Genomic DNA, 57671 nt, shown 5'->3' on the forward strand with positions numbered 1-57671 from the left:
GAAGACGTCCATCGGCACGTTGACCAGCACGGCGCCCGGCCGGCCCGAGGTCGCGGTCCAGAAGGCGCGCTCGACGAAACGGCCGAGGTCCTGCGTCCGGCGCACGTTCCAGGTCCGCTTGACGAAGGGCCGGAACACGCTCGCCTGGTCGGCGTCCGCATGCAGGTTGATCTCCTGGTGCGGGTGGCGGCCGTGGTAGTAGGAGGGGATGTCGCCGGAGATCACCACCAGCGGTACCGAGTCGAGTGCGGCGGTCATGACGCCGGTGGCGGCGTTGGTCAGGCCGGGACCGACGTGCACGAGCAGGACGCCCGGCTTGCCACGGGCGCGGGCGTAACCGTCGGCGGCGTGCGCGGCCGCCTGCTCGTGCCGGGCGATGACGAACCGGATCGGGCTGTCGGCCAGCGCGTCCAGGACGGCGATGTTGGTGTGACCGCAGGTGCCGAAGACGTACTCGACGCCGAGCGCTTCGAGTTGCGCGACCAGGGCGTGGGCGGCTGTCGTGGTCACTCGTCCCCCCAGATGGTCAGGCCCTTGAGCATGAGAGTCTTGGTCACGGTGAAGTCCTCGATCATCCAGCGGGGCGACTCGCGGCCCATGCCGGAGTCCTTCACGCCGCCGAACGGAACGTGGTCGAGCCGGAAGTTGGAGGAGCCGTTCACGACCAGGCCGCCGACCTCCAGTTCGCGCCAGGCGGTCACGATCCGGCGCACGTCGTGGGTGAACAGCCCGGCCTGCAGCCCGTACGCACTGCGGTTGCACTCGGCCAGGACGTCGTCGAAATCGTCGTAGGGGAGCACGGCCACCAGCGCGCCGAAGACCTCCTCGCGGACGACTCTGGCCTCGGCGGGCGGGGCGAGGACGACGGTCGGCGCCATCACCGCGCCCTCGCGCGTGCCGCCGGTCGCCACCCGTGCGCCCTGGCCGGCCGCCTCGGCGGTCCAGCTGACGACTCGCTCGGCCGCGTCGTCGTCCACCATGCAGCCGACGTCGGTACCCGGATCCAGGGGATCGCCGACGACCAGGGCCTTCACCTCCGCGGTCAGCGATTCGGCGAACGCCTCGAAACGGGTGCGATGGACATAGACCCGCTGGACGGAGATGCAGCTCTGCCCGGAGTTGCTGAAGCCGGTGCGGGCGCACACGAGCGCCGCCTGGCCGATGTCGGCGTCCTCGCAGACAATGGTCGCGGCGTTCCCGCCGAGTTCGAGCATCACCCGTTTCGGACCGGCGGCGTGCGCGACGGCGTGACCCGCGGTGACGCCGCCGGTGAAGCTGACGACAGCGATCTGCGGCGCGGCGCACAGCCGCGCGCCCACGTCACCGCCCCCGTGCAGGACCTGCACGGCCTCCACCGGCATCCCGGCCGCGAGCAGGATCTCCACCAGCGCGGTGGAGACCGCGGGCGCCTGCGGGGGAGGCTTGACGATGGTGGTGTTGCCGGCCGCGAACGAGGCGGCGAGCTTGTGAGCGAGCAGATTGGCGGGGGCGTTGAACGGAGTGATCGCCAGCACCGGGCCGGCCGGGGCTCGCTGGGTTATCGCGGTGTTGCCGATCCCGCGGCCCCATCCCGCCACCGGCAACACCTCGCCCCCGATCATCCTTGCCTCGGCAGCGGCGACGGACAGGGTGTCCGCGACGCGCAGAACTTCGCCGCGTCCGTCCTTGAGTGGTTTGCCCAGCTCGAGTGCCAGCAGGCGGGCCAACCGTTCCCCCTGCTCGCAGACCGAGGCGGCGGCGCGTTCCAGGATGTCGGCCCGGGTGGCGGGCGCCAGCCGCGCGACGAATCGGGTCGCCCGGCGGGCATAGGCCAGGGCCGCGTCGATGTCGCCGGGTTGTGTGGTCCGCGCCCGGCTGACAGGTTCCCGGACATAGGGGCCGATGCGATCGCTGTACGCGCCTTCGGTCAGCCACTCGCCGGCGACTAAGCACCTTGCTTCGTGGATGGTGTTCATCAAACTCCCACTAGATCCGCGCAGTGGTTCTGTTAATCCGCACTGTGGATTGCCTCACGGTATGAGCACCGCGAAGGTTCTGGCAAGAGGGTCGCGGAGGATCCACTTGATGGAGCATATGGACCGCTAAGCGGACTGGTGTTAGCGTACGGACCACATGAGAGGGTGAGCAGCAGGTTCACCTTCGACTCACTAGTGAGGATCCGTGCCTTCGAACATTCCTGCAGCGTCGGGGGACAGCGGGGGGGTGCGCAGCGTCCAGCGCGCGTTCGACATCCTCTCGTTGCTCACCGAGGACCGGCGGACCTTGACGATCCGCGAGGTCGTCGACGAGACAGGCCTGGCCAAGACCACGGCTCTGCGCCTGCTGCAGACCCTGGAGCACATGGGGCTGCTGTGGGCCACGCCCAAGGGCTACACGGCCGGGCCCGCGTTGTGGCGCTGGGCGCACCTGGCCCGCTCGGCGTGGGAACTGCCGCCGGAGACCGTCCAGCTCATGCGCGAGCTGGGAGCGCGGCACCGCGAGACGGTCAATCTCTACGTGCTGCGTGACGTGCATCGCATCTGCATCGCCCAGCAGGAGAGCTCCCAGCCGCTGCGCCACGTGGTGCGGGTCGGAGACGAGTTGCCCCTGTGGGCGGGAGCGTCCTCCAAGGTCCTGCTCAAGGACGCGCCGGAGCGGCTGCTCCTGCGGGTGGCCCGCTCTTCTCCCCACGGTGAGACACACGTGGCCACGTTGCGGGACTGGATCGATCAGGCGACGCGCGACGGTTACGCGACCAGCCACGGCGAACGTGAGCCCGGCCTGTCCGCCGTCGCCGTTCCCGTCACGGGCGGCTCGGGAGCGACCGTGGCGGCGCTGACGCTGAGCGGCCCCACGGTCCGCTTCACCGAGGACCGGGTCCAGGAATTCGCCGCGGACCTGCGCGAGGCAGCCAAGCGTATGTCGGAGCGCGGGTTCGACCATCCGCTGACTTGACTCTATGGAGCGTGAATGCAGCAGTTGCCACTGGACGGCGTCAAGGTCGTGGACCTGACCAACGTCCTGGCCGGGCCGTACTGCAGTTACCAGCTGATGCTGTTCGGCGCGGAGGTGGTCAAGGTGGAATTGCCCGGCACCGGGGATCTCGCCCGGCGGCTCGGGCCCGATCCCGAGCTCAATCGACGCCACCTGGGCGCTTCCTTCCTCGCCCAGAACGCGGGAAAGAAGTCCGTCGAGCTCGATCTGAAGAGCCAGGCCGGGCGGGACAGCTTCGAGTCGATGATCAACGGTGCCGACGTCGTGCTGGAGAACTTCAGGGCCGGGGTGATGGACAGGCTCGGCTACGGCTGGGAGCGCGTGCGCGAGCTCAACCCCGGCCTGGTCTACTGCGCCATCTCCGGCTTCGGGCAGAGCGGGCCGATGAGCGGGGCCCCCGCCTACGACCAGATCATCCAAGGGCTGTCCGGCATGATGAGCGTCACCGGCACCCCCGAGACCGCGCCACTGCGGGTGGGCTTTCCCATCTGCGACACCATCGGCGGGTTGATGGCCGCCTTCGCGATCTCCGCCGCGCTGGCGGGGCGGCAGCGCAGCGGGCGCGGCTGCTTCCTGGACCTGTCCATGCTGGAGGCGTCGATCTCCGCGATGGGCTGGACCGTCTCCAACTACCTGATCAGCGGTGTCGAACCTGAGCCGATGGGCGACCAGAACGCCACTGCCGCCCCCTCCGGCACCTTCCAGACCGCCGACGGGCCGCTCAACATCGCCGCCAACCAGCAGGCCCAGTTCGAGACGCTGTGCCGGATCGCCGGCCGGCCCGACCTGCTCACCGACCCCCGCTTCGGCGACAGGGAAGCACGCAAGGCCCACCGGCAGGCCCTCAACGAGCAGCTCAATCAGGCACTGCGGGCCAAGACCGCGCTGGAGTGGGAAGAGCTGCTCTCCCGCGAGGGAGTCCCCGCCGCCCGCATCCTCACCGTCCCCCAAGCGCTCGCACTCGACCAGCTACGTCATCGCGGCTTCCTGACCGAGGTGCCGTTCGCGGGAAGTGGCGAGCGGCAGGTCACCGTGACGGGTAACGGCGTGGTCGTCGACGGCGTCGCCCTGCGCCCGCGCGGGGCCCCACCGCGGCTCGGCGAACACAATGACGAGTTCGAGGTGGCGTCATGACCGGTGCCGGCGGGGCGTCGTCAGCGGCTGCCGACGCCGAGGTGGCCGGCTGGTGGGCGACCGCGGTGTCGAAGATCGAGCCCGACCTCATCGAGTTGCGGGGACACCCGGTCCAGGACCTCATCGGGCGGATCGGCCTGGCCGAGATGATCTGGCTCATGCTCCGCGGTGAACGGCCCGATCCGCGGCGGGCGGCGTTGCTGGAGGCGGCGCTGGTCGCGTCGGTCGATCACGGGCCGCACGCGCCGTCCATAGCCGTCGCCCGCATGGCCGCCACCTGCGGAGTGGGGCTCAACAACGCCGTCGCCACGGGTGTCAACGTGCTCGGGGACGTGCACGGCGGTGCCGGCGAGCAATGCGTCCTGCTGCTGGAGGACGTGGTCAGGCAGGCGGACCCGGCCGCTGTGGTCGCCCGCTGGCGCGCGCGTGACAAGTACCTGCCGGGCTTCGGGCATCGCTTCCACACGCGCGATCCGCGCCGGGATCCGCTGCTCGGCCTCGTCGCGGAAGCGGTCGCGGACGGGGTGGTGCCGGGCGCGCACCTGACTGCCGCGACCGAGGTGGAGCGGCTGATCGCGCCGGTGCCGATGAACATCGACGGGGCGACCGCCGTGGTCTACGCCGAGCTGGGCTTTCCGGCGCCCCTGGCACGCGGGCTCTTCGTGCTCAGCAGATCCGTCGGGATCCTGGCCCATGCGTGGGAGGAGACGGGGCAGGGAAGGCGCAACAAGGGCCCGATACCGCCGTCCATCCTGCCGGACTGGCTCTGAGCGGCAACCCGCCGGGGACGCGACAGGGCCTCTGACCAGGCTCCGGTGAAGTCACAGGCACCAGGGCCGACGGATCCGTGGAGGACCCCGGGCCGGTCGGGCGAGGGGTCAGACCCGGGCGGGAAGCGCTCGTCCACCTCGTCACTGTCAGGTGAGCAAGAACTCGGCCGTCGCCGCGGCCACGGCGGCGTTGTCGGGAGCGAAGTGGCTCTGACCGGGCAGGACGAGGAGCCGGCCGGCGGTGCAGGCCGCGGCGACGGCGCTCGCGGCCTGGCGCAGCCACTCCGGGCTGTGCTCGCCGGCCAGGACCAGCACAGGCACGCCGATCTTCGCCGCCCGCGCCGCGGGCAGCGTGTTGTCGCCCATCACCGCGGTGTCGTAGACCAGGGTGTGGGCCAGCGCGACCAGGTCCGGCCAGGCGGGGGTCGCGCGCATCTGAGCGATCATCTCGGCGGGCATCCCCATGCCCTGGGTCATGAAATACTCCACCGCCTCACCGCGGCGGCCGCCGGCGGTCAGCGCTTCGAGCCGGGAGGCGAAGTCGGCGGGCATGGCAGGGCGGGCGCCGTCGACGTCGTACGGCGGCTCGTGCAGGACCAGCCGGTCGATGGGCAGGGCGGCGGCGGCCGCGCGCAGGGCCAGCGCGGCCCCGGAGGACAGACCGTAGACGTGGGCCGGGCCGCCAGTCGCGTCGATCACGGCGTGCAGGTCCTCGACCTCCCGTTGGACGGCATACGCGAGGTTGTCCGTGGAGTCGCCCCGGCCGCGCCGGTCGTAGGCATAGACGGTGAAGCGCTCGGACAGATGGTGGGCCAGGTCGCTCAGGACGGGGTGGCGGCGCGTGCTGAAGGCGCCTCCCACCACGACCAGGGCAGGGCCGTCGCCGATGCGGTCGAAGGCCACGGTGGTGCCGTCGGGTGAGGTGGTCTTGTACATGGTCGTATGCCCTTGCGAAGTGGGCGCCCAGCGGCGGAACCACCGGGACGCAGGACGATCGAGCTGGTGCGCCGTGGCACAGCATCACCGCCGAGGGAGGTCAGGGTTGATGATTCTCCCGACAGGCAAATTTGTCAAGAAAAATATAGTTTCCTCGCCCGGTGGCGGCGGGCTCGCGCCTGGCGAAGCTGAGGTACCTGCGACGATGCCTCCCGTACCAAACTGGCACACCAGATGATTTAAGCGCCGAAAGAGGCACAATGTCGTACCCACCCCCACGCTACAAGGGCGACACCGGGCAGGTGAGCGCCGTCTTCCGGTCGAGCACCCAGGCGGCCGATCTGTCCTATGGCGGCCGCAACATCCACTACCTCGCGACGGGAGGCTCCACCGAGGGTGCGTTCGGGCTCTACCGCTGGGACTTCGGGCCCGACGAGAGCGGCCCTGGGCCGCACTTCCACCGGGCGCTGTCCGAGTCCTTCTTCGTCCTGGACGGCACGGTCCGCTTGTACGACGGTGAGCGATGGCGCGAGGGCCGTGCCGGAGACTTCCTTCATGTCCCGCCGGGAGGCGTGCACGGCTTCCGCAATGTGGCGGGAGCGCCGGCGTCGATGTTGCTGCTCTTCACCCCTGGCGCGCCCCGCGAGGAGTACTTCGAGACCCTGGCCGAGTTCGCCGCCGGCAAGGTGCTGGGCGAGCAGGAGGCGGCCGAGTTCTTCCTGCGTCACGACAACTACGAGGTCTGATCAGGCCGCGACCCCTTGACGCGGAAGTCTCGTCAAGAATGACAAGCCGAGGAACCGGAAGGCCGTCACGGCTGAGTCGCCGGCCGTGACGTGCCGGCCTTCCCGCGGATGCCCTTGATGTCGCACCGGCGTAGGAGATGCCCAGGGGTTCCAGCAGGCCGAAGCCGGGTCGCTGTCGCCGCGGACCCCGGGCTTTCGCCCGGCCCGCTTGATGGACCGATGGATCCATATGGCGGAGCACCTTAAGGGCGATCTCCATGCGAAGCAAGAGCTTGTTCTCGCTGAAGATCCGTGGTTACGCTCAAGCGCCTGAGTGGACCAATCGATCCGCTTGGTGGATCGCAACGCGAGGTGCCCATGCGCAGCAAACTCTCCATCGCCACCGCCATCGGAGCGGCGGCCCTGTTGCTCACCGCTACCGCTCCCAGCTCCGCGGCTTCCCCTGCACCGGCCCAGAACCTCGGTGATCCCGACTACGGTGTCTGCCGCGGCACCGACCCCCGCTGTTACCACGACTGGGGCAACTTCGACCCGGCCGAGGGCTACAAGCTGCTCGTCTACAGCCGCACCGCCGGCCCCCGTCACGCACACCTCGGCACTCCGCTCGGTCCCGGCCTGAATCCGCCGCTCAACGACGACAACGTGGCCGTCAAAGCGGTGATCAAGCTGGGGGAGGAGAACGGCTTCGCGGTCGACTACACCGAAGACGTCACCCAGCTGTCGTCAGCGGGCCGCCTGCTGCCGTACAACGCGGTGATGTTCCTCAGCACCACCCGGGACGCCCTGGACGACGCCGCCCAGACTGCCCTGCGCCAGTACATCCGGGCCGGCGGCGGCTTCGTCGGGGTGCACAACGCGTTCGGCACGGAGTACAACTGGCCCTGGTACGAGGGCCTGCTCGGCAACGCCAACTTCTACGACCACAGCGCCAACCAGCCCGGCACCGTCGTCACGGTGGACCGCCGCGACGTCTCCACCGAAGGGTTGCCCAGGACGTGGGCCTTCGCCGACGAGTGGTACAACCTCGTCCCGGCCCCGACCCGCGTTCGCGTGCTGGCCGAGGTGGACGAGAGGACCCTGGCCCGAGGGGTGCGTGGCAACCTCGGACACCCGGGCCACGGCGAGCACCATCCGGTGAGCTGGTGCCAGTACTACGACGGCGGCAAGGCGTGGCTCACCACCCTCGGCCACGACGTCAAGGCATGGACCGACGAGCCCATGGAAGGCGACCGACACTTCACCCAGCATCTGCTGGGCGGCGTCAGATCCGTGCTGGGGATGGCGCCGTTCTGCCGCTGACGTCGAGTGGCAGAGACCAGATACACCGGCACCGGTCGGCAGGCCCGATCCGGTGCCGAGGTATGTCGGGACACTGCGCCACGGCCACCTTGACGCCTGCGGGAAGCGGTCTCCAGCGCCGTCGATCCCGCCGGCGGCCACGGCGGTCCGGGTAGCAAGCGGCATGTATTCCCCCGCGGCAGCGGTCCGGCTTCCGGCTTGAGTCGGACGACCTCTCGCCTGAGCCTCGCGATCATTTCCGTATCGAACATGTGATCTAAAACTTCTAGGATCAGAGCCTCGGCCAGTCTTACGATCTTGATGTTCGCCGGTCGCGTCGATCGGCCGGCTGTCTGAGCTGACGGGGCGTGCGCATGCCCCATGACCCAACGGGAGATCGATCTTGAGGCGTGCACTGATCGCGTTAGGCGTCGGCCTGAGCGTGCTGGGTTCCGCGGTCGTAGCCGGGCCCGCACAGGCTGCGACCACGCTGGTGGTTCCGCTGGCCGCTACTGTGACGGCGGCGCAGGAGGTCGCGAGGTTCTGGCTCGCCGACGGGGCCGCCAACCTGAGGAACGCCACACCGTACACCGTGCAGACGGAGGTCGGCGGCGAACGCCTGCCGACGGACTTCGTCCCGGACGGCCCTCAGGGCATCATCCCGCCGGTGGCGGGCTCGGCCCCGCCGGTGGGGGAGGCGCCCACGACCTCTGGCAAGGTGTTCTTCATCGGCAGCGACCTGCGGCCGCACTGGTGCACCGGCACGGCGGTGAACTCCAAGTACCGCAACATCGTCGCGACAGCGGGTCACTGCCTGCTGGACGTCGAGGCCCCGATGGGGCCGCTCGCCACATGGGTCTTCGTTCCCGGCTACGCGGAGGGCGCCACCCCGTCCGGCCTGTACGTAGGGAAGCAGGCCAGTGTTCACTACGACCTCGACGATCTTCGGGACCACGATCGCGACTACGCCTTCGTCAACGTGTACAGCGGTGTCGTCTCCTCCTCGCCGGACGAGCTGACCGATGTCGGCAGGCTGGCCGACAACGTCGGCGGTCAGGGGCTCAGGGTCAACCAGCCACTCGCGGCCACGGCCGACGTCTTCGGCTACCCCGCCGGCCCTCACCCCGACGGCGGGCAGCCCTACACGGGCGAGACCCTCGAACGGTCAACCGGTTCGACGTTCTCGACGCAGGTCAGCGGTCTGCGCGTGGACCGGCCCATCGGCGTGGCCTCCCCGTTCACCGGTGCGGGCTCTGTCGGGTCCGCGTGGCTGGCCGACTACCACAGCGATCGTGGCCTCGGCTATCTCAACGGCATCACGTTGAGCGTGGCCGACACTGACGGCGACCTTCGGTATGACACGGGCATCTCGCCGTACTTCGACAGCGACCTGTACACGGTCTACCGGGACGCCTCCAACCTTTGGACCGGCTCCATCGCCTGACCCGTCTGCGCCGGACATCTCTCGCTACGAAGATCACCAGAAAGGAACGCCTGTGGGTTCATCGACCTCGGCAGGACGTCGCATCGGGGCGCTGGTGGCCGTCGTGGCCCTGGCTCTCGGCCTCCTTCCCGCGGGGGCGCGGGCCGCCGCGACGAACGTGGTGAGCAGGCTGGACATCGCCTTCGAGCGCACCACCGCGTCGAAGTGCCCGGTCACCTTCGACGTCCACGGCTACTTCGAGGGGCTGCCCAAGGGCGCGCAGACGATCGAGTACCGCCTCGTCGGCGCGCAGGAGTGGAAGACGCTCGCCGTGCCCGCCGAACACGGCATCGTCCACCGGGCGGTCCTGGAGACCATCACGTGGGAATGGGCGCCGGACTCGCGCGACTACGCGGTCCAGATCGAGCTCAACCAGCCCGACGGCCTGCGGTCCAACACCCTCTACTCCTTCGCCTGCGGCACTCCGCCCTCCGGTGAGACGTTCGGCGTCGCCGCCGAGGACATCACCCGCACGGCGAGCGGCGGCCCGCTGGCCGAACTGGCGGCCGACGCGCAGCTCGCGTCGGTGCGTGCTCGGTCCGGTGCGCAGGTCGCGCTCGTCAACAGGTACGACGTCAAGATGGACCTGCCCGCCGGACCGGTCAGCTTCGAGGAGCTGTGGAACGCGCAACCCGCCGGGCCGGCCGTCAACGTGCAGACGATGACCGGCGGGCAGCTCAGGAAGCTGCTGGCCACACCCAACCCGGCGGGCTGGGTGCTGACTCCGTCGGCCGGGCTGCGTTACACCCGCGGCGGCGGGAAGGTCCTGTCGATGACGCTCGACGGGGCTCCGGTGACCGCCTCGCAGGAGATCAGGGTCGCGGGCGCCTGGAGTCTCATCGCCGGTTTCGACGGCTGGCCGCGCTGGGAGGGGACGACCACGTACAGGAGCGGTCCCGACGACACCGGGGCGCTCGCGACCTACCTGGTCGCCCACTCGCCCGTGTCCGCGCCGCCGGGCGACCGCGTCACCGTCCGCTAGCAGGGTGCCCGGCCGTGCGCTACGGGCGCACGGCCGGGCTGGGAGTCCGCGGCGGGGACGGCGTCCTGCTCCCGAAGCAGGTCCAACGCCGCCAAGCAGCTGTGAGCTGGAACACGGTTGAGGTTGACCTCGGGTCAGGGTGGAAGCTCGTCGCAGCGGCAGCACGCCGACCGGACGAACCAGGAGCGAACCACCATGCCCATCACCCTTTCCGACCAGGACAAGAGCACTCTGCGGACCGCCGCGTACGGTGCCGTGTCGCTGATGGCCGCCGCCACCGGCTCGCCCCACAAGACCGCCACGAGCGCCTCCCTCGCCCTGACGTCGGCGACCGGTCTGGTCGGGCATGTGCTCGCCGCGAAGGCCAAGGACATCGAACTGAAGGGCAAGACCGTCGCCGAACTCGCCGACCGGGTACTGCCGGCCCTGACCGCGGCCGTGAACCTGCTCGGCAGGCGAGCGCCGGCGGAAGCCGACAATTTCCGCCGCACCATCCTCCTCGCCATCGAAGCCGCCGAGTTCCACCCGGACAAGCCCAGCACCACGACGGCCGAGATGGCCCGTAAGATCACCGCCGCCCTCGACGCCGCCGGGCAGGATCGCCCGGAGCTGCGGAAGGCGATGGAGGAGATCGTCGATTCCGGTTTCGTCGGGGTGTCGCTGCGCGTGCACGATGAACGGGGCGAGTGGGTCGGCGGCGCCGGGGCGGCGGAGCTGGGCGGGGCCGCGAAACCGCCGGCGAACGGGCATGTCCGGATCGGCAGCACCACCAAGACCTTCACCGCGACTTTGGTGCTGCAACTGGTGGCCGAGGGCAGGGTCGGGCTGGACACCCCGGCGGCCCACTACCTGCCCGAGTTCGGGCTGGACGAGCGGATCACGGTGCGGATGCTGTTGCAGCACACCAGCGGGCTGTTCAACTTCAGCGGTGAGGTCTACGACGACGGGGCGGTCGTGCTGGGGATCCCCATCCCCTACGGCACCACGGGCAGAGAGTGGATGGACAACCGGTTCAGGACCTACCGGCCGCAGGAGCTGGTGCGGCTGGCGTTGTCCAAGCCGGCGCGGTTCGAGCCGGGGACGGGCTGGAGCTATTCCAACACCAACTACGTGCTGGCCAGGCTGCTGATCGAGAAGGTCACCGGTCGTTCGGTCGCCGAGGAGATGCGGCGGCTGATCCTGGGGCCGCTCGGGTTGTCGGGCACCGTGGTGCCGGACGCCTCGCCGGAGATCCCCGAGCCGCACGCCCACGCCTACTACCGGTACGAGGACGCCGGCGAGCGGAAGACGGTCGACGTCACCCGCCAGAACCCCTCCTGGATCTCCAGCGGCGGTGACATGATCTCCACCACCCGCGACCTCCACACGTTCATCTCCGCGCTGCTGGGCGGCAAGCTCCTGCCGGCCGCGCTGCTGGCCGAGATGTGCACCCCGCACCCGACGGGCATCCCGGACATGGACTACGGCCTGGGCGTGTTCGTGGTGCACACGGACGGCGGCGGCACCGTCATCTCCCACAACGGCGCCGCCGTGGGCCACGCGGCGCTGATGTACGGCACCCCCGACGGCAGCAAGGCCCTGACAGCCGCGCTGAACTGCGTGGACGACGCCGACTTGTCCATCGCGACAGCGTTCAGGAATGCCCAGCAAAGGCTGGTCAACGAGGTGTTCCGCGGTGGGCAGGCCGATCCGACGGACTGAGCACCCGTGACCCGTACGCCGCGAGGGGCGACGCCTTCCGGCCGTGCGTCAGGTGGAACGCGAACCCGGGCCACGCCCGACCGTCTGCTCGGCTGCGGTGTGCGTGGTCGCCGAGCTCGAGCACAAAGGCAGGCTGGGCAGATGAGGAACGGAGTCACCATCGGGCAGGCGGCGGCATTCGTCGGCGTCACGGTGAAGACGGTGCGGCATTATCACAAGCTCGGCCTGGTCGAGGAGCCGGAACGCGACAGCTCCGGCTACCGGCGGTACGGATCGGCCGATCTGTTGCGGCTGGTGCAGGCCAGGACGCTGGCCGCCGCCGGGGTGCCGCTGGCGGAGATCGGGTCCCTGCTCGACGCCGACGCCGCGCTGTTCGCCGCCGCGCTCGCCGACGTCGAGCGGCAGCTCACCGAACGGATCGAGGAGTTGATCGCGCGACGTGACATGCTGCATCGGCTCGCCGATGGCGACCGGGCCCTGCTGCCCGACCACGCCGTGGCGCTGCTGGAGCGGATGCTCGGCCTGGGATTCCCCGCGGACCAGGTGGCGGCCACCAGGGAGGGCTGGGTGCTGGCCAAGGCCCTGGTCCCAGAAGGCTTCGACGACTACCTCACCCATTTCGAGCACGCCCTCGAAGACCCCCGGCTCGTCGCCTTGGCCAAGCGCATAGCCGAAGCCGCGGCCTGGGAACCGGACGACCCCCGCATCGCCGAGCTCGCCACCGCCGCGGCCGACCACTACCTCGCCCAGCCCGCCCTGCTGAAGACCGTGACCGGCCTGCAAGCCCGCACCGAGGCCGCGACCCGGTACACGCTGATCGCCCACCACGGCGAAGACCAGACGCCTGCCGTGGCGCGGCTGGCCGCGCTTTTCGAGACCAAGCTCCGCGCCGCCGGCATCCCTGTCCCCAGACCAGGCTCCCGGTGACGGTGCGGCGGCTGGTCGTTCGAGGCCGGCGCTCTTCCTGCTGTCCGCTTGCAGGTGCTGCCGTCCTCCGGACGCGGTCCGGCGGCCAGGAGTACGGGTAGGCCTTACGCGGTTCCCACGCCGGCCAGGAGCTTCGCCGTGCCTTCGGGTGCTTCCACCGGGAAGTGGTGGCTGCCCAGGTCGATGAGCACGATGTCGAGGCGGTCCCCGTAGCGGTCGATCGCTTCTCGCGTCACCAGGTCACGTATCGCGAACACGATGATCGGCTGCTTGGTCTCGCGCAGCGCCGCGTCCATGTCCCAGCGCAGCAGACCTTCGATGGAACGCAGACCGGCGGGCTGCCGCACCGCGATCATCTTCTCGACATACGCATCCTTCACAGCTGCGTCAGTCCCTGCCGGCGAACCTCCCTCCACCAGGCCCCGCACTCCAGCGGCGAAGTCCTCACGGAACATGTGCGCCATGGCCTTCGCCTGTTCTTCGCTCATCGCTGGAAACAGGGACAGATAGTGCAGCGCGTCGAGTGCGACCACATGCGAGACCGTGTCAGGAAGCAGTCGGCCGACCTCGACCGCGACCGCCCCGCCGAGGGAGTGCCCGGCCACGACCGCCGTGTCCACCGACTCGGCTTCCAGTACCGCCGCCACGTCGCGAGCGAACTCTTCCATGGTCCACACCTCCCGCGTCGACCGTGACTCGCCGTGCTCGGCGAGGTCGATCGCGAGGACGCGGTAGTTGCCGGGCAGATGGTCGGTCACCGCGTCGAAGTCGCCGCGGTCGCACGCCCAGCCGTGAATGAGAGCCAGGGTCGGCCCTCCGACCGGACCGCTCGCCGTGTAGCGGATTGTCGTGTGGTGCGATCGCTGAACCTCAAGGTTCTTCCTGGTCCTGCCGTCACTTGTCACGGTGTCTCCTTATTTCGCATTCTGGAAGGCTGTATCAAGGGGTGTGATGAAACGACGTTCGCCGGACTCTGCCGCCGGCCCGCGCCTCAGGTGCACGGGGCCATGACGGCGCGGCGGTTCGCCCGTAGCTGGTTCAGGCGCAGGACGAAGGCGGAGAAAGTGATCACCGCGATCGCCAGCGCGTAGATCACGGTGGCGGTCCTCAACCCCAGGGCGGTGACGGCGATTCCCCCGAGTACGGCGGGCACGCTGTTTCCCAGGTAGTTGATGATGTTCGCCAGGGCGAAGACCGCGCTGCGCTCGTGCGGCCTGGCGATCCGGGCGAAGGTGCCGAACGTCGCCAGCACCGACGCGCCGAAGCCGAGACCCGCAACGATGGTGCCGGCGGCGGAAAGCCAGGCGAGGCCCTCCGCCGTCCCGGCGAGCGATATCAGGGTGCCGAGCCCGAGCATTGCGGACGAGGGCGCCAGCAGCGAGGACGCGGGACGGGAGCGGAGCACGGCGACCGTGAGCGCTCCGGTGCCCGCCAGGAGCGTCACGACGACGCCGCCGACCAGATGGTTGTGCAGCCCCAGCAACTCGGCCGCGACGGATGGGCCGAGCGAGAGGTACATCCCGGCCAAGGCCCAGGCGGCGATCATCGCCGGCACCACCCGGACGATGTCCGCGCGCAGGTGGGCGGGCATCGCGACCCGAGGGCGCAGGGAGGCGACGGCTCCCGGCCGGCGGGGCGAGGTCTCCGGGATGCGAGCGACGACCACCGCCGCCAGCACCATTCCGCCGAGCAGCAGGGCGTAGACCAGCCGGGTCGGGGCCGGGCCGAACTCCACCAGCACGCCACTGCCGAGAGCGCCGAGAGCGAGCCCGGTCAGGGGAGCTACTGAGGTGACGACGCCTGCCCGCCCCCGGACAGGCGACGGCTCGAGATCGACGAGAGTGGCGCTCAGGGCGGTCGTCGCCGCCCCGGTCGCGATGCCCTGCAGCACCCGGGCGGCGGACAGGACGAGCACGTTCTCGGCGGCCAGGAACAGGACGAGCGCGACCACCTCCAGTGCGATCGCCGCGGCGAGCACCGGCCGGCGGCCGAGATGGTCCGACAGCGCTCCTACGACGAGCAACGAGGCCAGCAGTCCGAACACGTAGAGGGCGAAGACGACGGTCAGCACCCACGTCGTGAACTGCCATTGCTGCTGGTAGATCACGTAAAGCGGGGACGGGGCGCTGGAAGCGGCCAGGAAGAGGACGAGGACCGCGGCCACACAGGGGAAGGCCCCCTTCCAGGGCACGCGGTGAGGACCGCCGACGGGCGGTGCGGTGTCAGAGGATTCGACAGGCATGCAAGCCTCGCAGTGATCGTTGCGTTAGTGGCCACAACGTACCATAAACGCAGCGATCGCTGCGCTTAAAAAGCAGCGATCAATGCAATAATGGGTCACATGCCCGCGACGACGTCCTCGCCCCGCGCCGACAGCCGGCCCGGCGGCCGCTCCGCCCGAGTCCGCGCGGCCGTCCATCAGGCCGTCAAGGAACTACTCGCCGACGAGGCCAAGGACGTGCTGACGATCCCGGTCATAGCCGCCCGCGCGGGGGTGCACGCCACCACGGTCTACCGCCGCTGGGGCTCCGTCGGCGAACTGCTCGCCGACGTCGCGACCAGCCGCTTCTCCGGCGACATCGTGGTGCCGGACACCGGAAGCCTGCGCGGGGACCTGGAACGCTTCGCATCCGACCTCGCCAAGGACCTCAGCGACCCGGACACCCTCGCCCTGGTACGCGCCATCGTCGGCACAGGTGGAGAAGGCGCCGGCGTATGCCGCGCGGAACGCCAGCAACAGCTCGAAGCCATACTCGAACGGGAGCAGGCGCGGGGCAATCAGACCCCGCCCGTCGAACGCGCCACGGACGCCGTGCTCGCCCCCCTCTACTACCGGGCCGTCTTCACCGACCAGGCCCCCACTCCCGAATGGGCACGCACCCTCGTGTCACACCTGCTGCCGGACTGACAGCCCGCCGGACAACGCTGACCCGCAGGCGTGTCGTCGCCGTCCGCAGCCGCCGCCGGCCCACCGTTCTGTTCAACGACTCGTGAACCGGCACGAACAACGATCTACTTAGCGTTGTGTCAACGGGAACTACGCTGGCCGAACGGAATTACGGTATGCGGAAGATGCGGCAAAGAAATGCTCTTGTGCGCAGATCTCAACGCCTTCGATGTCCTGCCCGTGGGCGTGTTGGTGACCGTTGGATCCGATCATCGGCTGATCTACACCAACTATGCCTACCAGGAGATGGTTGGCCATCGCGAGCATGGAGCGCCAATCCGTGAGGCGTTGAGTGACGTCTGTGTGGACGGCGATTTCACGCTGTTTGATCGGGCTCTGGAAACCGGTGAAGCCCTGACGGTTGACGAAGTCCCTTTCGAATACGGCGAGCCAGGACGCCGGCGTTTCGCCTCGGTCAGCATGTCGAAGATCATTTGGGAAGGCGAGGAAGGCCTGCTGATCGTGGTCCAGGAGGTCAGCCGGCGCATCGCCTCTGAGCGGCCGCCCGGCTCCGTCGCCGGACAGCAGCAGAGGTTCCTGCAACGCTATCGGAGCCTGGTCCAACTGCAGACAGAGGCAGTATGGGTCAGCGACCCCATGGGCCGGGTGGGCGAGCCGAGCGCCGGCTGGCAGCGGCTGACCGGGCAGTCATGGGAGGAGTACCGCGGCGACGGCTGGCTGAACGCCGTGTACCCCGACGACCGAGAGTCCGCCGGCAAGGCATGGGCCCGGGCCGTGGAACAGCGGGACAACCTGAACCAGGTCTACCGCGTAAGGGCATCCGGCGGCGGCTACCGGCATGTTCGCGTGCGCGGCATACCCATCATCGAGGGCGGCGAGATAGCCGAGTGGGTCGGCGCCATCGCGGACATCGAGCAGGAGTGGCAGGAGGAACAGCACAGACGGCTGCTCGACCAGGTCGCCGCGGCAACCGTGAACCTCGCTGACCTGGACGAGGTGCTGCGCGCACTGGCCGAGGTGATCGTGCCGAATCTGGCCGACGGGTGCGGCATCTATGTGCTGCCGGAGTTCGAGGACCAGTCGGTCTCGACGCCCTTCGTGGCCACACCCATGGCCATCATCGTGCCGGCGGGCGCGAGGCCGTTCCCGCGCCAGGAGGTGTTCGACTCCGACTCCGATCTCGTCACGGCCGTCCGGACCCGCCGGCCCATCCACCGGATGTTCCCCGGGGGGAACCCGCCGCCGGGCTCCGTGCCGCTCATCATCAACGGCGAACTGGTCGCCGGGGTCAACAGTTCGACCATGGTGCCGGTGGTCGTGGACGGCGTGGTAGCGGCGGTGGTGCACGCCGTGGTCGTCGGGGACCGGGAACCGCTCAGCGTGGCGGACATCGAGTTGCTGGGGCGGATGCTGGACCACGCGCACCCTCATCTCAGCAACGCGATGCGATTCCAGCGCACCCAAGGTGTCGCACTGGCCCTGCAGAAGTATCTGCTGCCGGATCCACCGCGGGTGCCGGATCTGCAGATCACCGCGCGTTACTCGGCGAGCGCCACCGCCGCGGAGATCGGCGGCGACTGGTACGACTCCTTCGTGCTTCCTGACGGCTCCATGGTTCTTACCATCGGTGACATGGCCGGGCACGACCTGACCGCCGCCGTCACCATGAGCCAGGTCCGCAACGCGCTCAGGGGCCTGGCGATCGACCGAAGGGAGCCTCCCGGAGACATCCTGCGGCGTCTGAACATCGCGACCGAGACCCTCTACCCCGAAGAGACCGGCACCTGCATCCTCGCCCGTCTGGAAAACCCGGACCATCGCGCATGGCGGCTCCACTACTCCGTCGCGGGCCATCCGCCGCCCCTGCTCGTCACCCAGGACGGGGAGGCGCATTACCTCGAAGACGCCGTCAATCCCCTTCTGGGCGTGGGTTACGACATGCCGCGCGCCAGCACCGTCGTGACGCTGCCGCCCCGCGGCACGCTGCTGCTCTACACCGACGGCCTGGTGGAAGTGCCAGGAGAGCACCTCGACCTTGGGTTGGAGCGCCTGCGCCGCGCCGCCGGTTCCCTGGCCCGCGCGCCTCTGGACGCCTTCTGCGACGAACTGCTCAGCCGGCTGCCCATGCCGCGCAAGGACGACATCGCCGTCATCGCCGTACGACTGCCTCCAGCTGTCGAGGAACCGATTCGGTGACGGCGGCCGTCCGCCCTGGTTGAGCGCGCCTGAAGGTCCGCGATGGCGTGGGGGAGGGCCGATCGCTGGGGCCCGCCGCCCGGAAGGCTGTCTGGCTCAGATCCACCACGAACCTTCGGCTGGCGCGTTCCGTTGATATCGATCAACCGTAACCTAGATACCATGGCGACGGTACGCACTGATCTTGGGTAGGGCCGGAGGGGAGAGCGATCATGGACACTCGAGAACGGATGCTGCACGCGGCAGCCGACATGCTCGCCCGCGGCGGCCGGGACGCCGTGTCGACACGTGCGGTCAGCGCGGCCGCGGGTGTGACCGCACCAACCCTGTACCGTCTGTTCGGCGACAAGGAGGGCCTCCTCCATGCCCTCGCCAACTACGGCTTCCAGCAATACCTCGCCGAAAAACAGACAGCGATGACCGACGACCCGGTCGCCGACCTGCGCAGCACATGGCATGTGCACGTGAATTTCGGCCTGTCGCACCCGGCCATCTATGCGCTGATGTTCGGGGGCACTCCCTCCCGCGAGGGAAACCGTGCAGGCCGGGAGGCTCTCGCCATGTTGCGAGACATCATCTCCCGCATCGCGGCGCACGGGCGGTTGCGCGTCAGCGTCGACGAGGCGACACAACTCTTCTATGCGACGGGCGTGGGGGTCACGCTGATGCTGATCGCGACCCCATCTGCCGACCGGGACCTGAACCTCGCGACGACCGCGCTCGACCACCTGTTGCGCGCGACCACGACGGACGCCGAACCCGCCGCCCGAGTCCCTGGCGTCGCCCTCAGGGCGGTCGCCCTGCGGGAAGCGCTCCGCCACGACGACCAGAACGGCCACACCCTGACGTCGAACGAGCAGGCCTTGCTCGCAGACTGGCTCGACCGCCTGGCGGCGGGGAACCCGACGCCGTCTGAGTGATCGTGCCGGTGACCAACGCGTCGAGATGCGCTGGTTGCGACGCGTACGCGCCATCCACGTACAGGCGAGCCACTCCACCGAACGGCCTGGGTTAACGACGGTACGCGCCCGGTGGTAGCGTTGACACCGTACAGATGTTAGCGTGGTTCGGTAACGTCGATATGTTGTGTCGGTGGGGGCGACGATGTGGCGAGAACAGACGGCCGGGGCACGATCGTGGATCTGTTGAACCCGCGGACGACTTCATCGTGGCGGGCGACGGATACGTACTAGCCGCGCGGCTGTTCCAGCGCGACGGAGTCGCAGACCGGAAGTTCCGTCGCCCGCTATGGCCGAACACCTGCGCATGATCGACTCCCCGGATCCCGCGCGGCGGGGCCGGGTCTCTCTTCCTCTCCTGCGGTGGCCCGCCGGATGGTCAAGACCGGCCTGGCCGCGGACGGCGGCGGACATGGATGTCCACGTGGACGGCGTGACGGACCCCGCGTGCCCACGGCTCATCGACCCGGTCGATTCCGTGCATCACCGCAACCGTCATTTACTTCTTGGTGCTCGTTGATTTTCGGCGGAAGAGAAAGTGATATGTCATCACTGGTGAAATACAGGTCACCCTATATCGACAGCGGCCGGTGGGATGAGTTCCCCTTCCGGCAAGGGGACATCGTCATCAGCACGCGCTCGAAGAGCGGTACGACATGGGTGCAGATGATCTGCGCCCTGCTGATCTTCCAGACTCCCGACCTCCCGAAGCCGTTGCCGGAGATGTCCCCTTGGCTTGAGCACCTGGTCGCCCCGAAGGAGGAGGTGTTCGCGCGGCTCGCGGCCCAGCGGCACCGGCGATTCATCAAGACGCACACGCCGCTCGACGGTGTTCCGATCGACCCGCAGGTCACCTACATCGTGGTTGGACGCCATCCGCTCGACGTGGCCGTGTCGCAGTACCACATGTATGACAATCTCGACCGCGAGCGACTGCGTGCGCTCACGCACCGGTCTGAGCGCCCTGGGTCGTCGGAATCGGGGCTGCCTTTGCGCGACTGGCTGCTCCAATGGATGAACAAGGACGTGGCGCCTGCCGATGATCTGAGCTCCTTGCCCGCAGTGATGTGGCACCTGTCGGACGCATGGGAAAGGCACCTCCGACAACCGAACGTCCTCTTGGTGCATTACGACGACCTGCTGGGAGACCTGGCCGGCGAGATGCGCCGGCTCGCGGGGGCGCTCAACATCAGCGTGCCGGAGGTAGCGTGGCCGGCGCTGGTCGACGCAGCGACGTTCGACAACATGAAATCCCGTGCCGACCGGCTCGCGCCCACCACCGGTGGCTTGCTCAAGGACGAGACCTTGTTCTTCCGGCGGGGAGAGTCGGGCTCGGGTCGCGAGTTGCTCACCGAGTTTGAGTTTGCCCGCTACGAGAGGCGGACACGCCAGCTGGCCCCAGCGGATCTGCTGCGGTGGTTGCACCGCTGACCGGCCACCATATGGCTCCTGCTGACGCGGGCACTTCACGCACGTCGAGGAAACGGAGAGCCTCACCAAGGGCCTGTCCGGCGGATCATGCCGGGCGGCCCACCGGCGCTGATGCGCTGTATCGACCTGCCTGACGAGGAGCTGGGTGAAGCAGGTTGGGCCCGTCGACAAATACCTCGACATCGGTCGCGGTGGTAGGGGACACTCCGCGCGATGACCAGAATCCATGACACACCGCCGGCGTGGGACGAGCGCACCCAGCTCACCACGTTTCTCGACTACGCACGTGACACCGCCCGCGCCAAATGCGATGGCGTCGCTGCGGAGAACGCCCGCAAAGCGCTCCTGCCGGGCTCACCGCTGATGACCATGAGCGGAGTGATCAACCACCTCCGCTGGGTCGAGTACTACTGGTTCCAAGTGGTCTTCCTCGGTGAGGAAGACCGGGGCCCCTGGACCGAGGAAGACCCCGACCGCGAGATGCGTATCGCCGTTGACTTCCCGCTCACTCAGTTGCTCGACGAATACGCCGAACAGAGCACCCACTACCGCGCACTGGTCGCCGGGAACGGCCTGGACAAGCAGGCCCAGCGAGCTGTCCGCAACGGCCTCCACGTCGACCTGCGCTGGATCCTCCTCCACCTCACCGAGGAGACGGCCCGCCACAACGGCCACCTGGACATCCTGCGCGAGATGCTCGACGGCACGACCGGCGACTAGCACGGCGGAGATCACGGGCGGAGATCACGGGCGGAGCCAGAGCCGGGTCGAGGCAACGGTGACGGTGCCGTGGAAGATGTAGCCGCGCTTGTCGAACCTCGTGGCCACGGCTCGGGAGTTCTTCAACGCGTTGATCGTCCGCTCGACTTCGTTCCTTCGCCTGCACCGCCCCCTTCCGCAGCGTGGCCGAAGCTCAGCGGGTCACGGCGGTCGCCCGCTCCACGCGCGACAACTTCTCGGGATTGCGCACGTGGTACGCGCCGGTGACGTAGCCGTTCTCCACGCGCACCGCCACCACTCCGTCGATCTCCCCGTCGACCCGTACGAGCAGCCCGGGGCCGCCATTGATCTGAACCAGCTCGACCGACCGTTCCGCGTCGCGTTTCCACCAGCCGACGGCCAGCAGGCGAGCCACCTTGTCGATCCCCACGACGGGCCGCAGTAGGGCGTGCCTGACTCCGCCGCCGTCGCTCAGGGCGACGATGTCCGGCGCGAGGACGTCGAGCAGGCCCTGCAGCTCGCCCGTTTCGACCGCTCGCTGGAAGGCCTGGAGCGCGGCTCGGGTCTCGGCAGGGGAGGTGATGCCGCGGGGTCGGCGGGCGGCGACATGTGCCCGCGCCCGGTAGGCGATCTGGCGTACCGCGTTCGGGCTCTTGTCGACGGCTTCGGCGATCTCGTCGTAGTCCAGGTCGAACACCTCGCGCAGCACGAACACCGCCCGCTCGGTCGGCTGCAGCGTCTCCAGCACCAGCAGCATCGCCATCGAGACGCTCTCGGCGAGCTCGACGTCCTCGGCCACGTCGGGCGTGGTGAGCAACGGCTCGGGCAGCCATGGCCCGACGTAGGACTCCTTGCGCCGGCCGAGCGCGCGCAGCCGGTCCAGTGCCTGCCGGGTGACGATCCGCACCAGGTAGGCGCGCTCCTCCCGCACGGTGCCGAGATCGACGCCCACCCATCGCAGCCAGGTCTCCTGGAGGACGTCCTCGGCGTCGGCGGCCGAGCCGAGCATCTCGTAGGCGACGGTGAACAGCAGGTTGCGGTGGGCGACGAACGCCTGGGTGGCGGAGTCGACGTGGTCGACCCGATCGAGTGGCTCGGCCGGGTCCGCACTTCGTTCGCTCGGCTGGGTCATGCCTCGCTCCTGCCTGTTCGTTCTCAGCACTTCCACACGCACAAGACGCGAGTCGCCACCGCTGTGTAACACCGCCGGTAGGTGGCCTATGTCACATGGCCGCGCTGTTACAGGGATCGGGGTGCGGGCGTCTCGTGGTCGTCAGGACGCCGTGCGAACGATCCGTACGGCACTACGACGCGTTGAGAGTGAGAAGGGAAGTCTTCCCCGTGTCCACGCCCACGACGACCGACCAGCGGTCGCGCATGCCCAACCCCCTCCCTTTCCTCCCCGAGATGGCGGAAGTCGGCGAAGGTCTGCACAAAGCCCTCCAGAACGGCGTGATTCCGCAGACCACCATCCACCTGCTGCAGCTGCGCGCCGGACAGCTCCTCGGCAGCACGTACTTCACCATCAGGGAAACCGGCCACCTCCGCAGGATCGGGGAGCCCGAGGAGCGCATCACCGCCGTAGCCACCTGGCGGGACGCCACCTGCTTCACCGGCGCCGAACGGGTCGCGCTGGAGCTGGTGGAGGCGGTCCTCACCCCGAACCCGTCCGGGGAGCGCGTCCCCGATGAGCTGTACGCCAGAGCGTCGGCGCACTACGACGACAAGGCGATGTGGTCGCTCATCATGGCGATCGCCCACATCGGCTTCTTCACCCCGGCCGCCCTCATCGCCAAGCCGATCCCCGGCATGCCCCCTGGCCGGAACTACAGCGAGTAAGGAAGGCACCCAACATGAGCATCACCACGTTCGCGGTGGCGGGAGCGACCGGGCGGCTGGGCCGCCACGTCGTCGACGTGCTGACCGAGCGGGGACATCAGGTCGTGCCGATGTCCCGCGCCACCGGCGTGGACATCATCACCGGTGAGGGCCTCGCCGAGGCCCTCACCGGGGTCGAGGTCATCATCGACGTCGCCTCCTGGCACTCCTCCGACCAGGAGGAGGCGACGGAGTTCTTCCGCACGTCGGCCCGCAATCTGCACGAGGCCGGCCGGAAGGCGGGGGCCGCCCGGATCGCCATGGCGTCCATCATCGGCGCCGACAAGGCCACCGCCGGTTTCCTCGCCGCCAAGAAGGTGCACGAGGAACTCCTCCTGTCCGGCCCGCTCCCCGTCCGCATCCTGCGGGCCGCGCAGTTCCACGAGTTCGTCGGCCAGCTCCTGGACTGGCAGCAGGGCGACGTCGCCTACCTCCCGGCCCTGCCCACCCAGCTCGTTGCCTGCCGCACCGTGGCCGAGGAACTGGTCGACCTGGCCACCGCCCCCGCCACTCCAGGAACACCGATCCCCGAGATCGCCGGACCCCGCAAGGAGATCATGGCCGAGGCGGCCCAGCTCCTCGGCGCCCGCCGAGGCATCAAGGTCGTCGGCGTCGACGGGTCCGGCATGCCCGACGCCGAGATCGCCGCCAACGGCGGGTTCCTGCCCGGCCCGCATGCCAGGCTCGCCGGGCCCACCTTCGAGGAGTGGCTCGACACCCAGCCCTGAGCCGATCTTGCCCTTGTTCTCGGAGCTCCACCACCCGGGGCCCGGAGAACAAGGGCTCCCCCCGAACGTCACTCTCGGGGACTCAGCGGTTGCATCTCCGGACGACATCCTCAGAAAGGGGGCTCGCTCATGTCCGTCACCACGATGGACACGACGACCGCACTCGTTCTCGTCGATGCGCAGAACCTCGTCGTCGGCCTCCCCACCACCTGCCGCACCGGATCGGAGGCGGTGGCCCGTGCGGTCGAACCTCACCACCACGGTGCTTCCGTCGTCCTAACCCGGCTCACGGCCAGGCGGACGGATCGGATGCCGCGCCCACGAGCGGCTCCACCGCCGAGATCATCGGCCTGCCGGCCAGGACCCGTGCCTGACGGTCTCACCACGATCACTGGATGAATGGACAGATGATGACGAAAGCGCTGGAATTGCCACTGCACATGCGGAGGAACGGGCTCGACCCGATCGAGGAACTGGCCCGGGCTCGCGACAGTGACGGTGTGGTGCGGGTGAAGACGCCGTTCGGCGTGCCCGCGTACGTGATCTGCCGCTATGAGGACGTCCGCCAGGTGCTGGCGGATCCGGCCCGGTTCAGCAGCGCCCTGACACCGTTCCCGGGATCCGGGCAGATGAACGCCGACGAGCTGGCCACGATGCGGGCCGGGCAGCTGATCGGGTTCGATCCGCCCGAGCACACGCGGTTGCGCCGGATGCTCACCCCCGAGTTCACGGTACGGCGGATGCGCAGGCTGGAGCCGCGGATCCACGAGATCGTCCAGACGGCGCTGGATGATCTGGAGCGGGCCGGCAAACCGGCCGATCTGGTGGCGCACTTCGCGCTGCCGGTGCCGTCGCTGGTGATCTGCGAGCTGCTGGGCGTGCCGCCTGCCGACCGCGCCGAGTTCCACGAGCGTGCCGTGCGCCTGCTGGACACCTCCGCTCCGGTGGAGCAGCGCGTCGCGGCGCAGCGGGAGGACCGCGCCTACCTGGCCGGCCTGGTGGCCCGCGCCCAGGCGGATCCGGGCGAGGACATGCTGGGCATGCTGGTGCGCGAGCACGGCCACGATCTCCGTACCGATGAGCTGATCGGCATCGCGGGACTGCTGCTGCTGGCCGGGCACGAGACGACCTCGAACATGCTCGGTCTGGGCACTCTGGCCCTGCTGCGGCACCCGGACCAGTCGGCGATGATCCGCGAGGATCCGGCGCAGGTCGATGCCGCCGTGGAAGAGCTGTTGCGCTGGCTGTCCGTCGTGCAGTCGTTGCCGCCGCGCACGACCACGACGGATGTGGAGATCGCCGGGCACGCCATCCCCGCGGGATCGCTCGTGATCTGCTCGTTTCCCGCCGCCAACCGCGACCCCGGCTTCGTCGACGATCCCGAGACACTCGACGTCACCCGAGGAGCCGCCGGTCACGTCGCCTTCGGTCATGGTGTGCACCACTGCCTCGGGGCGCCGCTGGCGCGGATGGAGATGCGTATCGCCTTCCCGGCACTGCTGCGGCGCTTCCCCGGCCTTGCCCTGGCCGATCCGTACGAGCCGGTGGACTTCCGGGTCTTCAGCCTCGTGTACGGCGTGCACACGCTGCGGGTGACCTGGTGAGCGGCGAGCCCGACGCACCCACCAGCCGTCGGGCTCGTCCCGGTCCGGCTCATCCGGCCCTGAACTCCTATAGCTACGGCCAGGGGCAAAGTAGCGGTGAGCTATCTTGCGGGTTCGTCGCGTAGTGGTTGCAAGTGGATCAAACCGGTGTAGAGCGGCCCTGGGTTTCTTGATCGTGATCTTGTCTGTTCGGGATCGGGATCGAGAAAGGGGCGCGGGGATGCGTGCGGAGTGGGAGCCGGATGAGCTGATCGGCTCGTGGACGCTGGTCGAGGGCGACTGGCAGCTGATCAAGAACAAGGCGGGGGCGACGCGGCTCGGATTCGCGTTGATGTTGAAGTTCTATGAGATCGAGGGCCGGTTCCCGGCGTATCCGGAGGAGGTACCGCAGGCTGCGGTCGGCTATGTGGCGTCGCTGGTGCAGGTCGATCCGGGGTTGTTCGGCAAGTACTCGTGGGCTGGCCGGACGATCAAGAGTCACCGCAAGCAGATCCGGGAGGCGTTCGGGACGCGTCCGCCGACTGAGGAGGACGAGGAGCGGTGGGCGCAGTGGATGGCCGATGAGCTGTGTTCGACGGAGACGAACCGGGACCGGCTGACGGAGGCGCTGCGGCGGCGGTGCCGGAGTGAGGCGCCGGGTCAGGTGGAGCGGGTGGTGGCCTCGGCGGTGCGACGGTTCGAGGAGGCCTTCGCCAGCGGGGTGATGGCTCGGCTGGGGCCGATGATCTGCGGCCGTCTCCAGGACCTTCTGAGCCAGCCGAGCGTGCTGGCCGAGCTGAAGGCCGACCCCGGGCCGCTGGGGCTGGACACGCTGCTGAAGGAGATCGGCAAGCTGAAGACGGCCCGGGCTCTCGGGTTGGACGAGTCGGTGTTCGCGGACGTGTCGGATCGGATCGTGGCGACGTGGCGGTCGCGGGCGATGCGCATGTACCCCTCGGACTTCGAGGCCGCGCCGGAGCCGATCCGGTACACGCTGCTGGCGGCGTTGTGCTGGACGCGGCAGGCCGAGCTGGTCGACGGCCTGGTCGAGATGCTGATCGGCCTGATCCACAAGATCAATGCTCGGGCGGAGCGGAAGGTGGAGAAGGAGCTGATCGGCGAGCTGACCGCGGTGAAGGGCAAGCGCGGGATCTTCTCCAAGATGGTGAACGCCGCGCTCGAGCACCCGGACGACACGGTGCGGGAGGTGGTGTTCCCGGTGGTGCCGGGCGGGGAGAAGACGCTGCGCGCGTTGGCGAAGGAGCTGATGGCCACGCAGCGGGCCGTGGCCGAGCGGGTCCGGTACAGCTTGCGCGGCTCGTACTCGCACTACTACCGGCGGATGCTGGCGCCGCTGCTTTCGGCGTTGGAGTTCCGGTGCAACAACGTCGCCTACCGGCCGGTGATGGACGCGATCGACCTGCTGGGCCGGTACGCCGAGGTGGACAGTGACCAGAAGTTCTACGCGGCCGGTGAGAGCGTCCCGATCCAGGGCGTGGTCCAGCAGGCGTGGCAGGACGCCGTCGTGGACGGCGAGACAGCTTGGGTCGAGCGGATCCCCTACGAGCTGTGCGTGCTGATCGCGCTGCGCGAGGCGCTGCGCCGCCGGGAGATCCACGTGCAGGGCGCCGGCCGCTGGCGCGACCCGGACGAGGACCTGCCCGGAGACTTCGAAGCCAACCGGGACGTCCACTACTCGGCCCTGGCCAAGCCGCTGGACGCCGACGAATTCGTCGCCGACCTCAAGCAGCGCCTGGCCGGCTCCCTCGACCGGTTCAACACCGGCCTGGCCGAGGGCACCACGGGCGGCGTGAAGATCACCACCCGGAACGGCAAGCCGTGGGTGTCGGTGCCGAAGCTGGACAAGCTGCCCGAGCCGGAGAACCTTGCGTCGCTCAAGGCCGAGGTGCAGCGTCGGTGGGGCACCATCGACCTGCTGGACATCTTGAAGAACGCCGCGTTCGTCACCGACTTCTGCGACCTGTTCGCCTCGGTCGCCACCCGTGAACAGCTGTCCCGGGCGACGTTACAGCGCAGGCTGCTGCTGGTGCTGTTCGCGCTCGGCACCAACATGGGGATCCGGCAGATGGCCGCGACCGGCGAGCACGGCCACATCGAGGCCGAGCTGCGGTACGTCCGGCAGACGTACATCACCCGCGACAACCTGCGCGCGGCGATCGTGTCGGTGGTGAACTCGACCCTGGAGGCCCGCGACCCCACATGGTGGGGCACCACGACGTCGACCGCGTCGGACTCCAAGCGGTTCGCCTCCTGGGACTCCAACCTGATGACCGAGTTCCACGCTCGCTACGGCGGCTACGGCGTGATGATCTACTGGCACGTCGACAAAGGCTGGCTGTGCATCTACTCCCAGCTCAAGTCCTGCTCCTCCAGCGAGGTCGCAGCGATGATCGAGGGGCTGCTGCGGCACGACACCGACGCCGACATCGAGGCCAACTACACCGACACCCACGGAGCCAGCCTGGTCGGGTTCGCCTTCACCGAGCTCCTGGGGTTCAAGCTCCTGCCCCGGCTGAAGAACATCGGCGCCATCCAGCTCTACGCCCCATCGGCCAACCAGGCGCCCTGGCCCAAGCTGGAGAAGATCCTCAAGAAGCGGCCCATCGACTGGGACCTCATCACCCGCAACTACGACCAGATGATCAAATACGCGACCGCGCTGCGGCTGCAGACCAACGAAGCCGACCAGGTGCTACGCCGGTTCATGAAGGGAGGCGGCCCCAAGCAGCCGGTCTACCTCGCCCTCGAAGAACTCGGCCGCGTCATCCGCACCATCTTCGCCTGCGACTACCTCGCCGACGAACAACTCAGGCGGGAGATCAACAGCGGCCTGCAGGTCGTCGAGAACTGGAACTCCGCCAACGACAAGATCTTCTACGGGCGGGAAGGCGTCCTCACCGGCGCCGACCGCGAGCACGCCGAAGTCTCTATGCTCGCCCTCCACCTGCTCCAATCCTCGCTGGTGTTCAGCAACACCCAGCTCCTGCAAGCCGTCCTCCGCGACCCGGCCTGGGCGAACAAGCTCACCGACGAAGACCGGCGCGCCTTGTCCCCGCTGTTCTGGGCACACGTCAACCCCTACGGCCGGTTCCGACTCGACATGGACAGCCGTCTCGACCTCGGAACCGCCGTGTAACGACCATGAGGGGGGTGCCACCGGAACACGGCAGAATCGGGCCGCACTCTTGATCATTGGTCGTTAGGCTCGTGGGCTTCGGCTTTCGTGTGGAGGGCCTCGCGGGCCTGCACCGCGGCGCGGGTGAGGCTCTCGGTGACGAAGTCGAGGAAGCGGGCGATGTTTTCGAGGCGGGTAGCGGCCGGGGTGTCGGGGCCGAGGATGCCGACGCCCTCCCGTGCGGTCTCGACGAGCTGGGCGGTGGGTCGGGCGCTGGCGATCATCGCCTGGTACCAAAGTTCGTCGTCGACGACGTAGCGCTCGCGGCGGTGTTCGTCGCGTTCCCGGCGGACGAGGTCCTGGCTTTCGAGGAACGTGATCGCTTTGGAGATGGACGCCGGACTGACCTGGAGGCGCTGGACGAGTTCGGACGTGGTGAGGCTGCCCGCGTCGGTGGTGTAGAGGCAGGCCAGCAGCCGGGCCATCATCTTGGGCGTGCCCGCTTGCATGAAGACGGTGGTGAGCTCTCGACTGCCCCACTCAAATGACGATTGCTCTGTCCTCCTGGCCCCTCAGGCTCTGTCGTGGAGGGGCCCTCGTCGACTGGTCAGCTCACCTCGTGCGACAACGAGGCTGGGTTCAGGCGGATCAGGGTGATGCCGTACGCGATGATCCAGGCAACCCACATCAGCCAGCCGGCGAGGCCAAGGAGACCGAGGGGGCCGGTGTGGTCGATGACCAGGGGGGTGAGGGTGGCCGAGCCGAACAGCAGTGCGGCCGATGCCAGCCCCAGGGTGCCATGCCACGGCCGGATGAGACCGGCACGCAGCCCAGCGACGGACAGGCCGATGAGGGCGAGTGCCAGGAAGGTGCCGTTGAGGGTGAACAGCGCGTCGTGCAGGGCCCACAGTCCCCCGGCTGTGGCGCTGTCGCGCGCGGCCGTCGACGTGAGCGCGAGGCGGGTCGCGATGACCGCGGCGAAGGTGGCGTTCTGCAGTGCCAGGCCGGTGAATCCGAACAATGACCACGCTTCGCCCCGGCCGCGTTCGAAGCGCCGCAGCGCGGAGACCGCGCCCGCGCCGAACAAGGTGGCCAGTAGCCAGGCGGAGGGAGTGAGCGCGGACGCGATGGCCACGATATCGCCCTCGGTGCCGAAGAACGCGTTGACCTCGCCGATCTCGGCACCGGTGAGCGGCAGGCCGGCGGGCACCATGATCGCGTTGGCGAGCACGATCGTGATGGCGAAGCCAAGGGCGGCGATGCCGGTGATTCGAGAGAAACCCATGGCTGCCTCCGTATTCATGTTTGACTCGGATGGGACGAGCGCATGCCCTGAATTGCCATATGTCGGGACAACGGGCTGTGGTGCTGGCGGGGCCGGTACGGCGCGCTGGAACTTGGTGGGGCGGTCTTCAGCCAGACCCGAACGCGCGCTCGTATTCCGGGTTGCCGCGGCGCGCTGATCAGACGGTGCCTGCCGCGCAGACCAGGATGAAACCGATCAGCAGCAGCCAGGAGCGCACGCCCTGGAAGAACTCCCAGCGGCGGCGAGTCCGTTCCCATCCGGCGGGCGGGTTCGCCGGGTCCCAGCGTCCGGTGGCGATGTTGATCGGAACGTTGACGGCGACGGTGAACCCCACCGCGACGGCGAACGCGACCACCGCGGACCAGGCGAGCCACCCGGGCCCGCTGCCCTCGATCGCGACGGCCACCGCTAACACCACGCACAGCGTCATCCCGATCGGCATGACCCGCCCGAACGTTTTGAGCAGGCCCTTCTCGACGGTGATGCGTTCGGTGCCGGGCAGGTGGCGCAGCACAGGATGGACGAAGGCATAGGAGCCGAACTCGGAACAGGCGACGAAACCGGTGACGGCCAGCGTGACGAAGACGAGCAGGTTCACGGCGACTCCGCGGGTAGTGGCCCCGGCCGCGACGCGGCTCGCACAGCGGTCAACGCCGTCTCGATCAGCGCATCGGGCTCGGGCCATGGCATGTCGGGTTTGGTGATGCGCAGGTCGATGGCGCCGTGCAGGGAAGCCCACAGCTCGGTGGCCAGCACGAACGCCGCACCGCGGCGGGCGGGCGACAGGCACGCGCTGACGGCATCGACCAGTACCTTGTAGGAGGCCGCGCCGGGATGCGCAGCGCCGGGCTCGAGCCCCAGCCCGGCCGGGCCCGCGTTCATGGCGCTGAACAGGACCCGGTAGTGCCCCGGCTGCTCCAGACCGCTCCGGACGTACGCCCTGGCGATCGCCTCGAGCCGCGCGACGGGGTCGCTGGCAGCGGACACGGCGGCGCTTTCGAGCTGTTCGGTGAACTCGGCGAACCGCTCGGCGATGACAACACGCAGCAACGCCTCCTTGTCCGGGAAGTGCCGGTACACCGAGGGTGCGGTGACGCCTGCGGCGGCGGCGACGGCCCGCATGGTGAGAGCGTCGGCGTCGCCGAGCTGCGCCAGCAGGTCGGTGGCCACCCGGATCACCACTTCACGCAGCTCGTGCCCGGTGCCACGGCGCCTGCGGTGCGTTGCGGTCATGGGGTGATGGTCTCGCCGTCCAGCAGCACGCGGACCAGAACCCGGCCGCTCGCGATGGCCGCGTGTACGTCTGCGGTGTCGGGGGTGCCGTCCGCACCGACCCGGACCCGCGCCCAGCGCCCGTACGCGCGGTGGTCACGCACGAGTGCGGTGAGCGCCTCGGCCACAACAGTGGGCTCGCGAACCGCCTCGGCCACTGCCGCGACCCGGCGGCCCCGCAGCCGCAGCTCCACCGGCACCCCGCCGTCGAAGTTGCGCCACCACCCCCTCTTCGTGGTGATCAGCAGCTCGCGGTCACGCTGGAGGTAGTTGACGGGGGTGACGTAGCGGACGCCGCTGCGCCGCCCGGTGAAGCTCAGCAGGAGACTCCTCCGGCTCATCACCGGGTGCAGTGGCGAGGACAGGATCGCGGCCGGGATCCAGTTGCGCAGCGATGGGGTGGCCATCAGACGACACCGCCGGGGCGCGGCATGCCAAGCCGCCGCCCCATCTCGTCGGCCAGCGCTTGCAACGCCGCGAGCGGCCGGACGAACACCGTGAGATCCGAGATCCGCTCGTCCCGGTCCTTGCGGGCGACGAGCAGCCCGTCGGCCCGGCCGGGGTGGCCCGCGACCTGGGCGCTGAACATCAGAACCGAGGTGTCGCCGACGCCGCCGATGGTCGCCGACACCTCAATGTCGTGCAGCACCCCGTCGAGCACAGCCCCGATGACGTGAGACGCGGCACCAGCCCCCTCGATCGGCTCGTCGTGCACCGCGACCCGCAGGGTGACGTCCTCGGCCAGCACCACGGACACGGCAGTGGCGTCCTCCGCGGCGAGCGCGCGTCCCAGCTGATCCAGCACTGCTCCCCCTCCAAATAGGTTAACGCTCGTTATAGTAACGTACGTTAGCGTACTTTTGCAGGTCCCATTGCCGCCCTCGTTCGACCGAATGCACGCCACCCAACTAGGCACGGTGCTCGGGTCGCTGCCATGAATGCAAAGTAGCTCTGTGTAATCGCTTGTCAGTGTCGGCAGACGAACGTCTGCCGACACTTCCCGAGCCGATCACGGAACCCCAGCTCAGATGTGTCGACAACCCGTGCCGGTTTTCAACGTCGATGACCGGTCTCGGGAGTAGATTCCGACACATGCTGTTCGGCTACGCGCGGGTGTCGACCGCGGACGGACCAGAACCCCGACCACCAGATCGACGCCCTCCTGCGGGCCGGAGTCACGCGGGAGAACATCCATCTCGACAAGGCGTCCGGCGCCAAGGCCTCCCGCCCGAAACTCGACCTCGTCCTGCAGCTCATGCGGGAGGGCGACACGCTGAAGGTCACCCGCCTGGACCGGCTGTCGCGCTCGGTCCTGCACCTGGTGACGCTCGGCGCGGACCTGCGAGCACGGAAGGTCGGTCTACACGTGATCGAGCAGGGCATCGACACCGACACCACCGAGGGCCGCGCCATGTTCGGGATGCTCAGCGTCCTGGCCGAGCTGCAATGCGAGCTGATCGTCGCCAACACCATGGACGGACTGGCCTCCGCCCGGGCTCGCGGCAGGGTCGGCGGCCGCCGGCCCCGGCTCACGCCCGACCAGGCCGCCCTCGCCCAAGAGCTGTACGACGCGCGGATCAAGACCGTCCAGCAGATCGCCGACCTGTTCGGCGTCCCCCGCTCCACCGTCTACGGACACCTCAACAAGGCCACGACAGTACCCCGGCAACCGAAGAAGAACCGGCAGGACGCCCGCCCCTGAGAAGCCCAGCAAGACGTTTCTCCCGCTGGTCAGCCGCGTAGCCAAGCCCTACTTTGCCCCTAGCCGTAGCTATAGGAGTCCTGGGCCCATCCGGGTTGCCGGCCGCGGGCAAGGCCCAAGGTTGGACCGGCCGAAGGAAGCACCCGGGACTTTCGTTCGGCTGCTCGTCATGCCCCAGCAGCACGGCAGATGCCGCCTCCAGCCTTCCGGTGGTCAGTCGCTACTGGCGGTTCCGATCTTTCTCACAGGCCATTTCGGTTGCTCAGGCGAGATCAGCCGGCGGGCTTGCCGAACCAGCGGGAGAGGTGGTCGTCCAGGTCCTGCTGTTCGTCGCCGATCCAGGCGACGTGACCGTCGGGGCGTAGCAGGACGCACGGGACATCCAGCGCCGCGGTGGGATCCGGGAGGTAGTCGACCCGGTCTGACCAGCCGCCGACCGTCAGGCGTTCGGTGCGGTCCAGCAGCAGGCCGCGGCCACGATGCAGCAGACCGTAGAGGTGGCCCTGTTTGACGTCGATGTCGCGCAGGCGGCGGCCGAGCAGGTCGGGGCCTGCGCCGAAGTCGTAGCGGATGCCGGTCGCGGTGATCTTCTCGATCAGAAGGCGGTTCACCTCGTCGACGTCCATCAGTTCGGTGAGCAGCCTGCGCACGGCCTGCGGGCCCGGTTCGGGGGACAGCAGTTCCATCTGGGCGCGGGTGTTGTCCAGCACGTCCTCGGCGACCGGATGACGTTCGGCCTGGTAGGTGTCCAGCAGTGTTTCCGGGGCCCAGCCGCGGATCTGTGCGGCCAGTTTCCAGCCGAGGTTGAAGGCGTCCTGAACGCCCAGGTTGAGGCCCTGTCCGCCGATGGGCGGATGGATGTGTGCCGCGTCGCCGGCCAGCAGCACCCGCCCGACCCGATAACGTTCGGCCAGCCGGGTGGCGTCCCCGAAGCGGGACATCCAGCGCGGGGAGTGCACGCCGAAATCGGTTCCGGCGATGGCGCGCAACTGTTGTTTGAAATCTTCAAGGGTGGGCGGTTCCGCGCGGTCGCTGACTCCCGCGGCGGGGACTACGACGCTGTAGACGCCTTCGCCGAAGGGCCGGAGCCAGAATCGCTGATGGGGCTCGCGGATCTCGCTCACCTTTGCGGCGATCTCCTCCTGCGGCACGCCCACTTCCATCTCGCCCATCAGCGTCTCGGTCCGTGAGGGCTCGCCGGGGAAGCCGACACCGAGCAGTTTACGCACCGTACTGCGCGCGCCGTCGCAGCCGACGAGGTAGCGCGAACGCAGCTGTTCCCCGTCGGCCAGCTCGACGGTCACGCCCTCGCCGTCCTGCTCGAACGCGGCGACCGCGCAACCGTGCCGGACCTGCGCACCCAGTTCGATCGCACGTTCTTCCAGCAGACGTTCGATCACCGGCTGCGGGATACCCAGCAGATAGGCGTACGCGGAGTCCAGGCCCTTGGGCGCGGGTTTGGGGATGGCGGCGAAGAAGCCGCCGGCTGGACGCTGCCTTCCGTGCTGGAGAAGGCGATCCAGCAGTCCGCGCATCGCCATCAGCTCGAGACTGCGAATATGCAGACTGACTATGCGGACGAACGACGCGGGCTGCGTTTCCTTCTCCAGAACGAGTACCCGCACATCGTGCAGTCGCAGCTCGGCGGCCAGCATCGCACCGGTCGGCCCGCACCCGGCAATGATCACATCGAAGACGAAGGGCGCTCGATCGGCGCCGGAGGCCGGCGACCGGCGAACTCCGGGGACGTCGCCCATCGTGGAGTCACGCTCGGCCCTGTCGTTCGACGGCGGCTCGGCGGTGACCTGCTGAGAGTGCATAGGTGTTGCCTTTCGGGAGTGCCTGGTTGGCGAGGCGCTCCCGGCGACACCTACGTCAGTCGCCCGATCGTGACAGGAAGGGGGAGCACCCACATCGATACAGCGTTCATGGGTCTCACCTCCTCAGGCGGTGTCACGGTCGCCTGCAAGCTACAAGCCCGTGCATCACCCCGTCCAATCCTTTTCCGAGCAACGTGATCACGACTCCGAACGGGCCCGTGCGGTCGCAGAGCGAATCCGGCGTGACGGCCCGGATCTCGGTAGGCGCCGCCCTGATGAGGTCTTGTGCCCACTACGCGAACTGGTCGTAGGCGAGCTCGACGACCAGCGTGATGACGCATCACCAGTCCCAGGCCGAATGGCGAGAACGGCCCCAGGCTAGAGATCTACAATGTAAAGGACGGCGCTTCAGGTATGTCATACCCCTAAGACATACGAACGGGCTTCGCCCGTACGACTGCGACAACACACAGCGCCGCACGGCGCGCCGGGGAGTGGCCATGACGCTCTCCCAGGTGTTCCAGCGCCGGCGACGAAGGCCTTTCCTGTATGGCTTTGTACGCACTCGCCGTGGTGTGTGGATTTCGACGTATAACGAGGTGGCGGCTCCGCTCTAACGTCTGGAACGTCCGAACGAGACGACTCCGCAGCGTTGAGAGTGGGAGCTTCGATGAACACCAAGCAGAAGATCGGCGACAAGGGAATTTCGTGGCAGCGCGCGGCCGGCCGTGCGGTGATGGGCGTGGCGACCGCGGCTTTGGCCATCGGCGCGATGTCGGTGCCGGCCGGAGCCTCGACCACCTCCGCCGCCACTGTTTCCACCGTTGCCACTGGTTCGACGGCCTCGGCGAGTCAGGCCAGAAGCTACTACTTCGCCTCCGTGCTCCTGGGCAGGAACGAGGTCCGCGAGAAGGGCAAGAAGGTGAACGACCGGAACGGGCTGGCTGTCGCCAAGTTCCGTATCCAGGGCAACCGCCTGTACTTCCTCGTGCAGTGGAAGAACGTCGCCAAGCCCACCGCGTTCCACATTCACCGCGGCAAGGCGGGCGTGAACGGCCCCGTCGTCATCGACTTGCTGGCCAACGGCAAGACTCGGGGCAACACGAGCGTCGGCTCCGTCGTCGTCAAGGATGCCGGCGTGCTCAACGGGATCAAGGCCAATCCGAAGAACTGGTACGCCAACCTGCACACCAAGCAGTTCGCCGACGGCGCGGTTCGTGGGCAGCTCGTCAAGGGCGGCCGCTGGTAGAGGCGCGAGTTCGGGCGCGTCCCTGAGGTCAGGGGTGCTCGTCAACGATCGTCGGATATGTGATCGGCATGATGGTCACTCCGGTCGTCGGCGGCTGGGCGAGCACATGGTTCGGCGGGAGTGGGGGTGTCGGTAAGACTCGTGCAGCCAGCTGCATGCGATTAGGTTCGCCCAGGTCAGCGATGCCACTGACGGACCGTTACGGGATCTTTCTGGGATCGCCCGACGTAGATGATCGGCTGTGGTCCGGCGGCAGCGCGGCTGGACCATCCAGCGCTCGATGCCGGCGGGGCGTCGGCGATACTGTGGGCGTGGAGTACGTGTCCAGAGTGCCGCGACCGCCGCTGGACGGGCTGATCGACGACCTTTACTACCTGGAGGGTGCGCCGCCGTACGCCCGGCTGACGCTGCCGCCGAGTCCGTCGGCGTTGCTCATCGTCAACCTCGGGGCGCCGTTCCGCATCCGCGCCGGCACCGACGTCGAGACGGCCGAGTACGCCGACGGCTGCGTGGTCACCATGCCCACCCGCGCCTTCGAGTTCGGCTATCCGCCGGAGACCCGGTCAGTCGGCGTGCACTTCAAGCCGTGGGGGCCGGCGCCGTTCCTGCCGATGCCGGCGGCCGAGCTGTGTGACCGGCCGGTGACGGTGGAGCAGGTTTGGGGCCGGCCCGCCATTGCCGAGTTGCGAGACCGGCTGGCCACGGCGGCCGGGCCGGACGAGATGCTGACGCTGCTCGAGGAGGAGCTGATGCGACGGCTGTGCGAGACCGCCGGTCTGGGGCTGGTCCGCCATACGAGCAGCGTCATCGCGGCGACCAGCGGGGCGGTGGCGATCGGCGACCTGAGCGTGGCAGCCGGTGTCAGCAGCACTCATCTGGCGCAGCGGTTCAAGGAGCTCATCGGCGTCACGCCGAAGCGGCTGGCCCGCACCTACCGCTTCGCCGCCACCGTGTTCGCGATCGACCCCGCGGGACCGATCGACTGGGGCGAGCTCGCCGGTGGCGCAGGCTACTTCGACCAGGCCCACTTCGGCCACGAGTTCCGGGCGTTCACCGGGCTCACGCCGACCCGGTACGTCGAAGTCCGGCGGCGGTTCCTGCGTGAACATCCCGGCCACGCGCTGGACCGCTGGCCGCTGCCGGCCGATTGATTTCTTACAAGAGCGGCAGCTCACGACACGCTAATTTGGGGGCACCCCAATTTGAGGAGAGCCCCGTGGGCAAGGTGGTCATGTACGGCTCGGTGTCGGTGGACGGCTTCGTCGCGGACGAGAATGACCAGCCGGGACCGCTGTTCGACTGGTTGTCCAACGGTGACGTCCCGTTGGACGAGAGCGGTGAGCTGAAGGTGTGGCAGACGTCCTACGACTACACCCGGCCGTACTGGGACCAGATCGGAGTCACGATCGCGGGCCGCCACGTCTTCGACCTGACGGACGGCTGGGACGGGAAGCCTCCGAGCGGGATCGACCACGTGGTCGTCGTGACGCACCGGCCGATGCCCGAGGGCTGGGACCCCGAGGCGCCGTTTCACTTCGTCGACGGCGTCGAGGCAGCCGTGGCCAAGGCGCAGGAGCTTGCGGGTGACCGCGTGGTCGAGGTCGCCGCCGGCGACGTCGGTGGCCAGGTGCTTGCCGCGGGCCTGGTCGACGAGGTGCGCATGGACGTCGTACCTGTCGTGTTCGGGTCCGGCAAGCGCTACTTCGGGTCGGTCCACGCGCAGCACCTGTTGGAGGGTCCTGACGTGGTGATTCAGGGCAACCGGGTCCTTCACCTGCGCTATCGGGTGCGCCGTTGACCGATCTGAGGGGGTACGCGAAGAAGTCCACTGCGGACACAAGATCGGGCCTCCGGCTGCGTTTGCGCCTCGCTCCGTGGTCGGGCAGCCGACGCCGATCCGCCCCAGCACCTCAAGATCACTGGTTGCCGGTTTCCGTCGTATGTTGGCCGACCCCCGATCGGACTTGGCCTGAGCGTGGCCTCGGGGCTTTGGGCCCGATCAACGCGCCGACGCCGCCCTCCCATCAGAGCTTCTGATATCGCGGTCCTGGACGCCGCTCAGCCCGGCGAATCACCTTCTGATATTGCGTGGGCGATGTGGGGCGGCAGTACCAAGCGGTGCCCGAGGCGTTCACCACGATCCACGCCGCCTACGCCGCAGCGCTGAAGCGGGTCCCGCTGGACGGCGGCACCCGCCGCGCCTAAGACTCCCGGGTCCGGACTTCCTCGCCGGGCTGGAGGCCAGCGGCCTCGACGGCGACCCGCTCACCGACGCGCACAACCGTGACTTCGCCATCCACGACTACAAGACCCACATGAAGACCGTGCTGCGCCGCGCGTCGAATGCCGTCAACGTCCACCTCGCCGCGTTGGACCACTTCTTCACCCAGCTCGGGCTCGGCCCGCCGACGTCCGCCGCGGCGACGCCGCCAAGCTCGCGCCCGCGCCTTGGACGCCCGCCGGCAGAAGCGCTGCCTGTGCGCCGTCGAACGCCGCCCTCTCGCCCGCGACCGCGCCCTTGGCCGGCTGCTGTTCCACTCCGGCGTCCGGGTCGCCGAGTTCGTCGCTCTGGACGACGACGTCCCGCTCTCGGCGCGCAAAGGCAAGGTCATCGTCCGCTCCGGCAAGGGCGAGACCTCCCGCGAGATCCCGCTCCTGGACGGCACCGCGCGGACCTCCCATCACGGAGTGGCGCACCGACCGCGCCTCCTGGCCCGGTGCCGACACCCCGGCGCTGTTCCTCATTCGCCGCGGCGGGCGTCTGTCGGCCCGGGCGGTCGACCAGCTCATGGACGAACTCGCCACCGACGCCGACCTCCACGACGAGGGTGCCCTCATCTTCTTGGCGGCACGGAGGGCCAAGGCGTCCGCCGCCACGCCGGTGTCCTGGCGCGCTAGTCGTCGGGGAGGCCGCGTAGTTCCTTGCGGGACGGCACGCCGAGTTTGCGCAGCGCGTTCGCGACGTGGCTTTCCACCGTCCGCCGCGAGAGGTACAGGACGTCCGCGATCTCCTGGTTCGTCTTGCCGGTTGCCGCGAGCCGGGCCACTTCGCGCTCCCGTACGGACAACGTCTGCCCGTGGGAGGGCCGGCCGCCCCGCCACGGGTACGGGATCGGCACCCCGTTGCGGCGCATGATCCGGCAGATGCGGGCGATGTCACGATCGGCTCCCAGCTCGGCGTACGCCCGTAGCGAGCTCTCCAACAGTGGTCCGCCGTCGGGTGCGCCGCTCTCGCAACGCCGGCGGCCCAGGCGTTCGCCGGCGAGCGCCTCCTGGTGGCGCAGCCCGGCTTCCCGCAAGGTCGTACGGGCTTCGTCCAGGAGTGCATCGGCGCGAGCGGCGTCCGGAGGGCCTGCCAGGACGGCGAGGGCGGTCAGCAGTGCCGCGCGTGCGAGCGGTGCGTCGGCGCCGTCGATCCCGGCGCGTAACTCCTCGGTTGCCGCCTTGGCCACCGCCTCGGCGTCTGCCTGGTGCGGCCCGTCGTGCGCGTGGAGGGCTTCCACCAGGCAGAGTATGCTCTCGGCGCCCCACACCCAGGTGCCCTTGGCGCGGACGAGGGCGAGCGCGGCGGAGGCGTGCGCGACCGCAGTCTCGGTGTCGTCCAGGGTGAGCGCCAGCCGTGACAGCGCTGTACGGGCGGCGACCAGTGGCCAGACTGCTCCCACCTGTTCGGCGACCGCGACCACCTCGTCGAGGCACGCCTGGGCTTCCTCGGCCGGGCCGGTCGCGGTCAGCAGGGCGCCGCGCAGCAGCCGTGAGTCCAGCGACGCGGCAGGGAACGCGGACGTGGCCCGGACGAGGCTGGCGGCGCGGTGGTCGAGGCCGTCCCAGCGTCCGGCGGCGTGCTCGACGGCGGTGCTGACCAGCTCGGCGACCTGCGCGACCCGCAGGTACTCGGCCTGGTCCGCGACCTGGCGGCCTTCGGCGAGCAGCGCCTCGGCGCGGTCGAGCCGGCCGATGTGCAGGGCGGCTTGGGCCCAGTTGAGGCAGGCGCGGGCGTGCTCTCTGGGGTTGGCGCGTAACCGGTGGTCGCGCAGCAGTTCGTCGATCAGCCGCCAGCTGGCCGGGTCGCCCTGCTCGACCAGGAGCGACGCACGGGCGATCCGTACGGAGATGAGGGCGTCGCCGTCGCCGCTGCGGCGGGCGGCCTCCTCTGCCTGGTCGCAGCGGGCGGTGTGCTCTTTGACGTGCCGGTCCGCGACTGTTTCCGGCGCGGCCAGCACGGCGAGCGCGCGCGACAGCAGGTCTGGCCGGGTGGCGAGGTCGTCGATGGCGTTCTCGATCTGCAGGTAGCCGGCGCGGGCCTCGCCGTGCTGGCGCAGCAGGCGGCCGAGCGCGAAGCGCAGCTCCCCGCGTACGGGGGCGGGCAGGGGTTCGGTGGCGAGCAGGCACTGCAGGATGGGGACGGCCTCCTCGTGGGCCAGCCCGTCCACTGCTGTGCGGCCGAGTTTGACGGCGAGCCGGATGCGGACGTCGCTCGCCAGTTCCCGGACGTTCAGTGCTTGGAGGAGGAAGCGGGCGGCTGTGGCGTCGTTGCCGTGGGAGAGCGCGGTGTCGGCGGCGGCCTCGGCGTTGGTGACGAAGTCGGCCGTGCGTCCGGCGTGCCGGAAGTGGTGGGCCAGCCGGGCCACGGGGCGGGGGCCTGGGCCGGACTCCAGGGACCGCGCGGTGCGTAGGTGCAGCCAGCGGCGGCCGGGCACGGGGACGGACTCGTACACGATCTGCCTGGCGAGGGCGTGCCGGAACCGGCAGTGGCCGTCTTCCTCGTGGAGCAGCCCGACTGCCTGGGCCTTGGCGAGGGCTCGCGCGACCTCGGGCGGGCTGTGTTCGCTGACCTCCGCCAGGATGCGGTCGTCCGGTGTCATGCCGATGACGGCGGCGGCCGTGAGGATGTCGCGGGCCGGGTCGTCGAGGGACGACAGGCGCTGCAGGACGACGTCGCGCAGCACGGTGGGCACGGCGAGGTCGGCCAGCGCGCCGGGGTGAGCCGGGATCTCGCTCGCGGGCAGGCGTTCGAGCAGTGTGCGCAGCACCTCCTCCACGACGAACGGGATGCCGCCGGTCTTCTCGTAGAGCGGTTCGGCGAAGGTGCGGGGGAGGTCGGTCTTGAGGATGGCGCGCGCGAGCTGCTGGACCTCGGGGAGTGTCAGGGGCGCGAGGCTGATGGTGCGCGCGGGTCCGGACGGGGCTCGGGCGAACGCCTCGCGGATGGGCAGCACGCCGGACTCGGTGCGGGCGGTGAGGATGACCGTCAGGTCGCGGGGGAGGTGCGCGGCGAGGAAGGCGAGGAAGTCATGGGTGCTGGCGTCGGCCCAGTGCACGTCCTCCAGGACGAGCACCAGCGGGGCGAGGTGGTCGAGCAGCGCGACGGCGGCGCGGAACACCCGGTGTCGCTCGGCTCGCTGGTCGGGCAGCGGGGTTAGGGGTGGGGGCAGGTGCGCGGCGATCTCGGGCAGCAGCGGTGCGAGTGCTCCCACGACGGGGTTCGGCGGCTTGGAGTGTGCGAGTTCGGCTTCGGCGAGGCGGAACGCGTCGAGCAGCGGTGACAGCGGCAGCGGTTCCTGGAGTTGCTCGCATTGGCCCACGATTCGTCGCGTTCGGGTCAGGTCTGGCGTCGCGAGCAGTTCGGCGACCAGGCGGCTTTTGCCGATGCCCGCTTCGCCCTCGACGAGGGCGAGGGAGGGGCGGGAGCCGACGATCGCGCGCAGGAGGGACAGCTCCGCGCGCCGGCCGACGAGGGCGTCGGAGAGTGAGCCCGTGGGGGCGGGGCCCGGGGGCATGCAACCACCCCCAACCTGCACTATTGGTGGCGTATCAGCTCGAACAGGTTACCGGATCTTTGGCTTCCGTTAAGTACCGCACAAAAATCCGTATGCGGTACGGATGCCGCATACGTGTAGCGCTCCCTAGCCTCAGCGATCGTCCGCGTGACGCGCGGAGACGTACAGAGGGGCGACGATGCATCAGTCCACATCCCCGGGAATCCCCAAACGGCTGGCGGTGACCGCGGCCTTGACGGCGCTGGCGGCGTCGGGGCTCGCCTGGCCCGCACCGGCCGGCGCGACGGCCGGCATGACGGCCGTCGCTGAGGAGCCGAAGACCTATATCGTGCAGATGGCCCCCGAGCCTGTCGCGACCTACGAAGGCGACGTGGCCGGGCTGGCCAGGACCAAGCCCGAGCGCGGCGAGAAGATCTCGCCGCGCTCCGCGAAGGTCCGCGACTACGTCGACCACCTCAAGGGTCGGCACGACGCCGCGCTGAAGCAGACCGGCGGCAAGAAGATCTATGACTACGTGTACTCCTTCGGCGGGTTCGCCGCCCGCATGACCGCCGCGGAGGCGGCGGAGATGCGCGCGTTACCCGACGTGGTGGCGGTCACCGAGGACAAGAAGGTCTCGGTGGCGACCTCCTCGACACCGTCGTTCCTCGGCCTCGACGCCCGCGGCGGCCTCTGGGACCAGCTCGGCGGCCCGGGCGGCGGCCAGAAGGGCGGTGCCGGCGAGGGCCTCGTCATCGGCGTGATCGACAGCGGCATCTGGCCGGCGAGCGAGAGTTTCGCCGACCCGGCCCCGCACGGCAAGCCGTACGCGAAGCTTGGCGACTTCACCGGCACGTGCGACGAGAGCAGCCCGGACAACTCCTGGGACGCCTCGCTGTGCAACGGCAAGATCGTCGCGGCCCGGCACTTCAACGAGGCCTGGGGCGGCGACCAGGGGCTCAAGGAGTTCATGCCGTGGGAGTTCGCGTCGCCGCGTGACTACAACGGCCACGGCACCCACACCGCCTCGACCGCCGGAGGCAACCACGACGTGCGGGTGACCGGCCCCGCGGCGGGCTTCGGCGAGATCAGCGGCATCGCGCCGCGCGCCCGGATCGCCGCGTACAAGGCCCTGTGGTCGGCCGAGGACGCGTCCACGGCCAACGGCTACACCTCCGACCTGGTGGCCGCCATCGACCAGGCGGTCGCCGACGGCGTGGACGTCATCAACTACTCGGTCTCCGGGACGAGCACCGACTTCCTCGACCCGGCCGAGATCGCCTTCCTGGCCGCCGCCGACGCGGGCGTGTTCGTCTCCGCGGCGGGCGGCAACAGCGGTCCGGCCGCGTCCACGGTGGCGCACCCGTCCCCGTGGATCACCACGGTGGCCGCGGGCACGCACAACCGCTCCACGCTGGGTTCGGTGAAGCTGGGGAACGGCGCCACACTCAGCGGCGCCTCGCTGGCCCCCGCCGCGGCGGGCCCGGCGCCGCTCATCGACGCCGCCGCGGCGGGGCTGCCCGGCGCCGACCCGGCGAAGGCGGCGCAGTGCTGGGCCGCCCGCGACAACGGCGGCACGGCGGTGCTCGACCCGGCCAAGGTCAACGGCAAGATCGTGGTCTGCGACCGTGGCGTGACCCCCCGGGTCAACAAGAGCGTCGCGGTGTCGGAGGCCGGCGGTGTGGGCACCGTCCTCGTCAACATCGCCGAGGAGGAGTCGCTCAACACCGACCTGACCGGCATCCCCACCGTGCACCTGGCGATGAAGGACCGGCAGGCGATCAAGGACTACGCGGCCACCGGCGGCGCCACCGCCACGATCGAGCAGGCCGTCATCACGACCACGACCCCTGCGCCGTACACCGCCGAGTTCTCCTCGCGCGGACCGATCACCGCGGCCGGCGGCGACGTCCTCAAGCCGGATGTCATCGCGCCCGGCCAGGACATTCTCGCGGCGTTCGCCCCTCCGGGCGCGAACGGGCTGGAGTTCAACGTCTCCAGCGGCACCTCGATGGCCGCTCCGCACATCGCCGGCCTCGCCGCGCTGCTGAAGGACCTGCACCCCGGCTGGTCGCCGATGGCGATCAAGTCGGCCCTCATGACCACCGGCACCGACGTCAAGGACGGGCCGGCCACCGAACCGTCGGTGATCTTCAGTCAGGGTGCCGGCCACGCCGCCCCGAACCGGGCCGCCGACCCGGGCCTCGTCTACGACAGCGGGACCGACGACTGGATCGCGTTCCTGTGCGGCACCACGAGGGGTGTGACCCAGGAGGCCTGCGACGAGCTGAAGGGCGAGGGTCACTCGTTCGACGCGAGCGACCTGAACACCCCCTCGGTCGCCGTCGGCCGCCTGCCCGGCACGCAGACGGTGACCCGCAAGGTGACCAACGTCGGCCGTTCGACCGCCACGTACACCGCCTCGATCACCGGCCTGCCCGGGATCAAGGCCGAGGTGTCGCCGGGCAAGCTGAGGCTCAAGAAGGGCGAGACCAAGTCGTTCACCGTCACGTTCACCCGCACCAGCGCGCCGCTGAACGCGTACGCGGGCGGCTACCTCACCTGGAAGGAGCACGATAAGCACGCCGTCCGCATCCCGATGGTGGTGCGCCCGGTCCAGGAGAACTGGGCGGCCTCCTACGGCGTCACCGGCGGCTCGGACTCCGGCGAGTTCGTCGTCCTCGACCCCAACGGGGAGCGGGTTTACGTGACCGGCGTCAGCTACGGCAGCTCGCCGGGGCAGCTCAGCCCGTCCATCGCCACGATCGCCTACGACGCGGCGACCGGTGTCGAGGTGTGGCGCAAGAGCTACGTCGGCCCGGCGAAGGCGTACGACGAGCCGTCCGGCCTGCGGATCAGCCCTGACGGCAGCAGGCTTTTCGTCGTCGGCGCCAGCAGCGGCACCGATTCCGGCATCGACGCCGTGACGATCGCGTACGACAGCGCCACCGGCGAGGAGCTGTGGACGCGGCGGCACACCGAGCAGGGAGCCTTCTCCGACCATGCCGGCGACGCGGCCGTCTCGCCTGACGGCAGGACGGTCTACGTCACCGGCATGACCTCGCCGGGCGAGGGTGACAAGAACGACTACTTCACGGTCGCGTACGACGCCGCCACCGGTGAGCAGTCGTGGTTCGTCCGGTACGACGGCAAGGGGTCGAGCACGGACGACGCGCGCAAGGTCGTTCTGACGCCGGACGGGTCCAAGGTCTTCGTCACCGGTCAGAGCGCCGGGCCGGAGGGCACCGGCCTGACCGACTGGGGCACCGTCGCCTACGACGCCGCCACCGGCGAGCAGCTGTGGGACGCCGGCCACAACGGCGACGACAACGGCCTCGACATTCCCTCCGCCATGGCGGTCACCGCCGACGGCAAGGCGGTCGTCGTGACGGGCGCCGGCAGCAACCCGGGAACGCTGACGGACTTCGAGACGATCGCCTACGACGCCGCCACGGGCCGGCAGCTCTGGACGGACCGTTACGACGGCCCGGCGCACGAGAGCGACACCCCGCACGACATCACCGTCGCGCCCGGCGGCACGGTGTACGTCACCGGCAACAGCACCGGTGAGGGCAGCGGAGGCGACTACACCACGATCGCCTACAACCCGGCCACGGGGGAGCGGCTGTGGCTGCAGCGCTTCGACGGCCAGGCGAAGAACGAGGACTACGCCTGGAACGTCCGGGTGACGCCCGACGGCGGCAAGGTCGTCGTCGCCGGCCAGAGCTCGGACGACCAGTCCAAGGGCACGGACTACGTGACCGTCGCCTACGACGCGGTCAGCGGCGAACCGGTCTGGACGGGGCGTTACGACGGTGAGGTCGCCGCGGCCGACGCCGCGCGCGGCCTGGCCGTCGACGCCACCGCGAAGGACGGTGTCCGGGTGTTCGTGACCGGCTCCAGCGGCACGGGCGGCACCCCGCCCAACGCCACGGAGGTGGACATGGTCACCGTCGCCTACTTCAAGCCCTGGTCCTGACCGAGGGTGTGACGGAACCCCGCGCGAGTAAGCTCGCGCGGGGTTCCGCTGACTCAGGGCGCTCGGTCCGTACGACGTGCCGACCACACGTGCTCCGCCACCGCGAGCAGGACGATGACGGCGACGACGATGACGAGATGGACGCCGTACGGCAGCGGGAGGATGGAGGGGTTGTCGGCTCGCCGGCCCAGCGCCAGCACGGTCGGGAGGGTGGCCGCGGCAACTGTTCCCGCCAGGATCAGGGTGGTCCGCACGGGCCGGGGCCGGCGGCTGATCACCGTGCCGGCGACCGCCACGCCGGGGGCGAGCAGGCCGTCGTGCACGACGAGCACCCCGCCGAACCACAGAGCCCACCCGACCAGGATGCCCTCCGTCACCAGCCCGGCCAGGCCGATGACGATCAGGGTGGCGCCGATCGCGTAGCCGACGGGCCTCATGACACCCTCACCTCCTTGACCCACTTGGTCTGCTGAACGCCCGGCCGGTTCGGCGCGATCAGGCGGACCGGGAAGCCGTGGTCGGCGTCCAGGGGCTGCCCGTTGATCCGCAGAGCCAGCAGCGTGAGCGGGTCGGTCCAGTGGGGTGGGCGGATCTCGCTGCTCCGATAGGCTCCCGCCTGTTCGAGCGACTCGACGGTGACGAAGGCGTCCGGGGAGGCGCCGGCGGACAGGAGCAGGTCGCGCAGCCGGATTCCGGTCCACTCGCACTCCACGCTCCAGCCCTCCACGCACGCGATCGGCAGGCGTACGGTGTGCTGCGGCAACGTCATGAGGTCGGCGTGGCGGAGGGACAGGGGCGTACGGACGGCACCGGTGACCAGCAACCGGTAGCTCGGGTCGGCGACCACGCCCGCCGCGGCCGCCGACCGGTTGACCGGCACTCCCTGGGGCCCGGTGCGGGGATTGCGCGGGGCGAGAACGGCCAGCCGTTCCAGCGGGGTGACCGCCTCGCCGGCGGTGACCAGGGCGGTCAGGCCGCAGGCGGCGGCAACGGTGAACAGCAGACGCCTGCGGTCCGGGTCCTCCACGCGGGTCCACAAGGTCCGCCTGACCTTGGCCCACTCGTTGGCCACGTGGATCAGGAGCGCGCCGAAGACGATGTAGGCCGTCCAGTAGTGCGCCTGGAGGAAGCCGAACGGCCACGGGTAGACGTAGGCGATGTTCAGCAGCCCGGTGACGAGTTGGAACAACGCGCCCGCCACCAGGAGCAGCACGCACAGCCGCTCGACGGCGTGTCCGGCGGAGCGGAACGGGGGCCACTGCCACAGCTTCGGGTACACCGCCCACAGCTTGGCCAGCAGCAGCGGGACCGTGGCGATCCCGCCGATGACGTGCAGCCCTTGGGTGATGCGGTAGAGGTTGACCGGTCTGGACGGCCAGAGCAGCCAGGCGGGCGGATGTTGCAGGAAGTGGCTGAACAAGCCCGTGGCGAAGGCGACGGTGAAGCTCACGCCGAGCCAGGCGCCCAGCTTGGCGGCCACCTGCTCGGAGCGCAGACGGCTGGTGAACCTGGCGGCGACGGTCTTGATGATCATTGGCGTGTTTCCGCTCGACGGGGACGACGTACGGACCAGCCGATCAGCACGGCCAGTGCGGCCGCGGCGTAGAAGGGGGTCGCGGGGCTGTCGGTGGCTGCCGGTCCGGTGGCGTAGGCGATGGCGCCTGCCAGGGCCGCGCCCAGCCATTCCCACCGCCCGTCCATGGCGGCCAGCGCGACGACGAGGAGCGCGTACCAGGAGTATCCGGGTGTGAACAGCAGCAGGAGCGAGCCGCTGACCAGCAGCGCTCCTTGCCAGGGCCGCTCCGCGTCGCCGTACCGCAGGACGGCCAGGACGACCAGGGCCAGCAGCAGGGCTGCGGAATAGGGGGCCCAGGAGTCCGGCATGAGCAACCGCAGGACCGCGTAGCGGTTGCCGCCGCCGACGTAGCGTTCCTCCTGCAGGTAGCCCGGCAGGTAGCCCGCCACCGACGCCTTCGACAACAGCACGTACGGCAGATAGGACAGCGTGACCACGAGCGTGGCGGGCACCACGACGCCGAGCAGGCGCCGCCACGCCACCCCGTTCGCCAGCACGCCTGACAAGGCGCCGGGCAGCGCCGTGGCGGGCAGCAGCTTGGCCGCGACGGCGGCCCCCAGTAACGCGCCGCGAGCGCGAACCGCGCCGAAGGCCAGTACCACCAGCAGCACGCCGAGCATGTCGACGTGCGCGTTGTTCACGGCCTCGACCGGTACGGCCGGGCACCACGCCCAGTACGCCGCCTGCCGCGCGCCCGCGAGCCGCGACAGCGCCAGCAGCGTGAGGACGGCCATCGCCCAGCCGCCGAGCTGCAGTGCTTTGTGCCGGGAGCCCTCCGGTGACAGCCAGTGGACCAGCAGGAAGTACCCCTGCGCGAGCGGAGGGTAGATCGTGGGCACGGTGGGACGGTTGATCCTGGTGCAGCCACCGCCGGGCAGCGGCCACAGGACGGGGCCCCCACAGTCGGCAGGGAAGAGCCAGTCGTCGCGCAGTCCGGCGAGCGCCGGGTCGGCGGGTGGATGGTCGTAGGGCGAGATGCCCGCCGCCTGCACCCGGCCGTCCCAGGCGTACCGGAAGGAGTCGGTGCTGCTGCTCGGGGGCGTCACCAGCCCGATCGTCGCCAGCACGATCCCGCCGACGACGACCAGGGGGCCCAGGCGCCGTTCCGGCACTCTCCGGACCCACCACACAGCGGTCGCGAACAGCGCCCAGGCCAGCAGGTACCAGCCCAGCACGGGCGGTCCCGCCACCATCCTGGTCACGACGGCCGCCAGCGCGACAAGCATCGTCCCGGCAACGAACAGGTCCCGTCTCACAGTGCGCAGCCAACCACTCCGGGCGCGGTTCGTGGCCGTCACGGCGTCCGCCGTTCGCCGTCGGTAAGAACCCTTACGAACCGAGAACGTCGCCACGGCCCGCGAGTTGGCGGATGCCGTCGGATGGCTCGTGAACGAGTGGGCCCTGTCGCCTCGAGTCCGGTCGTGGCAGAACGTCTGGTGATTTCTTTCTGCGGGGTGTCGAATGGCGTCGAGCCCGTTCGTAGTCAAGGTGAGAGGCCGGCGACGGGCCGGTCGCCACTCACCGGAGGTCCACGATGTCCGTCGTCACCGTCGCTCCCGCGCAGCCGCTGATCACCGGTGGGGCGCGCCTGGAGCGGAAGGCCCGAGAGGAGAGGACAAGGGGCGTGCACACCAGGGACCAGGAGAACGTCAGCGCCACCCTGACCGTCGCCGCGCCCGCCGCGAGGGTGCTCGCGGTGCTGGCGGACCCGGCGGCCCATGCCGCGATCGATGGCACCGGCTGGGTTCAGGAAGCTGTCGACCGGGCGCCGCTGACCGAGACGGGGCAGATTTTCCGGATGGGCATGTATCACGCCGACCATCCGGACCGTGACTACCAGGTGGTCAACAAGGTCGAGGTGCTCGACCCGCCGCGCGCCATCGGCTGGCTGACGGGGGAGGAGAAGAGCGACGGTCACCTGGAGTTCGGCGGCTGGCTCTGGCGTTACGACCTCGCGCCGCTGGGTCCGTCCGAGACTGAGGTCACGCTCACCTACGACTGGTCGGCGGTGCCGCAGGCCATCCGGGAGTACATCCAGTTCCCGCCGTTCGGCCCCGAGCATCTCACCAACTCGCTGCACCACCTCGCCGAGCTTGTCGCGGCCGCAGGCCGGTGACAGGCGCGGACAGCTCACCGCTGCCGAGGCCGCCGAACGTCAGGCGGCGCATCCGGGCTCCAGAAGTCCGACGGCGATGAGTTCCGCCGTGGTGTCTGGTCTGCATCGACACACCCGATCAACCCCGCAATCGAGGAGAGCATCATGCCCGCCACCTACACCTTCGATGTCTTTTCCAGCCTTGACGGCTTCGGCGCTGCCGGCGGCGACTGGACCGGTTACTGGGGCAAGCAAGGCCCCGAACTCCTGAACCACCGCCTCGCCCTGTACGGCGAGGAGCAGCAGATGGTCTTCGGGGCCAACACGTATCGGGCGTTCGCGCGGATGCTGGCCTCGAGCACCGAGGAGTCCGAGGTGCGCGACCCATGGGTCACCCGGATGAGGAGCCTGCCGGCAACGGTGGTGTCGACCACCCTGGAAGGACCCCTCGACTGGCCGGACGCGACCGTCGTGAGCGGTGACGCCGTCGATGTCGTCGCGCGGCTCAAGGAGAAGTCCGAGGTGCCGTTGCGCTCGCACGGCAGCCTGTCGATGAACCGGGCGCTGATGGCCGCCGGCCTGGTCGACCGCGTCCAGGTGACGCTCTTCCCGGTGATCACCGGTCAGACCGGACTGGACCCGATCTTCCAGGGTGCGGCCGACTTCGACCTCGAGCTGATCGAGAGCCGGACGCTCGACGGCAACATCCAGGAGCTCATCTACCGGCCCACCCTGCACGTCTGAGTCCGTCCACGCCCGTTCGGATCGCTCGCCACGAGCAGGCCGTACTCGCCTCGGACGGGGCGAGTACGGCCGAGCGACCTCCCGGAGCAACTCACATCTTTGGTGTGTATCACCCTGTTCGGCCTCCCTAGTGTTGACCTCATGACGACCGTGACACCGTTCTTCTTCGTCGACGTCTTCGCGGAGCGCCCGCTGACCGGTAACCCGCTGGCGCTGGTGCCGGACGCGGACGGACTGACTGCGGACCAGATGCGCGACATCGCCCGCGAGTTCAACCAATCCGAGACCACCTTCCTGTTGCAGCCCACCCGACCGGGGGCCGCGTGGCGGTTGCGGTCGTTCACTCCGATCGGCGCCGAAGTCGACGGTGCCGGGCACAACGCGCTCGGCGCCTGGCTGTGGCTCGCCGACCAGGGACTGACTGGAGAGGAACCGTCCCGGACACTGATGCAGGAGATCGGCGGGGACGTGCTGCCGGTCGAGGTCGTCCGCCAGGCCGGACGAGGCGTCCGGATCGTGATGGAGCAGTCCTCACCCGTGTTCGGGCCCGTAGTGGAAGACGCACATCGCCTCGCTGCCGCACTCGGACTCAGGCCCGAAGACCTTTCCACCGGTCAGCCGGCGCAGGTCGTCTCCACGGGAGTCGCCCATTTGCTCGTCCCGCTGGCCGATCGCCGGGCTGTCGACGTCACCGCCGCCGAGACGCGGGCCTTGGCGGCGATCCTGGCCGAGGTGGGCGCCGAAGGCTGCTACGTCTACACCAGCGCACGCGGGGAGCCCCAGGCGGACGCCTACAGCCGGTTCTTCAATCCCACCGTGGGCATCGTCGAGGATCCGGCCACCGGCACGGCCGCGGGTCCGCTCGCCGCCCTGCTCGCCCGTACCCAACGGGTCGACGGGGGTCTGGTCGTCATCGAGCAGGGCCACAAGCTCGGGCGGCCCAGCCGGATCCAGGTCGAGGTCGACGGCGACCGCGTACGGATCTCCGGGTCCGGGATCATCACCGCTCGCGGGGAGCTCAGGCTCGCCTGAAGCCCCGAGAACCACATGACGCCCGTGTCGCGGGCCAGAATCGGGTGGCACATCCACGCAGCGGCCGGAGGAGGTGTTCTTGATCTGCCCCGCGTCGCTCCCGCCGGGCGGGGCGCCGTGCTGCCGCCGTCGAGCGCGTTGAGCACCGCGGTGTAGACCCTCTCCGCCCCCGAAGGGGGACGGCCGGAAGACACCGCGGAGCCGGATCGTCGTCGTGTTGGTGGCGGTCTCGGGGCGTTACGGGTGACCTCGGTTGATCGGGGTCTTGTGCACGACGCCGACCGAGACCTTCACTTCGGCGGCGATGGTGCGGATGGATTCTCCGTGCTCGCGGCGGGCCAGGATCGCGGCGCGCTTGTCGGCATCGACCACCGGACGGCGGCCGCCGACCCGGCCACGGCGACGGGCTGCCTCCGTCCTTGGTCTTGCGGCCGATGTCGCGGCCCCCGTCCTCCGGCAGGGCCAGGGCCAGATCCAGGTCAGGGAGCGTTCGGTGTGCTCGCCGGCCGCGATGCCCTCCAGCGCCTTGACCGCGATCCCGCGCTGGAACAGGTCGTTGAGGACAATGAACCCTTCCAGGAGGTTGCGGCCGAGGCGGTCGACCTCCTGGACGGTCAGCGTGTCGCCGTCGCGGACGTGGGACAGCGCCTCCAGCAGCGCAGGCCGGTTCTCGGTGGCGAGCTTGCCGCTGATCTTCTCCTCGAACACCTTCCAGCAGATCGTGTCGAGGGCGTCGTGCTGCCGCCGGGTCTTCTGCGGCACAACCGGGCGTGATCCTCGCTCCTGCCCGCCACTCAGTCGAGGCAGAACTCGTTGCCCTCAACGTCCTGCATGACCAGGCAGGACTCGTTCACCTCGTCGGCGGGCAGGAGCCGCAGGCGTTGCGCGCCGAGCGGGATCAGCCGCGCGCATTCGGCCTCAAGGGCCGCCAGGCGTTCCTCACCCACCAGCCCGGTGCCGACCCGCACGTCAAGGTGCAGCCGATTCTTGACGACCTTGCCTTCGGGAACGCGCTGGAAGTACAGCCGCGGCCCCGCGCCCGAGGGATCACTGCATGCGAACCATGAGTCCCGCTGCTCAGGCGGCAGCGTGCGATTGAAGTCGTCCCAACTGGCGAAGCCCTCCGGTGGCGGCGGTGCGACGTACCCCAGCACCTCGCACCAGAAACGACCGACGCGCTCAGGTGACGCGCAGTCGAAGGTGACTTGAATCTGCCTGACGGATGCTCCCACGGACCAATACTCCCATAAGTTGCCATACGTCCCGGACCGCCACTCGGAACGTCGGACGGACCACGCCATCGCCAGGGTCGATCACGGCGACCGTTCTTGATCGCGCACGACGCTTTCCCCAGGGTGTCGGGATTGCACCGCGTGTAGACACGCGCTGCGCGCGCCCGATGAAGGCGTGGGAGGCAGGAAGCCGATCGGCAGGCGGCGGCTGCTTGGTCTTCCTCGCCAAGGACCGTCCACGGACAGCGCAGGCTGAGCGGCAGGTGGGTGCTCCGGAATGGCGGGCATCCGGGCTTGGTGCCCACCTGTTCGTCGGCGCCGTGTGAGCGATCGCTCTTGTCGGTCTGTGGTCGTCGAAGACCGAGCGTTACAGGGCTCAGGCGATGGCCGTAGCGAGCTCATCGCCTGGTCGGCCGTTTGTTCGGGCCAATCTCCGATCTCCTACCGGTTCTTGCCCAGCCACGCCTCCAGAGTCAGCATCTCCGGGTACCGCTCGCGGAGAGCGGCGATATTGGCCTGGTACCCCTTCCCGTTCAACCAGTCGAACATGTTCGCCATCTCCTCTGCCTCGGCCCGCAGCTCCTCGACCGGCTGCCGCTCGAAGCGGGTCGCAATGCCGTCGATCTTGGTGAACACCTCGGCGATCTGCCGCACGCTCAGCTCGTCACCGGCGATCTCCATCTTCTTGCCGATGAACTCGGCCGGCTTGTCGAACGCGTCCGCGGCGATCCGGCCGATGTCGACCAGCGCGATCATCTGCAGCGAGGCGTCCGCGTCCAGCGCGATCGAACCGACTCGCTCGCCGTTCTCCGCCTCCGGCACCATGTACAGCCAGTTCTCCATGAAGAACACCGGCCGCAGCACGGTCGCGGGCACGCCGATGGCATCGATGTGCGCCTCGATCTCCGCCTTGGTCTCGAAGTGTGCGACGCCGGACTTGCGCCCGGCGGCGCCGACGGAGCTGTAGACCAGGTGCGTGACGCCCGCGGCTTCGGCCGCGTCGGCGACGTTCTTGCCCTGCCGCACCTCGATCGCGGGGTGTGGGTCGGTCAAGTCGGCGGGCTGCACGCTGAAGACGCCGTGCACGCCCCGCGCTGCCGCGCGCAGCGACTCGGGGTCGTCGAGGTCACCGGTGACCAGTTCCGCGCCGAGCGCCTTGAGTTCCTTGGCTCCCTGCTGGTCCGGGTCACGGACGAGGGCGCGCACCGCCCAGCCGTCGTGGAGCAGCCTGCGGGCAACGGCGCCGCCCTGGCCGCCAGTCGCGCCCGTGACCAGGACGGTCCTGTTGTTCGACACTGCGAGTTCCTTTCGTCGATGTCATGGTGAAGCCGGTTCCGGCGGAAGCCGGCGGGGGTGGGGGCATGCTTGCGCCGATCAGGGGCAGCCCCGCGAGCGGTCGGACGTTGGCGGCAGCAGGCAGGTCACGCGGAGTGAGCCGGATGACGTACCACCCCGGTGACCTCGTGGCTGCGCGACAGTGCCTCAACCACTCGGCTGCCCACGTTTCCGACCGCGGTGACACGCGTAGTTCTCAGCTCCCTCGGACACCTCGACGTTCCAGCGCCCACAGCACGAACATCCCGCAGGCCAGCACGCCCCCCAGGACGCTCACTGCCGTCCAGCCGCCACGCACCCACGCCACCGCGGCCAGCGCCGAGCCCGCGGCACCGCCGGCGAAGAAGGCCGTCATCAGCGCGGAGTTGAGCCGGTTGCGGACCTCCGGGCGTAGTGCGTAGATGACGTTCTGGTTGCTGTTGAGCACGGCCTGGTGCGCCATGTTGAGGACGATCACCCCGCCGAGGAGCCACCCCAGCGAGCTCTCGCCCGCGCCGATCAGCAGCCAGGACGCGGCAAGCGCGGCGCTGCCGATCGCGGTGACCCGTTGCACGTAGCCGCGGTCGGCCAGCCGGCCGGACACCGTCGTTGCCACCGTGCCCACCGCCCCCACCAGCCCGAGCAGCCCGATGGCCCCCTCGGACCAGCCGTACTCCGGGCCGGCGAGCAGGAAGGTCACGGACGTCCACAGCACGTTGAACGATGCGAGCGACAGGGCGGCGATGCCGGCCCGCCACCGCAACACGGGCTCATGGCGGAACAGCGCGATCGTCGAGCGCAACAGAGCCGGGTACGACAGCCCGATCGGGGTGTGCAGCGGCGGTAGAAAGCGCCACAGCAGCACTGTCACCCCGGCGACGAGGATCGCGCTCACCCAGTAGACCGTCCGCCAGCCACCGAGTTCGGCGAGCCCTCCCGCGACCGTACGGGACAACAACGCGCCCAGCATCAGCCCGCTCGTCACCGTGCCGATCACTCGGCCACGCTGCGCCGGTGCCGCGAGCGTAGCGGCGTACGGCACCACGACCTGGGCCGCCACCGAGGTCAATGCGGTGAGCACGGTTCCGGCCAGCAGCAGCGCTCCGTTGGGCGCGGTCGCCGAGACCAGCAGGAACACCGCAGTGGCCGCGTACAGCATGACAGCGAGCCTGCGGCGTTCCACCAGGTCACCGAGCGGCACGAGGAGGATCAGCCCCAGCCCGTAACCGACCTGCGCGGCCGTCACGATCATTCCGGCCATCGTGGTGCTGAGCTGTAGTTCCCGGCCGAGCAGGTCCAGCAGTGGCTGGGCAAAGTAGTTGTTCGCCACCGAAATCCCCGTCGCCGCGGACATCAGGAGCAGCAGCCCGCGGCTCAGCGGCGCCACCGTCTGACGCCTCGGCGGCCTTGTGGTGTGTCGTGAGGCGGGGAGCGCCTGATCCGGCTGCGTTCGTCATGCCCCTAGCCTCGGACATCGACGATCAATGAGTCCAATGCATGTTTGTCACGCCAGCGATCGTGATTCAAGATGAACCCGTGGAGCTACAGCAGATGCGCTATGTGGTCGCCGTGGCGGAGACGGCGAACTTCACCCGTGCCGCCGAACGTTGCCGGGTCGTCCAGTCCGCACTGAGCCACCAGATCGCCCGGTTGGAACGAGAACTGGGTGCCCGGCTCTTCGACCGCACCAGCCGCCGGGTCACACTCACCCCCGCCGGCGAAGCGTTCCTGCCCGCTGCCCGGCAGGCTCTCGACGCCGCCGAACGGGCGCGCGCCGAGGTGGCGGCGGCCTCGGGAGAGCTTCGCGGCCGGCTCGCCATCGGCACCATCCCCACCGTCACGGCCGTCGACCTGCCGGGCGCGCTGAAGAGCTTCCACGTGCGCCATCCGCAGGTGCGGATCACTCTGCGCGTGGGTTCGAGCGACGAGCTGGCCGAACAGGTACGGCAGAGCACGCTGGACATCGCGTTCCTCGGGCTGCCGCCGAACGTGCAGCCGAAGGGCGTCCGGGGGCGCGCCCTGGCGCAGGGTGAGCTGGTCGCGGTGGTGGCGCCCGGCCACCCGCTGGCCGACGCGGCCGACGTGGATCTGCGCCGGCTGTCGAGCGAGGTGTTCGTGGACTTTCCCGCCGGTACGGCCGCGCGCGCTCAGTCGGACGAGGCGTTCGCCGCTGCCGGCGTCAGCCGTGAGGTCGCCTTCGAGATAACGAACGCGGACCTCCTGGCGCGGCTGGTCCGGCTGGGTCTGGGCATCGGCATGATGCCCGCCGCCTTCGCACCCGAACTCCGTGATGTGCACGTCGTCGAGCTCCGTGATCCACCCACCCGGGTGGAGCACCTGATCTGGAGCCGCCTGCGCACCTCACCGGCCGCCGCCGCGTTCCTGGACGTTTTGCACATCTCGGCAGACCAGAGACGCGAGGGGCGGAAGACGGAAGGTACGGATCCACGACAGGTCCCGCCCCAGGGATCACCAGAATCCGCTTAGTCCGAATCACAGCGCGCTACCAACGCTCATGATCACACGGATTCGTGATCGGGCCGGATGTGTGGCAGACCTGCCGGGAGCCGGATCTCCAGCATGCTTCCGGCCGGGGCGGCTGTTTCATGGGCGGACATCGTCTTGAGCCGCTGATCGTTGCGGAGCCTCTGACCTGGGCGGCCTCGTTGGAGACGGTGTCCGCAACGAGGCCGCACACGGTCTGGGCAACGCCGGTCAGCAGGGGCCGATCGCTACCGAAGAGCGGCTCGTGGGAGCACCGCTACCCGCCGCACCCTGAACACTGAGCCGGAACCCGGCCCCACCATGTCCTGACACACCCTCACCCGGCACGTTGACCACGGCACTCGGAGTCTTCACGTCCGAGGTCAGCCCTGGGCTTGCCGCCCGTTCGCTGCCTCGGCGACGACGGCCGCGATTCGGCTGGCCCGCGTTGCCGGCCGCGCCGCGCTGACGATCCACCACAGCATCTGCTTGCGGGCGCTCGGGGGAAAGCGGTCCCAGTTGGCTCGTGCTTGAGGGTGTTGGTCGAGCGAGGTGGCGAGGTCGGCGGGTTCTTCGAGGTCTTCGACTTGGTCGGAGATTGTCCACCATCCGCTCGCCTTCGCCGCGTCGATCGCAGCTCGCCCGGCGTCCGTCATGAGGCCGCGCCGTTCCATTTCGGCGGCGCGCTGGCGGTTGAGCCGGGACCAAGGGCTCCTGGCTTTTCGGGGGGTGATCAGCTGGAGGCCACGGTCGTCGTCGAGGAGTTTGGCGGTCGAATCGATCCACCCGAAGCAGATCGCTTCTTCGACTACTTCGGGGTAGGGGCATCGTGGTCGGCCGGTGCCGGTGCGCCACGAGCACAGCCACACGCCGCGGGTCGACGTGTGGTTGTGCTCGAGCCACGATCGCCATTGTGGCCGAGTCTCGACGTGGTAGATCGGGTGGTCGAACCTCCACGTGGCGGGGTGCTCGGACGCCGACGGACGGGTTTGCGCAGAGGTCACGTATGTCTTCGGTGTCGAGCGGAACGGCCACTTCATGGATGCCAGCCTGTCATATCGCGGTCAGGTGGCATCCTGCTGTTCCCGCCACTTCACCATCGCTTGGTTCGTTTCTTCCGGCTTCTCTTGCTGGATCCAGTGACCGCAATCAAGGCTGACCACCTCCACGTTGGGCACGAACTCCGCCAGGTTCTCAACCCGTGAGACCACATCCCTGTCGCCATAGATCATGAGTGCGGGCTGTCGGATGATCGGGTCCACTTCCGCCAGAAGGTGCCAGTTGCGGTCAACGTTCCGGTACCAGTTAATGCTCGCCGTGCCATCACCTACCTCAACACGCACCTGATCCAGATGGTGTTGCTTGATCCCGCCTGGAAGAAGCAGCTGAGCCCGGCCGATCGGCGGGGACTGACCGCCCTGTTCTGGTCGCATCTGCACCTGTACGGACGCTTCGAGCTCGACATGAACCGGCACCTGGAGTTGGGAGTCACCGGAAGGCGAGAAAACGGGAAGGTGGTGCGCCGGCTCTTCGCCCCTCATGGTGTGCGTCAGGGGGTGTCGGCTGGCTTCCAGGCGGCGAGTGCGTGGTCGGTGAGCAGGCCGTGGCGTAAAACCCTGCGACTGCGCATGTGCTGCT

At 69.3% G+C, this 57671-nt stretch carries 50 protein-coding genes and 3 pseudogenes (1 of these 53 cut by a window edge); 28 read left to right on the top strand and 25 right to left on the bottom strand.

The window, feature by feature from the left end; translation table 11 throughout:
• Both ACIBP6_RS06440 and ACIBP6_RS06445 read right to left on the bottom strand, forming a co-directional pair.
• Window positions 1–510, bottom strand: the 5' portion of a protein-coding gene (locus ACIBP6_RS06440) for a thiamine pyrophosphate-binding protein (RefSeq protein WP_397049425.1). 1206 nt of this gene lie to the left of the window's left edge; the window shows 510 of its 1716 coding nt (coding positions 1–510); its start codon is at window positions 508–510; its stop codon lies off the left edge, out of view.
• Complete coding sequence (locus ACIBP6_RS06445; protein WP_397049427.1) at window positions 507–1955, bottom strand: aldehyde dehydrogenase family protein; 1449 nt, start codon at window positions 1953–1955, stop codon at window positions 507–509. Before ACIBP6_RS06445 ends, ACIBP6_RS06440 begins: the two co-directional genes overlap by 4 nt.
• 247 nt (window positions 1956–2202) lie before the next feature.
• Here ACIBP6_RS06445 and ACIBP6_RS06450 point away from each other — a divergent pair, with 247 nt between their 5' ends.
• The 3 genes from ACIBP6_RS06450 to ACIBP6_RS06460 are packed head-to-tail and all read left to right on the top strand — an operon-like array spanning window position 2203 to window position 4877.
• Complete coding sequence (locus ACIBP6_RS06450; protein WP_397049429.1) at window positions 2203–2934, top strand: IclR family transcriptional regulator; 732 nt, start codon at window positions 2203–2205, stop codon at window positions 2932–2934.
• 15 nt (window positions 2935–2949) lie between these two features.
• Window positions 2950–4107: a CaiB/BaiF CoA transferase family protein gene (locus tag ACIBP6_RS06455; RefSeq protein ID WP_397049431.1), complete on the top strand. Its 1158-nt coding sequence runs from the start codon at window positions 2950–2952 to the stop codon at window positions 4105–4107.
• Entirely contained in the window at window positions 4104–4877 is a 774-nt protein-coding gene (locus ACIBP6_RS06460) for a citryl-CoA lyase (RefSeq protein WP_397049433.1), read from the top strand. The genes ACIBP6_RS06455 and ACIBP6_RS06460 overlap by 4 nt, the downstream gene beginning before the upstream one ends.
• 147 nt (window positions 4878–5024) lie before the next feature.
• On the opposite strand, the gene ACIBP6_RS06465 is transcribed toward ACIBP6_RS06460, so the two are convergent.
• Entirely contained in the window at window positions 5025–5813 is a 789-nt protein-coding gene (locus ACIBP6_RS06465) for an alpha/beta fold hydrolase (protein WP_397049434.1), read from the bottom strand.
• Between the two features lie 260 nt (window positions 5814–6073).
• On the opposite strand from ACIBP6_RS06465, the gene ACIBP6_RS06470 reads away from it, so the two are divergent.
• The 6 genes from ACIBP6_RS06470 to ACIBP6_RS06495 all read left to right on the top strand — a co-directional run bounded on the left by ACIBP6_RS06470 (window position 6074) and on the right by ACIBP6_RS06495 (window position 12930).
• Window positions 6074–6559 (top strand): cupin domain-containing protein, encoded by a 486-nt coding sequence (locus ACIBP6_RS06470; protein WP_397049436.1) that lies wholly within the window; start codon window positions 6074–6076, stop codon window positions 6557–6559.
• 357 nt (window positions 6560–6916) lie between these two features.
• Window positions 6917–7858 carry a ThuA domain-containing protein gene (locus ACIBP6_RS06475; protein ID WP_397049438.1) on the top strand — a complete coding sequence of 314 codons (942 nt, stop codon included), beginning with the start codon at window positions 6917–6919 and terminating at the stop codon, window positions 7856–7858.
• Between the two features lie 382 nt (window positions 7859–8240).
• Entirely contained in the window at window positions 8241–9281 is a 1041-nt protein-coding gene (locus ACIBP6_RS06480; RefSeq protein ID WP_397049440.1) for a hypothetical protein, read from the top strand.
• Window positions 9282–9333: 52 nt separating this feature from the next.
• On the top strand, window positions 9334–10302 hold the full coding sequence (locus ACIBP6_RS06485) for a 5'-nucleotidase C-terminal domain-containing protein (RefSeq protein WP_397049442.1): 969 nt from the start codon (window positions 9334–9336) through the stop codon (window positions 10300–10302).
• A 195-nt stretch (window positions 10303–10497) separates the two neighbouring features.
• Entirely contained in the window at window positions 10498–12003 is a 1506-nt protein-coding gene (locus tag ACIBP6_RS06490; RefSeq protein WP_397049444.1) for a serine hydrolase domain-containing protein, read from the top strand.
• Between the two features lie 141 nt (window positions 12004–12144).
• Window positions 12145–12930 carry a MerR family transcriptional regulator gene (locus tag ACIBP6_RS06495; protein WP_397049446.1) on the top strand — a complete coding sequence of 262 codons (786 nt, stop codon included), beginning with the start codon at window positions 12145–12147 and terminating at the stop codon, window positions 12928–12930.
• Window positions 12931–13034: 104 nt separating this feature from the next.
• Here ACIBP6_RS06495 and ACIBP6_RS06500 read toward each other — a convergent pair whose 3' ends face one another.
• Both ACIBP6_RS06500 and ACIBP6_RS06505 read right to left on the bottom strand, forming a co-directional pair.
• A complete protein-coding gene (locus ACIBP6_RS06500) occupies window positions 13035–13835 on the bottom strand; it encodes an alpha/beta fold hydrolase (protein WP_397049448.1) in 801 nt (266 codons plus the stop codon).
• 86 nt (window positions 13836–13921) lie between these two features.
• Window positions 13922–15094, bottom strand: coding sequence for an MFS transporter (locus tag ACIBP6_RS06505; protein WP_397049450.1), 1173 nt, complete (start codon window positions 15092–15094; stop codon window positions 13922–13924).
• A gap of 177 nt (window positions 15095–15271) precedes the next feature.
• Here ACIBP6_RS06505 and ACIBP6_RS06510 point away from each other — a divergent pair, with 177 nt between their 5' ends.
• The 5 genes from ACIBP6_RS06510 (at window position 15272) to ACIBP6_RS06530 (ending at window position 21144) form a co-directional block, all read left to right on the top strand.
• Window positions 15272–15838: a TetR/AcrR family transcriptional regulator gene (locus ACIBP6_RS06510; protein WP_397049452.1), complete on the top strand. Its 567-nt coding sequence runs from the start codon at window positions 15272–15274 to the stop codon at window positions 15836–15838.
• 183 nt (window positions 15839–16021) lie between these two features.
• Window positions 16022–18034 (top strand): SpoIIE family protein phosphatase, encoded by a 2013-nt coding sequence (locus ACIBP6_RS06515; protein WP_397049454.1) that lies wholly within the window; start codon window positions 16022–16024, stop codon window positions 18032–18034.
• A 212-nt stretch (window positions 18035–18246) separates the two neighbouring features.
• Entirely contained in the window at window positions 18247–18954 is a 708-nt protein-coding gene (locus tag ACIBP6_RS06520; protein ID WP_397049456.1) for a TetR/AcrR family transcriptional regulator, read from the top strand.
• A 582-nt stretch (window positions 18955–19536) separates the two neighbouring features.
• Complete coding sequence (locus ACIBP6_RS06525) at window positions 19537–20424, top strand: sulfotransferase domain-containing protein (protein WP_397049458.1); 888 nt, start codon at window positions 19537–19539, stop codon at window positions 20422–20424.
• A gap of 213 nt (window positions 20425–20637) precedes the next feature.
• Window positions 20638–21144, top strand: coding sequence for a DinB family protein (locus tag ACIBP6_RS06530; RefSeq protein WP_397049460.1), 507 nt, complete (start codon window positions 20638–20640; stop codon window positions 21142–21144).
• Between the two features lie 24 nt (window positions 21145–21168).
• Here the strand turns inward: ACIBP6_RS06530 and ACIBP6_RS06535 are convergent.
• Window positions 21169–21312 (bottom strand): annotated as a pseudogene (locus ACIBP6_RS06535) (IS5/IS1182 family transposase); the annotation flags it as partial.
• 25 nt (window positions 21313–21337) lie between these two features.
• Window positions 21338–22276: an RNA polymerase sigma-70 factor gene (locus tag ACIBP6_RS06540; RefSeq protein WP_397049462.1), complete on the bottom strand. Its 939-nt coding sequence runs from the start codon at window positions 22274–22276 to the stop codon at window positions 21338–21340.
• A 275-nt stretch (window positions 22277–22551) separates the two neighbouring features.
• Here ACIBP6_RS06540 and ACIBP6_RS06545 point away from each other — a divergent pair, with 275 nt between their 5' ends.
• The 4 genes from ACIBP6_RS06545 to ACIBP6_RS06560 all read left to right on the top strand — a co-directional run bounded on the left by ACIBP6_RS06545 (window position 22552) and on the right by ACIBP6_RS06560 (window position 28490).
• The gene (locus ACIBP6_RS06545; protein ID WP_397049464.1) at window positions 22552–22983 is read left to right on the top strand and encodes a carboxymuconolactone decarboxylase family protein; all 432 of its coding nucleotides are present in this window, start codon (window positions 22552–22554) and stop codon (window positions 22981–22983) included.
• A gap of 14 nt (window positions 22984–22997) precedes the next feature.
• Window positions 22998–23750 (top strand): SDR family oxidoreductase, encoded by a 753-nt coding sequence (locus ACIBP6_RS06550; RefSeq protein WP_397049466.1) that lies wholly within the window; start codon window positions 22998–23000, stop codon window positions 23748–23750.
• Between the two features lie 395 nt (window positions 23751–24145).
• Window positions 24146–25354, top strand: a complete 1209-nt coding sequence (locus tag ACIBP6_RS06555) for a cytochrome P450 (protein ID WP_397049468.1) — start codon at window positions 24146–24148, stop codon at window positions 25352–25354.
• A 175-nt stretch (window positions 25355–25529) separates the two neighbouring features.
• Window positions 25530–28490 carry a Tn3 family transposase gene (locus ACIBP6_RS06560; RefSeq protein ID WP_397049470.1) on the top strand — a complete coding sequence of 987 codons (2961 nt, stop codon included), beginning with the start codon at window positions 25530–25532 and terminating at the stop codon, window positions 28488–28490.
• A gap of 53 nt (window positions 28491–28543) precedes the next feature.
• Here the strand turns inward: ACIBP6_RS06560 and ACIBP6_RS06565 are convergent.
• From ACIBP6_RS06565 to ACIBP6_RS06590, 6 genes and pseudogenes are all read right to left on the bottom strand, one after another.
• Window positions 28544–28990 (bottom strand): annotated as a pseudogene (locus ACIBP6_RS06565) (MarR family transcriptional regulator); the annotation flags it as partial.
• Window positions 28991–29076: 86 nt separating this feature from the next.
• Entirely contained in the window at window positions 29077–29754 is a 678-nt protein-coding gene (locus ACIBP6_RS06570) for a hypothetical protein (RefSeq protein ID WP_397049474.1), read from the bottom strand.
• 178 nt (window positions 29755–29932) lie between these two features.
• The gene (locus tag ACIBP6_RS06575) at window positions 29933–30373 is read right to left on the bottom strand and encodes an anthrone oxygenase family protein (RefSeq protein WP_397049476.1); all 441 of its coding nucleotides are present in this window, start codon (window positions 30371–30373) and stop codon (window positions 29933–29935) included.
• Window positions 30370–31008: a TetR/AcrR family transcriptional regulator gene (locus ACIBP6_RS06580; protein WP_397049478.1), complete on the bottom strand. Its 639-nt coding sequence runs from the start codon at window positions 31006–31008 to the stop codon at window positions 30370–30372. Before ACIBP6_RS06580 ends, ACIBP6_RS06575 begins: the two co-directional genes overlap by 4 nt.
• The gene (locus ACIBP6_RS06585) at window positions 31005–31454 is read right to left on the bottom strand and encodes a nitroreductase/quinone reductase family protein (protein ID WP_397049480.1); all 450 of its coding nucleotides are present in this window, start codon (window positions 31452–31454) and stop codon (window positions 31005–31007) included. Before ACIBP6_RS06585 ends, ACIBP6_RS06580 begins: the two co-directional genes overlap by 4 nt.
• Window positions 31454–31852, bottom strand: a complete 399-nt coding sequence (locus ACIBP6_RS06590; protein ID WP_397049482.1) for a hypothetical protein — start codon at window positions 31850–31852, stop codon at window positions 31454–31456. The genes ACIBP6_RS06585 and ACIBP6_RS06590 overlap by 1 nt, the downstream gene beginning before the upstream one ends.
• Window positions 31853–32188: 336 nt before the next feature.
• Between ACIBP6_RS06590 and ACIBP6_RS06595 the strand changes: the two are divergent.
• Window positions 32189–32542, top strand: a pseudogene (locus ACIBP6_RS06595) (recombinase family protein); the annotation flags it as partial.
• Window positions 32519–32749 (top strand): helix-turn-helix domain-containing protein, encoded by a 231-nt coding sequence (locus tag ACIBP6_RS06600; RefSeq protein WP_397051470.1) that lies wholly within the window; start codon window positions 32519–32521, stop codon window positions 32747–32749. The pseudogene ACIBP6_RS06595 and the gene ACIBP6_RS06600, both read left to right, overlap by 24 nt.
• A gap of 272 nt (window positions 32750–33021) precedes the next feature.
• On the opposite strand, the gene rox is transcribed toward ACIBP6_RS06600, so the two are convergent.
• Window positions 33022–34569 (bottom strand): rifampin monooxygenase, encoded by a 1548-nt coding sequence (gene rox / locus ACIBP6_RS06605; RefSeq protein ID WP_397049484.1) that lies wholly within the window; start codon window positions 34567–34569, stop codon window positions 33022–33024.
• A 670-nt stretch (window positions 34570–35239) separates the two neighbouring features.
• On the opposite strand from rox, the gene ACIBP6_RS06610 reads away from it, so the two are divergent.
• The 3 genes from ACIBP6_RS06610 to ACIBP6_RS06620 all read left to right on the top strand — a co-directional run bounded on the left by ACIBP6_RS06610 (window position 35240) and on the right by ACIBP6_RS06620 (window position 37616).
• Complete coding sequence (locus tag ACIBP6_RS06610; protein ID WP_397049486.1) at window positions 35240–35818, top strand: CHRD domain-containing protein; 579 nt, start codon at window positions 35240–35242, stop codon at window positions 35816–35818.
• A gap of 311 nt (window positions 35819–36129) precedes the next feature.
• Complete coding sequence (locus tag ACIBP6_RS06615; protein WP_397049488.1) at window positions 36130–36969, top strand: helix-turn-helix domain-containing protein; 840 nt, start codon at window positions 36130–36132, stop codon at window positions 36967–36969.
• Window positions 36970–37034: 65 nt separating this feature from the next.
• Entirely contained in the window at window positions 37035–37616 is a 582-nt protein-coding gene (locus ACIBP6_RS06620) for a dihydrofolate reductase family protein (RefSeq protein ID WP_397049490.1), read from the top strand.
• Between the two features lie 584 nt (window positions 37617–38200).
• Here ACIBP6_RS06620 and ACIBP6_RS06625 read toward each other — a convergent pair.
• Both ACIBP6_RS06625 and ACIBP6_RS06630 read right to left on the bottom strand, forming a co-directional pair.
• Window positions 38201–38695: a hypothetical protein gene (locus tag ACIBP6_RS06625; protein WP_397049492.1), complete on the bottom strand. Its 495-nt coding sequence runs from the start codon at window positions 38693–38695 to the stop codon at window positions 38201–38203.
• A 17-nt stretch (window positions 38696–38712) separates the two neighbouring features.
• Window positions 38713–41598, bottom strand: a complete 2886-nt coding sequence (locus ACIBP6_RS06630; RefSeq protein ID WP_397049494.1) for a helix-turn-helix transcriptional regulator — start codon at window positions 41596–41598, stop codon at window positions 38713–38715.
• Window positions 41599–41776: 178 nt separating this feature from the next.
• Between ACIBP6_RS06630 and ACIBP6_RS06635 the strand changes: the two genes are divergently transcribed.
• The gene (locus ACIBP6_RS06635; protein WP_397049496.1) at window positions 41777–45556 is read left to right on the top strand and encodes a S8 family serine peptidase; all 3780 of its coding nucleotides are present in this window, start codon (window positions 41777–41779) and stop codon (window positions 45554–45556) included.
• A gap of 53 nt (window positions 45557–45609) precedes the next feature.
• Here ACIBP6_RS06635 and ACIBP6_RS06640 read toward each other — a convergent pair whose 3' ends face one another.
• From ACIBP6_RS06640 to ACIBP6_RS06650, 3 genes are read right to left on the bottom strand one after another with little or no spacing between them, the layout of a single operon-like run.
• Entirely contained in the window at window positions 45610–45993 is a 384-nt protein-coding gene (locus tag ACIBP6_RS06640) for a hypothetical protein (protein WP_397049498.1), read from the bottom strand.
• The gene (locus ACIBP6_RS06645; RefSeq protein ID WP_397049500.1) at window positions 45990–47090 is read right to left on the bottom strand and encodes a molybdopterin-dependent oxidoreductase; all 1101 of its coding nucleotides are present in this window, start codon (window positions 47088–47090) and stop codon (window positions 45990–45992) included. Before ACIBP6_RS06645 ends, ACIBP6_RS06640 begins: the two co-directional genes overlap by 4 nt.
• Window positions 47087–48388, bottom strand: a complete 1302-nt coding sequence (locus ACIBP6_RS06650; protein WP_397049502.1) for a glycosyltransferase 87 family protein — start codon at window positions 48386–48388, stop codon at window positions 47087–47089. Before ACIBP6_RS06650 ends, ACIBP6_RS06645 begins: the two co-directional genes overlap by 4 nt.
• 278 nt (window positions 48389–48666) lie before the next feature.
• Here ACIBP6_RS06650 and ACIBP6_RS06655 point away from each other — a divergent pair, with 278 nt between their 5' ends.
• From ACIBP6_RS06655 to ACIBP6_RS06665, 3 genes are all read left to right on the top strand, one after another.
• The gene (locus ACIBP6_RS06655) at window positions 48667–49248 is read left to right on the top strand and encodes a hypothetical protein (protein WP_397049504.1); all 582 of its coding nucleotides are present in this window, start codon (window positions 48667–48669) and stop codon (window positions 49246–49248) included.
• A 144-nt stretch (window positions 49249–49392) separates the two neighbouring features.
• Window positions 49393–49971: a dihydrofolate reductase family protein gene (locus ACIBP6_RS06660; protein WP_397049505.1), complete on the top strand. Its 579-nt coding sequence runs from the start codon at window positions 49393–49395 to the stop codon at window positions 49969–49971.
• 141 nt (window positions 49972–50112) lie between these two features.
• Window positions 50113–51003, top strand: a complete 891-nt coding sequence (locus ACIBP6_RS06665; protein ID WP_397049507.1) for a PhzF family phenazine biosynthesis protein — start codon at window positions 50113–50115, stop codon at window positions 51001–51003.
• 237 nt (window positions 51004–51240) lie between these two features.
• Here the strand turns inward: ACIBP6_RS06665 and ACIBP6_RS06670 are convergent, their stop codons facing one another.
• The 4 genes from ACIBP6_RS06670 to ACIBP6_RS06685 form a co-directional block, all read right to left on the bottom strand.
• The gene (locus ACIBP6_RS06670; RefSeq protein WP_397049509.1) at window positions 51241–51765 is read right to left on the bottom strand and encodes a recombinase family protein; all 525 of its coding nucleotides are present in this window, start codon (window positions 51763–51765) and stop codon (window positions 51241–51243) included.
• 32 nt (window positions 51766–51797) lie between these two features.
• The gene (locus ACIBP6_RS06675) at window positions 51798–52235 is read right to left on the bottom strand and encodes a VOC family protein (protein WP_397049511.1); all 438 of its coding nucleotides are present in this window, start codon (window positions 52233–52235) and stop codon (window positions 51798–51800) included.
• Between the two features lie 441 nt (window positions 52236–52676).
• Window positions 52677–53531 (bottom strand): NmrA/HSCARG family protein, encoded by an 855-nt coding sequence (locus tag ACIBP6_RS06680; RefSeq protein WP_397049513.1) that lies wholly within the window; start codon window positions 53529–53531, stop codon window positions 52677–52679.
• A gap of 235 nt (window positions 53532–53766) precedes the next feature.
• A complete protein-coding gene (locus ACIBP6_RS06685) occupies window positions 53767–54936 on the bottom strand; it encodes an MFS transporter (RefSeq protein ID WP_397049515.1) in 1170 nt (389 codons plus the stop codon).
• Window positions 54937–55085: 149 nt separating this feature from the next.
• On the opposite strand from ACIBP6_RS06685, the gene ACIBP6_RS06690 reads away from it, so the two are divergent.
• Window positions 55086–56036 (top strand): LysR family transcriptional regulator, encoded by a 951-nt coding sequence (locus ACIBP6_RS06690; protein WP_397049516.1) that lies wholly within the window; start codon window positions 55086–55088, stop codon window positions 56034–56036.
• A 380-nt stretch (window positions 56037–56416) separates the two neighbouring features.
• Here ACIBP6_RS06690 and ACIBP6_RS06695 read toward each other — a convergent pair whose 3' ends face one another.
• On the bottom strand, window positions 56417–57073 hold the full coding sequence (locus ACIBP6_RS06695) for a YdeI family protein (protein ID WP_397049518.1): 657 nt from the start codon (window positions 57071–57073) through the stop codon (window positions 56417–56419).
• Window positions 57074–57097: 24 nt separating this feature from the next.
• Window positions 57098–57574, bottom strand: a complete 477-nt coding sequence (locus tag ACIBP6_RS06700; protein ID WP_397049520.1) for an alpha/beta fold hydrolase — start codon at window positions 57572–57574, stop codon at window positions 57098–57100.
• Between the last annotated feature and the right edge of the window lie 97 nt (window positions 57575–57671).

Origin of the sequence: Nonomuraea terrae (genome assembly GCF_044465245.1) — a bacterium.
Taxonomy (GTDB): Bacteria; Actinomycetota; Actinomycetes; order Streptosporangiales; family Streptosporangiaceae; genus Nonomuraea; species Nonomuraea terrae.

Coding starts and splice junctions, on each gene's coding strand:
- ACIBP6_RS06445 (WP_397049427.1), bottom strand. CDS start 1,955: ATGAACACCATCCACGAAGCAAGGTGCTTAGTCGCCGGCGAGTGGCTG.
- ACIBP6_RS06455 (WP_397049431.1), top strand. CDS start 2,950: ATGCAGCAGTTGCCACTGGACGGCGTCAAGGTCGTGGACCTGACCAAC.
- ACIBP6_RS06460 (WP_397049433.1), top strand. CDS start 4,104: ATGACCGGTGCCGGCGGGGCGTCGTCAGCGGCTGCCGACGCCGAGGTG.
- ACIBP6_RS06465 (WP_397049434.1), bottom strand. CDS start 5,813: ATGTACAAGACCACCTCACCCGACGGCACCACCGTGGCCTTCGACCGC.
- ACIBP6_RS06470 (WP_397049436.1), top strand. CDS start 6,074: ATGTCGTACCCACCCCCACGCTACAAGGGCGACACCGGGCAGGTGAGC.
- ACIBP6_RS06475 (WP_397049438.1), top strand. CDS start 6,917: ATGCGCAGCAAACTCTCCATCGCCACCGCCATCGGAGCGGCGGCCCTG.
- ACIBP6_RS06490 (WP_397049444.1), top strand. CDS start 10,498: ATGCCCATCACCCTTTCCGACCAGGACAAGAGCACTCTGCGGACCGCC.
- ACIBP6_RS06495 (WP_397049446.1), top strand. CDS start 12,145: ATGAGGAACGGAGTCACCATCGGGCAGGCGGCGGCATTCGTCGGCGTC.
- ACIBP6_RS06510 (WP_397049452.1), top strand. CDS start 15,272: ATGCCCGCGACGACGTCCTCGCCCCGCGCCGACAGCCGGCCCGGCGGC.
- ACIBP6_RS06520 (WP_397049456.1), top strand. CDS start 18,247: ATGGACACTCGAGAACGGATGCTGCACGCGGCAGCCGACATGCTCGCC.
- ACIBP6_RS06525 (WP_397049458.1), top strand. CDS start 19,537: ATGTCATCACTGGTGAAATACAGGTCACCCTATATCGACAGCGGCCGG.
- ACIBP6_RS06530 (WP_397049460.1), top strand. CDS start 20,638: ATGACCAGAATCCATGACACACCGCCGGCGTGGGACGAGCGCACCCAG.
- ACIBP6_RS06540 (WP_397049462.1), bottom strand. CDS start 22,276: ATGACCCAGCCGAGCGAACGAAGTGCGGACCCGGCCGAGCCACTCGAT.
- ACIBP6_RS06545 (WP_397049464.1), top strand. CDS start 22,552: ATGGCGGAAGTCGGCGAAGGTCTGCACAAAGCCCTCCAGAACGGCGTG.
- ACIBP6_RS06550 (WP_397049466.1), top strand. CDS start 22,998: ATGAGCATCACCACGTTCGCGGTGGCGGGAGCGACCGGGCGGCTGGGC.
- ACIBP6_RS06555 (WP_397049468.1), top strand. CDS start 24,146: ATGAATGGACAGATGATGACGAAAGCGCTGGAATTGCCACTGCACATG.
- ACIBP6_RS06570 (WP_397049474.1), bottom strand. CDS start 29,754: ATGGGTTTCTCTCGAATCACCGGCATCGCCGCCCTTGGCTTCGCCATC.
- ACIBP6_RS06580 (WP_397049478.1), bottom strand. CDS start 31,008: ATGACCGCAACGCACCGCAGGCGCCGTGGCACCGGGCACGAGCTGCGT.
- ACIBP6_RS06585 (WP_397049480.1), bottom strand. CDS start 31,454: ATGGCCACCCCATCGCTGCGCAACTGGATCCCGGCCGCGATCCTGTCC.
- ACIBP6_RS06600 (WP_397051470.1), top strand. CDS start 32,519: ATGGACGGACTGGCCTCCGCCCGGGCTCGCGGCAGGGTCGGCGGCCGC.
- rox (WP_397049484.1), bottom strand. CDS start 34,569: ATGCACTCTCAGCAGGTCACCGCCGAGCCGCCGTCGAACGACAGGGCC.
- ACIBP6_RS06610 (WP_397049486.1), top strand. CDS start 35,240: ATGAACACCAAGCAGAAGATCGGCGACAAGGGAATTTCGTGGCAGCGC.
- ACIBP6_RS06630 (WP_397049494.1), bottom strand. CDS start 41,598: ATGCCCCCGGGCCCCGCCCCCACGGGCTCACTCTCCGACGCCCTCGTC.
- ACIBP6_RS06635 (WP_397049496.1), top strand. CDS start 41,777: ATGCATCAGTCCACATCCCCGGGAATCCCCAAACGGCTGGCGGTGACC.
- ACIBP6_RS06640 (WP_397049498.1), bottom strand. CDS start 45,993: ATGAGGCCCGTCGGCTACGCGATCGGCGCCACCCTGATCGTCATCGGC.
- ACIBP6_RS06645 (WP_397049500.1), bottom strand. CDS start 47,090: ATGATCATCAAGACCGTCGCCGCCAGGTTCACCAGCCGTCTGCGCTCC.
- ACIBP6_RS06655 (WP_397049504.1), top strand. CDS start 48,667: ATGTCCGTCGTCACCGTCGCTCCCGCGCAGCCGCTGATCACCGGTGGG.
- ACIBP6_RS06660 (WP_397049505.1), top strand. CDS start 49,393: ATGCCCGCCACCTACACCTTCGATGTCTTTTCCAGCCTTGACGGCTTC.
- ACIBP6_RS06665 (WP_397049507.1), top strand. CDS start 50,113: ATGACGACCGTGACACCGTTCTTCTTCGTCGACGTCTTCGCGGAGCGC.
- ACIBP6_RS06695 (WP_397049518.1), bottom strand. CDS start 57,073: ATGAAGTGGCCGTTCCGCTCGACACCGAAGACATACGTGACCTCTGCG.
- ACIBP6_RS06700 (WP_397049520.1), bottom strand. CDS start 57,574: ATGAGGGGCGAAGAGCCGGCGCACCACCTTCCCGTTTTCTCGCCTTCC.